This window comes from Glutamicibacter sp., assembly GCF_050701915.1.
GTDB lineage: Bacteria > Actinomycetota > Actinomycetes > Actinomycetales > Micrococcaceae > Glutamicibacter.
Map to the genome: position 1 here is coordinate 57,165 of NZ_JBOGEG010000010.1, position 49,355 is coordinate 106,519.

General features: G+C 60.2%; 43 protein-coding genes and 1 riboswitch (1 of these 44 only partly in view). Of the genes, 15 read left to right on the forward strand and 28 right to left on the reverse strand.

Annotated elements, in window-relative coordinates; genetic code table 11:
* From ACRDT3_RS08505 to ACRDT3_RS08515, 3 genes are all read left to right on the forward strand, one after another.
* Nucleotides 1–68 carry the 3' portion of an MBL fold metallo-hydrolase gene (locus ACRDT3_RS08505; RefSeq protein ID WP_431492565.1) on the forward strand. 979 nt of this gene lie to the left of the window's left edge, so the window shows 68 of its 1,047 coding nt (coding positions 980–1,047); the start codon falls outside the window, past its left edge; its stop codon occupies nucleotides 66–68.
* Nucleotides 65–1,414, forward strand: coding sequence for an MFS transporter (locus ACRDT3_RS08510; RefSeq protein ID WP_431492566.1), 1,350 nt, complete (start codon nucleotides 65–67; stop codon nucleotides 1,412–1,414). Before ACRDT3_RS08505 ends, ACRDT3_RS08510 begins: the two co-directional genes overlap by 4 nt.
* Nucleotides 1,415–1,911: 497 nt before the next feature.
* Nucleotides 1,912–2,688, forward strand: a complete 777-nt coding sequence (locus ACRDT3_RS08515) for an IclR family transcriptional regulator (RefSeq protein ID WP_431492567.1) — start codon at nucleotides 1,912–1,914, stop codon at nucleotides 2,686–2,688.
* Nucleotides 2,689–2,750: 62 nt separating this feature from the next.
* Here the strand turns inward: ACRDT3_RS08515 and ACRDT3_RS08520 are convergent, their stop codons facing one another.
* From ACRDT3_RS08520 to ACRDT3_RS08530, 3 genes are all read right to left on the reverse strand, one after another.
* A complete protein-coding gene (locus ACRDT3_RS08520) occupies nucleotides 2,751–4,745 on the reverse strand; it encodes an acetoacetate--CoA ligase (RefSeq protein ID WP_431492568.1) in 1,995 nt (664 codons plus the stop codon).
* 61 nt (nucleotides 4,746–4,806) lie between these two features.
* Nucleotides 4,807–5,697, reverse strand: coding sequence for an amidohydrolase family protein (locus ACRDT3_RS08525; RefSeq protein WP_431492569.1), 891 nt, complete (start codon nucleotides 5,695–5,697; stop codon nucleotides 4,807–4,809).
* Nucleotides 5,698–5,769: 72 nt separating this feature from the next.
* Nucleotides 5,770–7,107 carry an MFS transporter gene (locus ACRDT3_RS08530; RefSeq protein ID WP_431492570.1) on the reverse strand — a complete coding sequence of 446 codons (1,338 nt, stop codon included), beginning with the start codon at nucleotides 7,105–7,107 and terminating at the stop codon, nucleotides 5,770–5,772.
* 375 nt (nucleotides 7,108–7,482) lie between these two features.
* Between ACRDT3_RS08530 and ACRDT3_RS08535 the strand changes: the two genes are divergently transcribed.
* Nucleotides 7,483–7,827 (forward strand): hypothetical protein, encoded by a 345-nt coding sequence (locus ACRDT3_RS08535; RefSeq protein WP_431492571.1) that lies wholly within the window; start codon nucleotides 7,483–7,485, stop codon nucleotides 7,825–7,827.
* A 140-nt stretch (nucleotides 7,828–7,967) separates the two neighbouring features.
* On the opposite strand, the gene ACRDT3_RS08540 is transcribed toward ACRDT3_RS08535, so the two are convergent.
* The 4 genes from ACRDT3_RS08540 to ACRDT3_RS08555 form a co-directional block, all read right to left on the reverse strand.
* Nucleotides 7,968–8,894, reverse strand: a complete 927-nt coding sequence (locus tag ACRDT3_RS08540; protein WP_431492572.1) for a LysR family transcriptional regulator — start codon at nucleotides 8,892–8,894, stop codon at nucleotides 7,968–7,970.
* A gap of 31 nt (nucleotides 8,895–8,925) precedes the next feature.
* Entirely contained in the window at nucleotides 8,926–9,213 is a 288-nt protein-coding gene (locus tag ACRDT3_RS08545) for a hypothetical protein (RefSeq protein WP_431492573.1), read from the reverse strand.
* A 106-nt stretch (nucleotides 9,214–9,319) separates the two neighbouring features.
* Complete coding sequence (locus tag ACRDT3_RS08550; RefSeq protein ID WP_431492574.1) at nucleotides 9,320–10,549, reverse strand: acyl-CoA dehydrogenase family protein; 1,230 nt, start codon at nucleotides 10,547–10,549, stop codon at nucleotides 9,320–9,322.
* A gap of 26 nt (nucleotides 10,550–10,575) precedes the next feature.
* On the reverse strand, nucleotides 10,576–11,802 hold the full coding sequence (locus tag ACRDT3_RS08555) for an acyl-CoA dehydrogenase family protein (RefSeq protein ID WP_431492575.1): 1,227 nt from the start codon (nucleotides 11,800–11,802) through the stop codon (nucleotides 10,576–10,578).
* 49 nt (nucleotides 11,803–11,851) lie between these two features.
* A riboswitch (SAM riboswitch) is annotated at nucleotides 11,852–11,942 on the reverse strand.
* Nucleotides 11,943–12,215: 273 nt separating this feature from the next.
* Between ACRDT3_RS08555 and ACRDT3_RS08560 the strand changes: the two genes are divergently transcribed.
* Nucleotides 12,216–12,572, forward strand: a complete 357-nt coding sequence (locus ACRDT3_RS08560) for an SdpI family protein (RefSeq protein WP_431492576.1) — start codon at nucleotides 12,216–12,218, stop codon at nucleotides 12,570–12,572.
* A 93-nt stretch (nucleotides 12,573–12,665) separates the two neighbouring features.
* On the opposite strand, the gene ACRDT3_RS08565 is transcribed toward ACRDT3_RS08560, so the two are convergent.
* A complete protein-coding gene (locus ACRDT3_RS08565) occupies nucleotides 12,666–14,027 on the reverse strand; it encodes a GntP family permease (protein WP_431492577.1) in 1,362 nt (453 codons plus the stop codon).
* A 317-nt stretch (nucleotides 14,028–14,344) separates the two neighbouring features.
* Nucleotides 14,345–15,406, reverse strand: a complete 1,062-nt coding sequence (locus tag ACRDT3_RS08570; RefSeq protein WP_431492578.1) for a CdaR family transcriptional regulator — start codon at nucleotides 15,404–15,406, stop codon at nucleotides 14,345–14,347.
* 398 nt (nucleotides 15,407–15,804) lie between these two features.
* On the opposite strand from ACRDT3_RS08570, the gene ACRDT3_RS08575 reads away from it, so the two are divergent.
* The 4 genes from ACRDT3_RS08575 to ACRDT3_RS08590 all read left to right on the forward strand — a co-directional run bounded on the left by ACRDT3_RS08575 (nucleotide 15,805) and on the right by ACRDT3_RS08590 (nucleotide 21,005).
* Nucleotides 15,805–17,532 (forward strand): ABC transporter permease, encoded by a 1,728-nt coding sequence (locus tag ACRDT3_RS08575; RefSeq protein WP_431492579.1) that lies wholly within the window; start codon nucleotides 15,805–15,807, stop codon nucleotides 17,530–17,532.
* A gap of 11 nt (nucleotides 17,533–17,543) precedes the next feature.
* On the forward strand, nucleotides 17,544–18,683 hold the full coding sequence (locus tag ACRDT3_RS08580) for an ABC transporter ATP-binding protein (protein ID WP_400289951.1): 1,140 nt from the start codon (nucleotides 17,544–17,546) through the stop codon (nucleotides 18,681–18,683).
* A gap of 69 nt (nucleotides 18,684–18,752) precedes the next feature.
* Nucleotides 18,753–19,886: an ABC transporter substrate-binding protein gene (locus ACRDT3_RS08585; RefSeq protein ID WP_431492580.1), complete on the forward strand. Its 1,134-nt coding sequence runs from the start codon at nucleotides 18,753–18,755 to the stop codon at nucleotides 19,884–19,886.
* 96 nt (nucleotides 19,887–19,982) lie between these two features.
* Nucleotides 19,983–21,005: an MBL fold metallo-hydrolase gene (locus ACRDT3_RS08590; protein WP_431492581.1), complete on the forward strand. Its 1,023-nt coding sequence runs from the start codon at nucleotides 19,983–19,985 to the stop codon at nucleotides 21,003–21,005.
* A 362-nt stretch (nucleotides 21,006–21,367) separates the two neighbouring features.
* Here ACRDT3_RS08590 and ACRDT3_RS08595 read toward each other — a convergent pair whose 3' ends face one another.
* The gene (locus ACRDT3_RS08595) at nucleotides 21,368–21,913 is read right to left on the reverse strand and encodes a hypothetical protein (RefSeq protein ID WP_431492582.1); all 546 of its coding nucleotides are present in this window, start codon (nucleotides 21,911–21,913) and stop codon (nucleotides 21,368–21,370) included.
* A 213-nt stretch (nucleotides 21,914–22,126) separates the two neighbouring features.
* Here ACRDT3_RS08595 and ACRDT3_RS08600 point away from each other — a divergent pair, with 213 nt between their 5' ends.
* On the forward strand, nucleotides 22,127–22,513 hold the full coding sequence (locus tag ACRDT3_RS08600) for a nuclear transport factor 2 family protein (protein WP_431492583.1): 387 nt from the start codon (nucleotides 22,127–22,129) through the stop codon (nucleotides 22,511–22,513).
* Between the two features lie 86 nt (nucleotides 22,514–22,599).
* Here the strand turns inward: ACRDT3_RS08600 and ACRDT3_RS08605 are convergent, their stop codons facing one another.
* From ACRDT3_RS08605 to ACRDT3_RS08615, 3 genes are read right to left on the reverse strand one after another with little or no spacing between them, the layout of a single operon-like run.
* Nucleotides 22,600–23,745, reverse strand: coding sequence for a flavin reductase (locus ACRDT3_RS08605; protein ID WP_431492584.1), 1,146 nt, complete (start codon nucleotides 23,743–23,745; stop codon nucleotides 22,600–22,602).
* The gene (locus ACRDT3_RS08610; protein ID WP_431492585.1) at nucleotides 23,742–25,172 is read right to left on the reverse strand and encodes an MmgE/PrpD family protein; all 1,431 of its coding nucleotides are present in this window, start codon (nucleotides 25,170–25,172) and stop codon (nucleotides 23,742–23,744) included. Before ACRDT3_RS08610 ends, ACRDT3_RS08605 begins: the two co-directional genes overlap by 4 nt.
* A gap of 14 nt (nucleotides 25,173–25,186) precedes the next feature.
* Nucleotides 25,187–26,683 (reverse strand): 4-hydroxyphenylacetate 3-hydroxylase family protein, encoded by a 1,497-nt coding sequence (locus tag ACRDT3_RS08615; RefSeq protein ID WP_431492586.1) that lies wholly within the window; start codon nucleotides 26,681–26,683, stop codon nucleotides 25,187–25,189.
* Nucleotides 26,684–26,930: 247 nt separating this feature from the next.
* On the opposite strand from ACRDT3_RS08615, the gene ACRDT3_RS08620 reads away from it, so the two are divergent.
* Nucleotides 26,931–28,295, forward strand: a complete 1,365-nt coding sequence (locus tag ACRDT3_RS08620; RefSeq protein ID WP_431492587.1) for an MFS transporter — start codon at nucleotides 26,931–26,933, stop codon at nucleotides 28,293–28,295.
* A gap of 167 nt (nucleotides 28,296–28,462) precedes the next feature.
* On the forward strand, nucleotides 28,463–29,791 hold the full coding sequence (locus tag ACRDT3_RS08625) for an NtaA/DmoA family FMN-dependent monooxygenase (RefSeq protein WP_431492588.1): 1,329 nt from the start codon (nucleotides 28,463–28,465) through the stop codon (nucleotides 29,789–29,791).
* A gap of 3 nt (nucleotides 29,792–29,794) precedes the next feature.
* Here the strand turns inward: ACRDT3_RS08625 and ACRDT3_RS08630 are convergent, their stop codons facing one another.
* Nucleotides 29,795–30,733, reverse strand: coding sequence for a LysR family transcriptional regulator (locus ACRDT3_RS08630; RefSeq protein ID WP_431492589.1), 939 nt, complete (start codon nucleotides 30,731–30,733; stop codon nucleotides 29,795–29,797).
* Nucleotides 30,734–30,832: 99 nt separating this feature from the next.
* Between ACRDT3_RS08630 and ACRDT3_RS08635 the strand changes: the two genes are divergently transcribed.
* Nucleotides 30,833–32,392 carry an FAD-binding oxidoreductase gene (locus ACRDT3_RS08635; RefSeq protein ID WP_431492590.1) on the forward strand — a complete coding sequence of 520 codons (1,560 nt, stop codon included), beginning with the start codon at nucleotides 30,833–30,835 and terminating at the stop codon, nucleotides 32,390–32,392.
* A 289-nt stretch (nucleotides 32,393–32,681) separates the two neighbouring features.
* Nucleotides 32,682–32,945 (forward strand): hypothetical protein, encoded by a 264-nt coding sequence (locus tag ACRDT3_RS08640; protein WP_431492591.1) that lies wholly within the window; start codon nucleotides 32,682–32,684, stop codon nucleotides 32,943–32,945.
* A 52-nt stretch (nucleotides 32,946–32,997) separates the two neighbouring features.
* Here the strand turns inward: ACRDT3_RS08640 and ACRDT3_RS08645 are convergent, their stop codons facing one another.
* From ACRDT3_RS08645 to ACRDT3_RS08710, 14 genes are all read right to left on the reverse strand, one after another.
* Nucleotides 32,998–33,714, reverse strand: coding sequence for an SDR family oxidoreductase (locus tag ACRDT3_RS08645; RefSeq protein ID WP_431492592.1), 717 nt, complete (start codon nucleotides 33,712–33,714; stop codon nucleotides 32,998–33,000).
* A complete protein-coding gene (locus ACRDT3_RS08650; RefSeq protein WP_431492593.1) occupies nucleotides 33,715–34,353 on the reverse strand; it encodes a TetR/AcrR family transcriptional regulator in 639 nt (212 codons plus the stop codon). It abuts the gene before it with no gap.
* Between the two features lie 104 nt (nucleotides 34,354–34,457).
* Nucleotides 34,458–36,440 carry a flavin-containing monooxygenase gene (locus tag ACRDT3_RS08655; protein WP_431492594.1) on the reverse strand — a complete coding sequence of 661 codons (1,983 nt, stop codon included), beginning with the start codon at nucleotides 36,438–36,440 and terminating at the stop codon, nucleotides 34,458–34,460.
* Nucleotides 36,437–37,276, reverse strand: coding sequence for an ABC transporter ATP-binding protein (locus ACRDT3_RS08660; RefSeq protein WP_431492595.1), 840 nt, complete (start codon nucleotides 37,274–37,276; stop codon nucleotides 36,437–36,439). Before ACRDT3_RS08660 ends, ACRDT3_RS08655 begins: the two co-directional genes overlap by 4 nt.
* Nucleotides 37,269–38,039 (reverse strand): ABC transporter permease, encoded by a 771-nt coding sequence (locus ACRDT3_RS08665; protein WP_431492596.1) that lies wholly within the window; start codon nucleotides 38,037–38,039, stop codon nucleotides 37,269–37,271. Before ACRDT3_RS08665 ends, ACRDT3_RS08660 begins: the two co-directional genes overlap by 8 nt.
* Nucleotides 38,036–38,884 (reverse strand): ABC transporter permease, encoded by an 849-nt coding sequence (locus tag ACRDT3_RS08670; protein ID WP_431492597.1) that lies wholly within the window; start codon nucleotides 38,882–38,884, stop codon nucleotides 38,036–38,038. The genes ACRDT3_RS08665 and ACRDT3_RS08670 overlap by 4 nt, the downstream gene beginning before the upstream one ends.
* A gap of 51 nt (nucleotides 38,885–38,935) precedes the next feature.
* Nucleotides 38,936–39,931, reverse strand: coding sequence for an ABC transporter substrate-binding protein (locus ACRDT3_RS08675; protein WP_431492598.1), 996 nt, complete (start codon nucleotides 39,929–39,931; stop codon nucleotides 38,936–38,938).
* 97 nt (nucleotides 39,932–40,028) lie between these two features.
* Complete coding sequence (locus ACRDT3_RS08680) at nucleotides 40,029–41,720, reverse strand: bifunctional 3-(3-hydroxy-phenyl)propionate/3-hydroxycinnamic acid hydroxylase (protein ID WP_431492599.1); 1,692 nt, start codon at nucleotides 41,718–41,720, stop codon at nucleotides 40,029–40,031.
* Nucleotides 41,720–42,463 (reverse strand): HpcH/HpaI aldolase family protein, encoded by a 744-nt coding sequence (locus ACRDT3_RS08685; RefSeq protein WP_431492600.1) that lies wholly within the window; start codon nucleotides 42,461–42,463, stop codon nucleotides 41,720–41,722. The genes ACRDT3_RS08680 and ACRDT3_RS08685 overlap by 1 nt, the downstream gene beginning before the upstream one ends.
* Complete coding sequence (locus ACRDT3_RS08690) at nucleotides 42,460–42,912, reverse strand: nuclear transport factor 2 family protein (RefSeq protein WP_431492601.1); 453 nt, start codon at nucleotides 42,910–42,912, stop codon at nucleotides 42,460–42,462. The genes ACRDT3_RS08685 and ACRDT3_RS08690 overlap by 4 nt, the downstream gene beginning before the upstream one ends.
* Nucleotides 42,905–43,705 carry a 2-keto-4-pentenoate hydratase gene (locus tag ACRDT3_RS08695; RefSeq protein WP_431492602.1) on the reverse strand — a complete coding sequence of 267 codons (801 nt, stop codon included), beginning with the start codon at nucleotides 43,703–43,705 and terminating at the stop codon, nucleotides 42,905–42,907. The genes ACRDT3_RS08690 and ACRDT3_RS08695 overlap by 8 nt, the downstream gene beginning before the upstream one ends.
* A 2-nt stretch (nucleotides 43,706–43,707) precedes the next feature.
* On the reverse strand, nucleotides 43,708–44,574 hold the full coding sequence (locus tag ACRDT3_RS08700; RefSeq protein WP_431492603.1) for an alpha/beta fold hydrolase: 867 nt from the start codon (nucleotides 44,572–44,574) through the stop codon (nucleotides 43,708–43,710).
* Nucleotides 44,571–45,515 carry a 3-carboxyethylcatechol 2,3-dioxygenase gene (locus tag ACRDT3_RS08705; protein WP_431492604.1) on the reverse strand — a complete coding sequence of 315 codons (945 nt, stop codon included), beginning with the start codon at nucleotides 45,513–45,515 and terminating at the stop codon, nucleotides 44,571–44,573. The genes ACRDT3_RS08700 and ACRDT3_RS08705 overlap by 4 nt, the downstream gene beginning before the upstream one ends.
* 931 nt (nucleotides 45,516–46,446) lie before the next feature.
* Complete coding sequence (locus ACRDT3_RS08710; RefSeq protein WP_431492605.1) at nucleotides 46,447–47,157, reverse strand: GntR family transcriptional regulator; 711 nt, start codon at nucleotides 47,155–47,157, stop codon at nucleotides 46,447–46,449.
* 136 nt (nucleotides 47,158–47,293) lie between these two features.
* Between ACRDT3_RS08710 and ACRDT3_RS08715 the strand changes: the two genes are divergently transcribed.
* Entirely contained in the window at nucleotides 47,294–49,276 is a 1,983-nt protein-coding gene (locus ACRDT3_RS08715; RefSeq protein WP_431492606.1) for an FAD-dependent oxidoreductase, read from the forward strand.
* Nucleotides 49,277–49,355 lie beyond the last annotated feature (79 nt).

Consider the following 49,355-nt stretch of genomic DNA (forward strand, 5'->3'; position numbering starts at 1 on the left):
TAGTGCCCAACGATCTGGACACGATATCCTTTTCCCGCGTCAACAGTGATATGGCGGCAACCCGATGAGCAACACAACTAATTCCTCGACCCCTGCGGAGGCCCAAGTGAAGGTCCCTTCGCTGAACTCCCCGCAGATGCGCCGGATCCTGGCTTCCAGCTTCATCGGCAGCGCGATCGAATTCTACGACTTCATCCTCTACGCAACTGCGGCCTCGCTGGTATTCAACAAGGTCTTCTTCGTGGGCTTGACTCCCGGCGTTGCCATTTTCGCTTCGTTTGCCACCCTGGCCGTGGGCTATCTGGCCCGTCCGCTGGGCGGCATCGTCTTCGGCCACTTCGGCGACAAGATTGGCCGCAAGGGTGTGCTGATCACCTCGATGGCAATGATGGGCGGCGCCTCGACACTGATCGGCCTGTTGCCGCCAACCGCGCAGATCGGCATGCTAGCCCCAATCGCGCTGATTACCTTGCGCGTCATACAGGGCTTGGCCGTTGGCGGCGAATGGGGAGGAGCCATGCTGATGGCTCTGGAGCACGCGCCGAAGGAACGCCGCGGCTTCGCCGCGAGCTTCGCGAACATGGGCGGCCCGGCCGGTGCGGTCTTGGCAACTTTGGCCGTCTCGGCAGTCTCGCTCATGCCTGACGAGCAGTTCCTGTCCTGGGGTTGGCGTATTCCGTTCCTGATCAGCATCGCACTGGTGGGCATTGGTTTGATCATCCGTCTGAAGGTCACTGAGTCCCCACTGTTCCTCGCCTTGGAAAACAAGGCAGAGGAACGCAAGACCCCCTTCATGGAGGTCATCACCAAGTACCCGAAGTCTGTCATCCGCGGCACCCTGGTAGGCATGAGCTCCTACACCGTGCAGGGCTTGATGACCGTTTGGGCCATCTCCTACGTGGTCGAGGAAGTCGGCATGGACCGCACTTCGGTGCTGAACATCAAGGCTATCGGCGCCGCGCTGACCGTGGTTGGCATCTGGGTTTCCTCGCGCTACTCCGACAAGCTGGGCCGTCGCCCGGTCATGATGATCGGTATCGTTGCCGGCGCCGTGGCTGCGCTGCCGATCATGTGGATGCTGGAACTGGGCCAGCTGTGGCTGTTCGCCATCGCACTATTCGTGGCCAATGGCATCGTCCAGGCGTTCATCTTCGGGCCGTTCGGCGCGTTCACCGCGGAGCTGTTCCCGACCCGCATCCGGTACACCGGCGCCTCGCTGGTCTACCAGCTCTCCTCCACCGTGGGTGCAGGCTTCACTCCGATGATCGTTGCCGGGCTGGTGCTGCTGGGCGGCGGATCGCTGTGGATCGCCGGCGGTGTCTGGGCCGCCGCGTTCATCGTGGCCGCGCTGGCAATGCGCGGCATCAAGGAAGGCCGCGACGCCGACCTCGAGGCCGAGGAAATGAGCCACTAGGCCCCGGCGCCTGGACTGCAAGGCCGGTTGGAACTTACGGGTTCCGGCCGGCCTTGCGCTCTTTTTCGGCTCCGGCTTCCTCGCAGAAGTCCAAGAAGGCGCGCAGGCGCGGGCCGCCATCCCGCGCACCGCCAAGAAGCTCATGATGCGAAAATTCACCAGCTGGTTGTGTCGCACGGTGGAACATCCGGGGAGACAAAGTCCTCGTCGGCCAGCTCGCTGAACCGAACGGTTCCGTTGCTTGCACCCGGCGCCCGACCGTCAGCAGCACGTAGGTGCGTCTGCCCATAACCGTGGTGCGCTGTACGGAGGCAACAGATACCGGGAGTGGGTGATCACCGCATTGATGAAGCCCGCCAGCACGCGCTCCTGCAACCCGCGCCGTCGCCCTCCGTGGTACGTTCCCCAACAGCCCGAGGTGAGGATTGGTGATCTGCACGCGGTCATGGTTAGGTGACGGTTGGGAAGCCGTTCGCTGGCTGTGCCATGATTTCACCATGGAGATCAATTCATCGCCCGTCGAGTCGGTAGACCGTGCACTGCTGCTGATATTAGCGCTGCGCGACGGCGGCCCGCTCTCGGTCAAGGCCGCTGCCGAGTTGCTGGATGTGGCCCCCTCTACGGCGCACCGGCTGCTGACGGCTCTGACCTTCCGAGGCTTTGCCGCACAGGGCCACGACCGGACCTACCGGCAGGGTCCTGAGCTCTCCGGGCACGTCCCGCAGGTGTTTTCCACCCAGCTGTTGCGCCAGCATGCGCAAGCGGCGTTGGTTAGGCTTCAGGGCGCCGTGGGTGAGACGGTGCAGGTCATGATCCTGAACGGAGGCAATATCCAGTTTGTCGAAGGCGTCGAATCGGAGCGGACTCTGCGCGTGGTCAAGCGCGTGGGTGACATGATGCCGGCATTCGTGTCCTCGGGCGGCAAGGCGATGTTGGCGCGGCTGACCAACGCCGAGCTGGAGGAAATGTACCGCTCGGGGCTGCCACCGTGGGCGACCAGCAAGACCACCACCATGGCATCGCTCAAGCGGCTCATGACCAAGATTCGCCGGGACGGCTTCGGCACCAGCTTCGAGGAAACCGAACAGGGCGTGGTGGGTCTGGGTGTGAGCATCAATGACGCCGACGGTCGCCCGGTGGCAGCGGTGACCACGGCTACGCCGAGTATCCGCTTTGACCGCTCCGCGATGCCGCTGCATGTCGATGCGCTGCAACTGGCCGCCGCCGAGATCATGGCGAAACTGCACGGAATCGGAGCTCCCCGCGGCGAATAGGGCTTGGCGCACGGCGCCGCCGGCGCGGTTCCCGGAAGGACGCCCCCAGCGGCGCCTGCAGCTCAGGCTCCGGCCAAGATGCGGGAGACGGACTCCACGGTATCGTCCAAGTCCTGCGGGTTGACCAGCACGCCGGTGTCCAGCACGCCGGAGGAACCGCCCTGGACCAGACGCTTGAGCGGGATTTCCATGCGCTTGCCGGTGCGGGTACGCGGGATGCTGCGAACGAATAGCACCTGATCGGGAACGTGGCGGGGTGAGAGCTGCGTGCGCAGCGCGGTGCGGATTGTGCGTTCCAGGGCCACGGTGTCGACATCACCGGCAGCTTGCACCAGCAATACCAGCTGGCCCATCGCTCCGCCCTGTTCGAAGTGCATCACCATGGCGTCGTTAACGCCCGGGTGTCCATCGAGCAGTGCATAGAATTCGGCGGTGCCCAGGCGCACGCCGCCACGGTTCAGCGTTGCGTCCGAGCGCCCGGTGATGACCCATGTGTCGCGTTCGGTGCGCACCAGCCAGTCGCCGTGGCACCAGGCGCCCTCGAAGACGTCGAAGTAGCTGGACTTGTAGCGTTCGTTGTCCGGATCATTCCAGAAGAATACGGGCATCGAGGGCATCGGCGACGTGGCAACCAGTTCGCCGGGCTCCCCACGCAGGGAATTGCGCTCGTGGTCCCAGGAATCCACGGCAACGCCCAGCGGACGGCAGGCCATTTCTCCCGCATGGACGGCGGACAGCGGACTGGCGCCCAGGAATGCGGCGCAGATGTCTGTGCCGCCGGAAGTCGGGGCCATCACGAGATCGGGATTGATCGAGTCGTACGCCCAGCCTGCGACATCGGCAGCCAGCGGGGAACCGGAGCACTGTATTTCGCGCAGGCGGGTCAGGTCCCATTTCTTGCCCGGCTCTACACCTGCATGTGCGCAGGCCGCTAGGTAGGCCGATCCGGTGCCCATGTAGGTCGATTCAGTTTCGGCCATGACTGCCCACTGGGACCACTCACCGTCAAGGGCCGGCCAATTGGGGTCCCCATCGTGGAGCACCACGCTAGCGCCGACCAGCAGGGAGGAAACGCCCATGTTCCAGACCATCCACCCGGTAGTGGAGAACCAGTAGGCGGTGTCAGCCTCGCAGAGGTCGTCTTGCAGGCCTATGGCCTTATAGTGCTCCAACAGCAGTCCGCCATGGGAGTGCACGATGGCCTTCGGAGTGCCGGTGGTTCCGGAGGAGAAGAGAACCGTCATCGGGTGCTCGAAGGGCACCGGCTCGATGACTGCCGCGGCACGCTCGGCGGTGAAATCGGTCCAGGACTGCGCACCCGGTGCCGCGGTTTCGGTGTCCAGGTCCGTATCGAGGTAGGGCAGCAGCACGGTGGGGATGCCCGGCAGTTCCGCGCGGATCCTAGAAAGGTCATCGAGCTTGGAGAGCCGCCTGTCGCCCCAGCGGTAGCCGTCAATGGAGATCAACAGGTTCGGCTCGAGTTGGCCGATGCGCCCCAGGACGCCCTTGACACCCATTTCGGGAGGCACGCAGCACCAGATGGCGCCCAGTCCAATGACGGCAAAGTAGGCGGCCATGGTTTGCGGGATGTTGGGCAGGTATCCGGCGACCCGGTCCCCGGACTTAATGCCGTGGCGGATCAGGCCCTGCTGGATGCGCTCTATTTCCTCCGTCAGGCGTGCGCCGGTCCAGTCGATGCTGCCATTGGTCTGGCTGCGGGACTTGACCATGGCGTCGTCCGGGTGGCGTGCGAGGGAACGCAGAACGTGCTCGGTGAAGTTGATCCGGGCACCGACGAACCACTGCGCCCCCGGCATGGTGCGCTCTGCAAGCACCGAGGTGTAGGGAGCGTGGCTGATGACCTCGAAGTGGTCCCAGACCTCGCCCCAGAAGTCCTCAAGGTTCTGAACCGACCAGGCCCAGGCGTCTTCGTAGTCAGCGAAATGCCGACCGGTCTTGGCCTCGATCTTTTCCAAAAAGCGGCCCATTTGGCTGTCTGACCAGGTATCACGGGCGGGCGCGGGCCGCAGCAGTGCGCCGGGTTCGGTGTTCTTCATGGTTCTTTCCTTCGATGGTGTTCGTGTCGTTCGGGGTTCCCGCCGACGGGCCTGCGGTCCTTTAGCAGGCGGTGGTGCCGGAATCGAGTCCGAGCAACTTCACGGCGTTGTCCTTGATGATCTTTTGGCGCGCTCCCTCGCGCAACTCCAGCTTTGCGAAGTCGTCCATCCAGCGGTCGGGGGGCAACAAAGGGAAGTCGGAGCCGAAGAGGACCTTGTCCTGAAGCATGGTGTTGGCATACTGAACCAGGTTGGCCGGGAAGTACTTGGGTGACCAGCCGGAGAGGTCGATGTACACGTGGTTGTGGCGCACCGCCACCGCCAGGGCCTCGTCCTGCCAGGGGAAGGAAGGGTGTGCCATGATGATGCGCAGCTCGGGGAAGTCCACCGCCACGTCGTCCAGTGCCATCGGGTTGGAGTACTTCAGTCGGATCCCGCCGGACCCGGGCATGCCGGCGCCGATGCCACTTTGGCCGGTGTGGAAGAGGGCGGGGACGCCCAGGGACTGGATTTCCTCGTACAACGGGTAGGCGGCGTGGTCGTTGGGGAAGAAAGACTGCAGGTTCGGGTGGAACTTGAATCCCTTGATCCCGTATTCCTCCACCAAGATGCGGGCCTCGGTGATCGCCGCCTTCCCGCGGGCCGGGTCGATGCTGGCGAAGGGGATCAGCACGTCGGAGTGCTTGACCGTCTCCTCGGCAATGTAGCGGTTGGAAATCGGCGGGTGCCCGGTGGTGGCTTCGTGGTCCACGGTGAAGACGACTGCCGCCATGTTCCTTTCGCGGTAGTGGGCCGCGACGGCCTCGATCCCCAGGGGATCGTGGGCCGCGCCGAAGTGCGCCTGGGCAGCGGCGCGGAAATCGTCGGGCATGTCGGTGTGCCCGTGGTCGTCGGATTCGATGTGGACGTGCATGTCGATCGCGACGAGGTCCGCGACGTTAACCTTGCTCATGTTGGCGTTCTTCCTAGCTAGTGGCGGACGTGGCCGCCACCGATAGCTGTGTTGGTGGAGTTGGCAGTCGGGTCAGGAAATGCTGGCGGCAGCGAGTTCCACCGTGCGTGTCTCGCGCTTGAGCGAGTAGCCCAGGGCCATGATGCACAGTGCGGAAGCGGCCAGCGGGGCGGCGAAGAGCACGAAGATGTCCTCCGGCTTCCAGCCTCCGGACAGCAGGTAGCCGACCAGGATCGGGGCAACGATGGAAACCATGCGGCCCAGGCCGATCATCCAACCGACACCGGTTGCCCGGGCACGGGCGCTGTAGATCTCGGGGGAAATCGTGTAGAAGCCGGCGATACCGGCGGTGGTGAGCATGCCCAGGAGGAGGGCGAGCACCATGGCCAGGGTGATCTGGCTGAAGAGCATGGAGAAGACGATGTAGGCGGCGGCCGATCCGAGGAGCGCTATGACCAGCAGCGGGCGTGCGCGGAAACGGACGGCCAGGGCGCTGAAGACGAAGCATCCAAGGATGCCGCCGGCGTTGGCGATGGTTCCTGTTGTCACGCCGATCGAGTTGTCGCCGGTGACGCCGGCAATGATCTTCGGGGTCCAGGTATTGGCAAAGTAGTACGCGGCCACGAGGCAGCCGTAGCCGACCCAGAGCATCAAGGTGCGGAAGCGGATCGGGGTGGTCAGGATTTCACGGATGGCAGACTGCTCCTTGCCGGTGGCGGTGGAAGCTGGCAGCTGGCACAGTGCAGGGCGCCCGATCTTGGCAAGTATGGTGTTGACGTTCTCGAGGGCCCCCGCCGGGCGGCGGGTCAACAGGTAGTCGAGGGATTCCGGCAACCACAGCCAGGAAACGACCAGCATGAGGATGGTCAGTACCGCGCCGACGGCGAAAAGGGAATGCCAGCCGAAGTTCGGGATCAACGGTCCTGCAACGATGCCGCCGATGGTGGCACCGATCGGGTAGCCGGCAGTGTAAATGCCCATGATCGAACCGCGGCGCTTGTCCGAGGAGTATTCGGAAACCAGAACGTTGAGGTTGGCCATCATACCGCCGACGCCCAAGCCGGTCAGGATCCGGAAGACCAGCAGCTGAGTGGCGTCGATGGCGAAGACCGAGGCGACCATCCCGATACTGATGACGGAAAGCGAGACCAAGGTGAGACGGCGCCGCCCGATCTTGTCAGCAAGAGGAGTAAGGAAGATGGAACCAGCGGCCATGCCGAACAAACTTGCGCTCAGCAGGAATCCTAGGGCGGCAGGAGAGATGTCCCACTCGCGGGAGAGTACCGGTGCAGCGTAGGCCATGGCGGCCACGTCGAAACCGTCGATGAGGATCAAGGTCAAGGCTATGACGACAGTCATCACTTGGAATCGGCTCATGGCCGAACTGCGTATTTCCGCGAGGGTTTCCATGAGGGGCTTTCTGGTTTGGCAAGAAGGAGCTGGGTGGAACACCACCCGAGATTGTGAGCTTACTCATAGAAACGTGCTGCTTCCATATTTTTTCTGTAAATTCCTTCATGCGGAATAAGTTATTTGAGCGCTAATGGTTAGAGTCAATGATTTTGCAAATTCTGCTCACTTTGCGAACCATGCACTGAGTGTCAAACTGTAGAACAAATTCTGCATGAAGGAATCTTGACGCATGATGGATTATTTCGGGGCGTACGTAGGGTGGCTGAGTAGATGGGCTCCGACACAACACAGGGTCCGCTAGCGGTTCGTCCCGCCAGCAATGAATGCGAAAGTCCCGGTCATGCTACAAATGGCATTGAAACGAATGGTATTTTGCACATCCACCGCATGCCGGTACTGGAAATCCAGGGCGCTCACAAAGCCTTCGGCGCCCATGAAGTCCAGCGCGAAGCTCTCTCCGGAATCGGCCTGCCCATGGACATCGCCGCCTTGATCTCCAAAGTCGCCCTCCGCAGGCCTGTCGAGTTCCGCACGGTCTTCAAGTTCGTCGTCCGCGGAACCCTGAAGTGCATGAGCTCCTACACCGCACAATGGCTGATGACCGTCGAGGCCATGTCCTACGTGGTCGAGGAAGTCAGCATGGACCGCACGACGGTGCTGAACACCAAGTCCATCGGCGCAGCCCTGACCGTGCTGGGAATCCTGGATTCCCTGTGATAATCCGACAAGCTGGGCCGCCGCGTTCATCGTGGCCGCGCTGGCAATGCGCGGCATCAAGGAAGGCCGTGACGCCGACCTCGAGGCCGAGGAAATGAGCCGCTAGGCCCCGGCGCCTGGACTGCAAGGCCGGTTGGAACTTACGGGTTCCGGCCGGCCTTGCGCTCTTTTTCGGCTCCGGCTTCCTCGCAGAAGTCCAAGAAGGCGCGCAGCCGCAGGCTCGGGCGTTCCGAGGCGGTGTAGGCCACGCAGATGTCGCTGACGCCTACCTCGCCCTCGATCTCCAGCACCGACAGCGGCAAGCCGTCATAACTCAGGTTGACCGGCGGGCGCTGCACCAGAACGGTGTAGCCCAACCCCCGGGCCACCATCCCGCGCACCGCTTCGAAGCTCTGCGAACTCCACCGCACCCTCGGGTCCAGGCCCGACATGCGCAAATTCACCAGCTGGTTATCGCGCACCGTGGGAATGTCCAGGGACACGAAGTCGTCATCGGCCAGTTCGCTCAAGGTGACGGATGTGCGATCGGCCAGCCGGTGGTTGCCTCCCACCAGCACATAGGGCCGGCCGGACATCACCGTGCGCGAAGAGACCTGCGGCAGCAAATGGCGGGTATGGGTGAGCACCGCATCCAGGTGGCCCTTGAGCATGCGCTCCTGCAGGTCGGCCCCGTCCCCCTCCACGAGGGTGACCTGCAAATCCGGGTGCACATTGGTGAAGCGTTCGCAGATCACCGGGATCCAGAAGGCGGCCAGCGAGGAATAGCAGCCGATCACCAAAGGTCCGGAGAGCTTGGTCTGGCGTTCGACAATCTGGTCCTGAACTTCTTCGGCATGGCGCACCAGGGCCCGGGAATCGAGCAGGAAATCGGTGCCGACCGCGGTGAGCACCACGCCTCGTGCGCGGCGGCGCACCAGCAGCTGCGAGCCGACGGCGCGTTCCAGCTCATCCATGGACTGCGACATTGCGGCCTGGGAAATATGGCACTGCTTCGCCGCGGCGGAGATGGAGCCGAATTCCGCGACGGAGACGAAGTACTGCAACTGGCGCAGGGTGTAGTTGATCACCCGCCCAGTCTAGCCAGCGGGCAGCGGGCTATTACCGTTCGTAAAGTCGTCCGGTGTCCCTGACCCGCGCCAGATCCTGCTGGCTCACCCTAGTTCTTTCGCCCAACTGCCCCAGGCTGGCGCCGCGTTCCAAGGCCAGCATGATAAGCCGCTCAAGCTGGGCAACACAGCTTTGTAGTTCCGCGGTCACCTCGCCAGTTCCACGGGCTTGCACCTGCAGCAGTGCCAGCTGATGGACAACGGTGTCAATCGGCGTCCAGTCAAGGTCGAGGACAGGAAGCTTATGCCCGTCCTCGAAAGAAAATTGCCAGCCACTCATGCTGGACATCTTCGCATTCACGACGTTCTGCGGGCAACGCCAGCACCGTTAAATACTGCGAGCCCAGCATCGGCAAAGGATGCTGGACCCGCAAAGCCCATGGAGCCTACTTTGATGCACCAATCGCCCACACGCGCGGAAGCTCGGTGCCATTGACCGCCAGGTCGCCAATCAACCGCGCCTTGAACACCCAGGGGTTGTGGTTGCCGGCCGTACGGGCATTGCGCCAGTGCCGGTCCAGATTCTTGGAGACGCTCGTGGCGCTGGCGGCCAGCGCATCGAAAGCGTGGGTGATGGCGTTGAGCACCAGCGGGGTCAGCACCACCTGCGCCTGGGCGCTGGCCAGCTCGGCGGCGTCGTTCGCGGCCTCATCCTCTATCTCGGTGGCATCACCGTCGTGCAGCGCCAGCGCAGTTTCGTAGGCTCCCTGCAACGCCGTCGAAACGCGTTCCACCGTTGCCGCGGCAGCGAAGGCAGCCGCGGAAACCTCGCCGATCACCTGCAGCAGTTGCGGGTCCTCTGCCGCTACATTGGCCGCGGCATGGCTGAAGGTCCGCTTGCGCGCCTTCAGCTCGGCGGCGAAGTCGCGCTCGGCTGCCTTGGCGGAGCCGGCCAGGACAGCCAGCAGCACCTGCTGGTAGAAGGCGGTCTGGTACTTGAAGCGGGTATCGAAATCGATCAGGTCTTCCTCTGCCACAATCGCATCGGTGAAGGTGGAGGTGCCGGTACCCGTGGTGCGCTGACCGAAGCCATCCCAGTCATCGGCCAAGTCGACTCCGGGCTGGTGGCGGTTGACCGCGGCGATCACCCGCTTTCCGGTGTCGGTGCGCTCGGCGTAGGTGTCCAGCCAGTCGGCGAAGATCGAGCCGGTGGAGTAGTACTTGGTGCCGTTGATCCTGAATCCGCCCTCGCCATCAGGACTGACCTTGGTGATTACCTCCCCCACCTTCACGGCGCCTACCTCGGTCCAGGAGTTGCCCACCAGCTCGCCGGCAGCGAAGCGGGCCAGCCACTTGTCGCGTCCCGGGCCTGGGGCAGCCACCAGCCGGTCTTCGACGAAGGCGAAGTGCGCGCGCAGCGCCTGGGCAATATTGGAATCAGCTGCCGCGAGATCCACGAACAGTTCGAAGAGTTCGGGCAGAGTTGCGCCGGAACCCCCGTGCGATTCTGGAACCCTAACCGCGCCAAATCCGGCGGCAGCCAGGTCCGCGACCGCCTGGTAGGGCAATTCGCCGGTGCGGTCGCGTTCGGCGGCGCTGGCTGCGATCTGTTCGAGGATCGGGGCGAAACGGGCTTTGAGCTGGCTCAGTCGATTACCAGCAGCAAGTACGGTCATCTGTTGTTCCTATCGGTGGTTCTGGTTTAGGTGTAGAGCGAGAGCGGCTGAGATTCCCCGCGCAAGAAGTAGGCGCCGACCTCGATTTTCTTGTAGTCCACTGGGTCGTGCAGCGAGTGGGTGCGCACATTTCGCCAGTACAGGTCCAAGCCCACGGAATTCGCGGTTGACGATGAGCCGGTGACTTCGAAAATCCGGTTGGCTACTTCAACGCCAACCTCCGTGGAGACCACCTTCGCTTCGGCGATGTCCACGGCCAGCGCCGCACGCTCAGCCTGGGTGACGTGCGCGCCCTTGGACAGCAGTGCATCGAATTTGCGTCCCAGCTTCTCGGCCAACGCCGCCACCGCGGCGGTGCGCGCCTTGAGCTCTCCGACGGTGCGCTGGAAAATCGGATCCTGCGAGTAGGTCTCTGCCTGCGAGAACAGCCAGGCATTCTTGCGGCCCAGCAAGATCTGCTTGCCGCGGGCCAATGCACCTTCGGCGATCCCTAGGTAGAAGTTGGCAAACGCCAGCTGGATGCCTGGGGTGAGCAAGGTGGAGACCGGCTCATCGGTGACGAATCCGAGCAAGTCTCCGGCTTCAAGCCGCACGTTGTGGTAGTTCAGGGAATTCGAGGCGCTGAGCCGCTGGCCCAGGTAGTCCCAGTCATCAACGATTTCCAGGCCCTCGATATCCCGTGGCAAGACGAACGCAAGAATCTGGCCATCATAGTCGCCGCCCTCCACCAGGGCATTGATGACAATGACCTCGCCGACGCCGGAACCCGTGGAGAAACGCTTGACCCCATTCAGCCGGTAGCCATCGCCGTCCGCAGTGAGCCGCAAATCAGGGTCAACGGGGTTCACCGAGTCGCCCCAAAGCCAGCCGCCCTGCACGGTTCGCTTCCACCAGGCAGCTTGGGATTCAACCGGTGCGTAGAACGCGATGCCGGACTGGTTGATGTAGTGGTATGCCAGCAGCTGCGAGATGGAGCCATCGGCCGCGGCAAGGATGCGCACTACTTCGAAGGCTGTTTCCCAATGGGCTCCTGCTCCCCCGAATTCTGCGGGGACCAGCAGGTTCAGCAGTCCTGCTTCGCGCAGCTGCCGTACTTCGGCGAAAGGCTGCTCGTTCTTGCGGTCGCGATCCAGCGCGTCTGCGGCCAGGTTGCTTGCCAATTGTTCGGCCACTGCGCGCCAGTTGGCCAGTTCGGCGTTGTCGGCGTTCCCGGTGTAGGGAACTCTCGGCAGTTCGGTGCTCAGTACAGTCATCTTCTTCTCCCTGTCAGTTGCGGGTTCCGAAGGACGCAGAAAGTCTGCGGATCCATCGATCCTGGCGGTAGCACTACCTGTGGAATACAGGCTTGCTGCGGCGTCTCGGAGCCAGGTCTCTCAGCCGCTCTGGATGGGTTGTGCTCTGAGTCAAGCATCCTCGGACAGGGTGTGGAAAGGGTTTTGTCATACGGAGGAACCGAAGGACAAACTACGTCATCTTCGACCCATCGGACATGTCCAAACCCCGGCGGATGTGCTTCATATGACCTTCTTATTACGTCACTGCCTATCCGAAACCCAAGTCCACGGCGCTTTTTGCGAGCGCGGATGGTCAGCTCCCTTGGGACGATTGGTTAAAAGCGCGATTGATAGAATGGCTTTTCAAGAAGGCCTCGCAGAACGGACGGCAAGTGGATCCAGTAAGTGTCATTGCGTTCATTTTCGGGTTGCTGATCATAACTTTGGTGGCAGGATTTCTCGCGCCGATGGCGCGGGACCGCAAGCTTGCTCGCAATGCGGCGATCGGCATCAGGACGCGCCACACCTTGGCCAGCGACGATGCATGGCTTGCCGGGCATCAGCAGGCTGCTCCGCTGGTTGCCGCTGCCTCGTGGGCTGGCTGGGCGGCGCTGGCCATCGCCGCAGTTCTCGGCGCATTGGGCCAATTGGCTCTCTCCTTCGCCGCGACCGGTGCCGGCTACCTCGCGGTCATCACCCTGCTGATAGTTTCGGCTTCTCACGCGAATAAGGCTGCGCGCAGCATCTAGGCTGCCCGCCGTAGCCACTCCAATACTGCTTAAAGAAACGGATCGCCCCATCAACCGATGGTGCGATCCGTTTCTTGCGCGGTGGGCATGCTGCTACAGCAGCACGGATCCGAGGATCAGTACGGTCACAAATGCCGCGGTGCCCTGGATGGCGGTCGCCACGCTCAAGGTCTTGTACGCGGTGATGACCGGAATCCGGCTGAGTTGCGAAACAACCCAGAAGTACGAGTCGTTTGCATGCGAAACAACCATTGCACCGGCACCGACAGCCAGCACGGTAAGCACCATGCCCAGCTGCGAATCCAAGCCAAGCGAACCGAGCATCGGGGCGACCAGAGCAGAAGTGGTCACCATTGAAACGGTGGACGAGCCCTGCGCGGACTTCAGCGCAGCAGCGATCAAGAATGGCACGGCCAGGCCCAAGCCCAGTCCGCTGAGTGAATCGGAAAGGATCGTGGTCAGGTCCGAAGCGGCCAGTACCGCGCCGAAGCCAGCGCCGGCGCCTGTGATCAGCAAGATCGGAGCGGCGGTGCGCACCGCTTCATTCATCTGCTCATTGAAGACCGACAGCTTGTTGCCACCGCGCAACAGGAAGGTCGCGGCAAACAGGCCGAAGATCAGCGCGATAACCGGAGTACCAAGGAAGGAAAGGATCTCAAGTGCCGTTCCCTCGCCAATAGGGTGCGATGGCAGCTTTGCAATGGAGGCGGCACAGATCAGTACCAGGGGAACAACGATCGGCATGAATGCCATCGCCGGGCTAGGCAATTTGCCGAAGCTTGCACGCAGCTGCTCGTAGTCGAGTTCGGCGATGTCATGCTCGTCGTCGCTTGGCAGCGGGGTCCACTTGGACTTGTTGAACCGGCTGGCGTAGGCCAAGCCTGCAAGGGCCGAGATCGCGGCAACTGGCAGTCCGACTGCAATGATCAAACCCAGATTCTCGGCAATGCCGATGCTTTCTGCAGCAGCCAACGGGCCCGGAGTTGGCGGCACCATCGTGTGGGTGGCATACAGGCCGGTCATCAGCGCGATGGAAGTCGCCAGCGCCGAGACGCCGGTACGCAAGGTGATGGCTTTGCGAAGGGAGTTGAGGACCACGTATCCCGAGTCGCAGAAAACCGGAATGGAAACGATGTAGCCGATGATCGACAGGGTCAGGTTGGGGAATCGTGTCCCCAGAACCTTGATCAGTGCATCTGCCATGGAGATCGCCGCGCCGGATTTCTCCAGAATGACGCCGATCATCGTACCGAAGAGGATCACCAAGCCGATATTGCCCATGGTGCTGCCGAAGGCCGTGGTGACCGTCGATGCTACTTCAGCCAGCGGGATGCGGTAGGCAAAGGCGGCAAGGATCGCGGCGCCTATGAGGGCAAGGAAGGGGCTGATCTTGAAACGTGCCGTGACCATCACGATGGCCACCACAAGGATCAGCAGAACAAGTAGTTCATACACGGTAAGTTGGCTCCTTTGCCAATATCGGTAGTTTTCTGCGTCCAACGTGCAATAGTGCAACCGGTGGATCAGCTTGATCGGCAAAGCCGCTCAAGGCTCCGCCTATTTGGCCAGATAGCTAGGGACAATCCCGAATTCTTGGCACAAATATCGATCATTGTGCCAATACTAGGAAACGGGAACCCGAATACCTATGGGCACGCGACCATAATTGCCTGCACTCAGCAGTTGCGATATGTGCATTCAACCAAGTGCGCAGGGGCCGGGTTTGGCTGTACGGACGAAAAGTACCGGCAAGTGCAGGGCATCGTGCGGGATTAGAAAATGTCCAACTGGCTCAGTGCCACTCGCGCATAGATTCCATGCTGCAGCTTCAGGAACTGGCTGGATTGCCGAACGTCGATACCGCTGACCTGGCTGATCCGTTCCAGCCGTTGCACCAGGGTATTTCGGTGGATATGCAGATCGGTGGCCGCTTGGCTCATCGACGCAGCAGTCGCCACGAGCAGCAGGGTTCTGGCTTGCTCCGCATTGAGTCGTTGCGCTGCAGTTGCCACATGCTCCAAACTGCGCGCCGGGGTGCGGGCAATGGCCACCGCAATTTCCCTGCTCCACATTTTGCGCTGGGAACCGCGGGGAACGAGGTTCGGGTAGCGCAGCACTGCGCGCAGCGCCTCGGTTTCAGCCATGAGTTCCGAAGCCGATTCTACGGTTGCGGACACCAAGGAACGCTCCTGGTTTGCATGTTCCGGGGCGAACGCGGGTTTGCTGGCTGCGCAGAGCCTCCAGTACGCACCAGAAAGATTGATCCACGAGGTGCGGACATGCTCCTTCGCCGGCTGCTCCAACAGCGGCTCCTCGACGCTTCGAGGAATCCAGGCCTCAATTTGCTTCGGTCCCCGCAAGCCATGAGCGCTCAGCGAGCGGTCAATGACTTCAGGGGCAGCGCGTCCTGCAATCAAAGCCGAAATAATATCGCGGGCTTCAGTTTCACGCCGGGCACTGCGCGAGTGTTCGCGTTCTTGATTGATGAGCAGCTGGACCGTCAAGGCGATCAGCCCGGCCAAGGGCTCCACCTCATGAGGCGCACCGGTCACCCCGACCACGCCGCACAGCTGATCGTTGAGCGCGAACGGCACATTGACTCCAGGCTGGGTTCCCGCTGACCCGTCTGCTTGGCTGACCCGGATGACCTCGTCGCGCCGAATAGCTTGGGCACTGCCCTCGTGGAGGGTACCGATGCGCGCGGCATCGGTCGAAGCAATGATCACCCCATGGGCATTCATGATGTTCACATTGCGATTGATGGTCGGTGCAATGGTGTCGACGACCTTCTGCGCCAAAGCGCTAGCCAATCGAGGTTGCTCCATTTCACTCATGCCCTCATCTTATCTGTCACACAATACGTGGTGGCAGAAACACGTAAGCGGTTATTGAGGATCTGTGCCATGGCACTAATGGTGGTTATTCGAACCACTCTGCCTTAACCATCCGTGATCAGCTAGGTGTGAGCCGGGTCACGGTTCGCAGATTGACCGTCGAACGCCTCACTGCAGAAAATTTTCCTATCGGGAAAATACATTAATAGCTTGACAGTGCATTGGATCACACGCAATATGTTTATAAGCTTTCGGCCAGGTTGCATCCCGCACAAATGCGTTTATTGTCCGAAAAGAACAGATGGGGAGTAGCAGTTGTGAGAAGAATCAGGTCATCCGGGGCGCTTTTGGCGCTTTTCCTTTTATTCATCTGTGCCTTTTTCGGCTACCCGCTGGCAATGCTCATTTATGGCACCTTCCGCAGCGGCCAGCCTGGCACCGAAGGATCCTTCGGCCTCGCTGGAATCGTAGATGCCTATGGTGATCCGGCAACATGGGATACGTTGTGGGCGTCGGTTATTTACGCTGTGGCAGTACAGAGCATTGGCATTATCGGCGGATTCATCTTTGCTTGGATATCCACGCGAACCAAGACTCCCGCTGGCCGATCCATCACTCCGGTCATGGTCACCATCTTCGCCATCCCAACCCTCTTCTTTGCGATCAGCTGGGGCATGATGACTTCCCCCACTGGCCTGCTGACCCTGATTTTCGGTGTTTCAGCCGATGGAATGCCCCGCCTGGATGCATACTCCTGGATGGGCCTGATCGTTGTCAGCGGCTTGAAGAGCATCTCGGTCATGTACCTGTTGCTGCTGGGTCCAGTTCGTGCGCTGAACCGTTCACTCGAAGAAGCAGCGCTGTTATCGGGTGCCAACCGGCTGCGTTTGTTCCTTGATATCAACATCCCAATCCTGCTGCCGACGCTTTCCGGCTTGGCCATCCTTGGCTTTGTTAACTCGCTCGGCCAGCTGGATGTTGCACTGATTCTTGGCGTACCGGCTGGTATCTACGTGTTCCCAACCCAGATCTACGATTTCTTGGCCACTACGCCAATCCGCTACGACTCGGCGAGCGCCTTGGCCTTGCTGCTCATCGCTATCATCTACATCTTGGTTGCCATTCGTTCCAAAGCAATCGGCAATCGCAACTTCATCACCGTCACGGGCAAGGCCTACCGCCTCGAAAAGGAAGAAATAGGTCGCTGGAAGTGGGCAGGCTTCTCCCTCTTCGCTGCCTACGTCACGATTGCGCTGGTACTCCCCCTAGTACAGCTGATCATCGGGTCCTTCCAACCCGTACTCGGCGTCGCTGGATTCACCTTCAAGCACTATATAGGGCTATTCGATTCGTCAAAGGTTGTCAGAGCGCTGGAAAACACCTTGGTCATGGGCGTTATAGGCGGCTTGTTCGCCACCATCTTGGCCGTCCTAATCAGCTACGTGGCCTTACGCAACAAGAGCCGCTGGGCACAAGTCCCGGAAATGATTGTCTGGGCTGTCGTTGCGGTTCCAGGCATCGTACTGGCACTGGCAATCACCTGGGCTTACCTCAGTGTTCCGGGCCTGAAGAACTTGTACGGTTCGATCTGGATCGTGCTGATTGCTCTGGTTATCGTAGTTACTCCAATTGCGCAGCGGGCAACCTCGGGTCCAGTTGGCCAGCTAGGTGTTGAGCTGGAAGAGTCCGCTCGCATCTGCGGAGCTTCCGCACCACGAATGATGGTCACCATCGTAGTTCCGCTGATCGGCCCGACCTTCCTAGCTTCATGGTTCATTACCGGCGTGATGGCCGCTGGCAGCTTGGATATTCCGATTCTCCTCTCCAGCGCCAAGACGGAAACCGTCTCCCTGCTCGTATACAACTACTACACGCAGCTCGGAAACGGTTCGGCCGCCGCAGCTCTCCTGCTGGTGCTCTTGGTTCTGCTGGCGGCCGGAGGCGGCCTGCTCCTGGCAGCCGGAGCGCTGTTCAAACGTCTCAATTACCGCAAGACCACCAAGCGCGGGCGGCTAGTTGACGTTGCCGCTCCATCCCAAAGCTTCGATCCTGCAAATTCCCACGCCATCGAAGTAGACAACGATCCAACTAACCTGCGTCGAGTTCCGACCTCCGCTTCCAAGTGATAGGAAATTCCATGGCACACGTAAGTATTGAGTCATTAGAAAAGAAGTACTCGCCGAAAGCTCCAGCTGCAGTGGAATCACTGGATCTGGAAATCCAGGAGGGCGAGTTCCTCACCCTGCTGGGCCCATCGGGTTGCGGTAAGACCACCACCCTGCGCTGTGTCGCCGGCCTGGAACGCCCAACCGGCGGCCAGGTCTCCATTGGCGGCAAAGTTGTGGACGCACCGGCGCAGCGCATCCATGTTGCCCCGGACAAGCGAGATATCGGCATGGTGTTCCAGAGCTACGCCCTGTGGCCGCATATGTCGGTGGCTTCCAACGTCGCCTACCCATTGAAGATGCGGAAGATCAGCGTGGACGAACGTGCTCGCCGGGTCCGCGAAGTCTTGGAAATGGTCGGGCTGGAAGAGTATGCAAGCCGGATGGCTACCGATCTCTCCGGCGGCCAGCAGCAGCGCGTGGCTTTGGCTCGCGCCTTGGTTGCAACTCCGCAGCTTCTCCTCTTCGACGAGCCCCTGTCCAACCTCGACGCTCGTCTGCGTCAGGACATGCGTTCGGAACTGCGTGAAATGCATAAGCGCGTTGGCACCACCTCCATCTACGTGACACATGACCAGGAAGAAGCGGTCTCCCTGTCCACTCGTATCGTCTTGCTCAACAAGGGCGCTATCGAACAGGTCGGCAGCCCGCGAGAGATCTACTGGCACCCGGTCTCGCACTTCGTCGCTGACTTCGTTGGATACGACAACTTCGTGAGCGCCACCGTTGTCTCCACCGATCAGTACGGAGTCAAGGTCCTGCTTGACGGAACCGATGTCCGCTTGGCTTGCCCGCCACGCAACGACGTGCATGAGGGCCAGCAGGTCGATATTGCGGTCCGCTCTTCCTCGGTGATCCTTGGGCCTCCTGCCTGCGAAAAACCAAACCGGTTCCAGGGTGTCATCACCGACGTGATGTACCTGGGCGATGACTTCATCTACGAACTGCAGTTGGGCCCGCACAAGGTCAAGGTCTCCATTCGCACCGCAGAAGTGGCCAACATCTGGCCAGTTGGCGCCCCTCGGGTCGGCGACTCCATCTCCGGAGCCATCGCTCCGGATTCGCTGGCATGCCTGCCAGCGCTCAATTCCAAGGTACCGGCCCTGGCCTAAGGCGAAGGCCTCGGGAACATCAGCCAAAAACGAAGTCACTCCTCGTCCATCATTATGAAAGGCACGACCATGGGGATCAAGAAGAACAAATTTGCAACCATCGCAGCACTCGGACTTTCCTCCGCTCTGCTGCTCAGCGCTTGCGCAGGCGGCAGCGGCGACGCTGCCAGCGAGGGTCTGGGAGAACGCGAAGGCGTCGATACCGTTGCCGCGCTGGGTGGCGAAGAAGCCAAAAAGCAGATTGAAGAGCAGTACGCCGCTGCCCTTGAAGCCGGCCAGGACTCACTGAACATCTACACCCCGCTGACGGCCACCTGGCCATCGGTTTTCGAAGCCTTCAACGAGCGATTCCCAGGCATTGAAGTTGAGCCGTTGCAGATTGTCGGCGCCGAGTTGGACACCAAGATTTCCCAGGAGCAGTCCTCCGGCCAACGCATCGCAGACATTGTCATCACCGGCGACGTGGGAGCGGTCTCGCTCGCCGATCGGGATTACTTCAGCGAGTTCCGGCCTTTCAATGCGGAAAAGGTCACCAAGGATCCACAGCTATCGCTCGAGACCGGAACCCTCACCCCGGTATCCGCATCTCCACGCGGCCTGATCTATGACACCCGTCAGGATCTGGGCAAGACGCCGGATAGCTGGCAGTCTCTGTTGGATCCTGCCTACAAGGGAAAAATCACCATGACCGATCCTGCCACCGACGGTGGCGGCATGCAATGGGCAGACCTTGTGCTCAATGACAAGGATCTGGGTAAGGACTACCTAGAAAAGTTGGCGGCACAAGATCCCATCATCTCTTCAAGCACCGCTGAGTGCCACAACGCCGTAGTACAGGGCCGCGCTTATGTCTGCCTGATGGGCGCAATGGGCAACTACCTGACCTTGACCGGTGATGGTGCGCCAGTTGAGATCTCCTATCCGATCGAGGGGGGCAACTGGGCAACCTACTGGTACGCCGGAGTCATCGATGGCGCTGAAAACGCGCAGGCCGCTGAACTGTTCATCACCTGGTTGAACTCCCCAGAGGCTAATGAAGTCAAGGCCAAGGCTGGCCACGGACCAATCGTGAACGCTGAAGATCTGGACCTTCCATTCGAAAACCCGGCAGACGTTCCACTGCTGCCGCGTCCGGATCTGGTTGATGTAACTGATCGCCAGCGCAAGGGCCAGGAAAGCGTCAGCAGCATCTTCAGCCGCTAGACATTCTCCGAACGGTGGGTATCGCAACGCGGTACCCACCGTCTTTATATCCCTGGAAGTTTTCACAATGAAAGTGGTTTTACGTTGAGTACTGGAATGACCGTTTATTCCTTGGGAACAGCCGGAGGTCCGCTCCTCCGCCGAGGTCTCGATAACGGCCATCGTCGAGGCATCGCCACAGCCGTCGTCGTAGATGGCAGCACCTATCTGATCGACTGCGGACATGGTGTGGGCATGGGGCTGGCAGACGCAGGGCTCTCGCCAACGAGTCTGCGCGCCATTTTCATCACCCATCAGCACTCCGACCATGTCATCGACCTGAATTCGGTCATGGTGCTCGGCGGCCTCGCATTCCGTGGCAACCCAGAACTACGCGTACGCGTTGTAGGTCCCGCAGATCGCGGCATGCTCCCGGAGGTCCAGCATGCCGAAAAGGATGTCCCGACGATCTACCCTCAATCACCTACTCCAGGCACCAAGGAAATGGTTGAGCTGATGCTTCGATCCCATGCCACCGATCTCAACGATCGCCGGCGGGATTCTGGAGCTCCAGACATCTCGAAAATCTTTATTGGAGAAGACATCCGGCTTCCCGAAGAAGTGGATTTCCATCCCAACACGGCAAACCATCCTGCGATGGAGCCGTTCGAAGTCTACTCGGACAAGTTTGTCACCGTTACGGCCACGTTAGTGCAGCACCAGCCGATCGCTCCGGCCTACGCCTTCCGCATTGACAGCGCATACGGCTCCGTGGTCGTTTCCGGGGATACGGCACCGAGCCAGAATCTCGTGGGCCTGGCACGAGGATGCGACCTTCTTTTCCATGAAGCCATTGATCTCGATTCCGTCATTCGCAGCTATCCCAATGCCACCAAGCAAGAGCTTGAAGCAAGCATGGGACACCACCGGCGAGCCCATACGACGCCTCTGGATGCCGGCGCAATTGCCCAGGAGGCTGGGGCATCCCACCTGGCACTTCACCATTTAGTTCCAGCATCTTCAAACCCCGAAGCCTGGCAAACAGCAATGACGCAATTCCGCGGCAAGTTGTTCGTTCCATGCGATGGTGACAGTTTCAGAATTGACGATGGGAATGTAACTCACCAATCCAACTCCTAGCCTTTTCACAGAGGCACACTGTTCCAGCTCCCTTGACTGCCTTTAACAGGATGCTAGGCTCACTGCAGCACGTTTTACCCACGGAAGGTTTGCCATGAGTTCAGCTATCAGTTACCTGACCGGCGGATTCCTGGTGTCTCTCTTAGTTGCTTTCAACCTCACGTGGAGTAAGCATCTGCCGGGTCTGTTCGGGTCCGTCGCAGTACTTGTTAGCTTCCTCGGCCTCATAAGCTGCGTTTTATATGCCATCCGGAAGACCCCGCGCTCACACAACTAAGGTCTAGCTAGACAGCATTCGAACGGCAGGCCGCCAACCATTTTCCCGGTTGACGGCCTGCCATTCAGCTATTCGCGTGCAGACACTACTTCTTATCCTTGGCAGCGCGTTCTTTCTCAATGGCCTGAACCTGGGTGACCATATCCGGTGAGAAGGCGTAGAGCTTGCCGTCTGCCTGGTGAACCCAGAACCGTCCGCACAGATCAGTCGTGCTGGCCTGCGCGTTCTCCGGCCACCACTCCGCTTCCAAGGTACGGGTCTTGGATAGATCTTCGGGCTTCATGTTCTTGGTGCGCGGATCAGAAGCATAGGCCTGGGCCAATTCGGCATCGGTGGGCTGTCCGGTAGTCTTCAGTGCCTTGCACTGCTCGCTATCGAGCTTGCCCTCGTAGTTCATCACGAAGATGCGTTCAGAGCCGGTATTGCGTTGAACCAGCTGCACGTCGGTGCCGCCGGCTGGCACCCAGTCGGGCAGCACGCCATCTTCAACTGCTTTCTGAGAAGTTTTGGCAGTTCGCGTGGTTGATTCGTCGAATTTATCGGAGAGTAGATCAGAAGCGCCGCAGCCGGTGAGCAGAAGTGCAAAGGGAAGGGCGAGCGCGCCAGCGGCGAGGTACTTTTTCTTAAGCATGACTCCATCGTAGAAATTCCAGCGCCCTTGGACATCAGCGATGCGAGGTAACTATCCCGCTTCCTGCTCATACCCTCGGCTGAGACTTTTCCTAGTACCCTCAACCCAAAAAAGCCGATCTCACCTATTGAAAGACTTCGCCAAGAACCACGAATCGCCATGGCGTACTGGTAAATTACCAACGAAGATAACGCTAATTAGGAGCCGTCAACGTTGACCACTTTTGACCCTGCGAGACTTGAATCGGAACTGCGCACCGCAGAAAACCAGCGCCTTTCGGCCATGCTTGCTGGTGACCTTGCGACCCTGGAGAGCCTGCTGGAGCCGGAATTGCAGTACACGCATTCCACTGGTCGGGTCGATGACCGCGATTCGTTGCTGGAGCCGCTTGGCTCAGGGGCCACCAAATATTTGGCGCTGAAGCACGACTTCAATTCAGTCACCCAGCAGGGCAGCGTCGCAGTTGTCGAAGGCACCATGAAGATGCATCTGATTTCCGGCGGAGTGGAGAAGTATCTGGAAACGGTCAACCGCACGGTGTGGGCCAATACCGACGGACAGTGGAAACTTCGCCTCTTTATCGGGGCTAAAGCAGAATAGGACTGCACCTCAACGCTTTAAAGCAGCAGGCGGCAGGTTGGATATCCAACCTGCCGCCTGCTGCGTACTGGCTAACAGCTCAGGGCTTAGACCTGGCCGCCGTGGCGAGCCACGACTTCACGAGCCAAGGTCTTGCCGAACTCGGTGTGGGCAGCAAGTGCTGCCTGGGCAGCTGGAGCATCGCCGGCAGCCAGTGCCTCGGTCAGTTCGGCGACGTGGCGGTGTTCGAGCTGGCGCGACCACTGTTCAGCGGTCAGTGCCTGGCGCCATACGGTGCCAATGCCCAGACGGCGGAAGGAATCAACCAGCTGGCTGGAGCCGGCAACGCCCACCAACGTGTCATGGTAGGCCACGTTCAGAGCCAAGAACTCTTCCAAGTCGGACTCGGAAGTCTCGCGCAGGGTGGCCAGCTTCGCGGTGATCTCACGCAGGGTGGAAATGGTTTCTGCTGAAACTTTGCCCAGGTGCGATGCGATGACACCGGACTCGATGGTGGCGCGCGAGTCATAGGCCGAATCGGTCAGCTCTGCGGTGATCGGCTTGGGCTGGTACTTGCCGTTCTCGGTGCGGAAGACCAGGTGCTCGCTTTCCAGCTTCACCAGTGCATTGGAGACATGATCGGTGTCGGCGCGAGAGGCAGCGGCGATTGCATCCACATCGAGGTCTTCGCCCAGCGGGCTGGTGCGCAGCAGCACCCAGTTGCGGGTGGCCTGGTAGGCGGCCAATTCCTTGGTCGGTTCCAAGCGGCCCATGGTGCCGCGGTAGTAGGCCAGCGGTTCGCGGTCATGGGCTTCAGCGTGGCTGACCAGCCCCAAGAAGACGGTGTGGGTGCCGCCGGTTGGAGTCTCAGCTACGTGGCATACGATCGTGGCCAGTGCGCCCTCGATCAGCGGGATGCCTTCTTCGGAGAGGGTATGCGGCACGGTAGCGAACTTGTCTTCGCCCTTGCGTCCGAAGTGGAAGGCCAGCGCGCCCTGGTCTTCAGCCAGGATGTTGATGCCGAAGACTCCTGCTTCCACCACGCGGTCATGAGTGGAGCTCGAGCGGTTCAGGCAGGCGAGCATCATTGGCGGTTCCATGGACAGCGAGGATACTGCCGAAGCAGTGGTGCCGTAGAGCTGGCCGTTGACGGCGGTGGTGATCACCGTGACACCGGAGGCGAAGTGGCCTACGACGTTGCGGAAGGTGTTCATGTCGACGGGGATGACCGATTCTAGGTTGGTGATGCTCATGAGAGTTGCTCCTGGTAATTCGGGGTGAAGTTTTCAGCTGGGTCCAGCGTTGCGATCAGATTCCTCAGATCCGGTGCGCTGGCAAGGTGTTCGAACTGATCAAGCAACGCGTCCTTGCGTGCCGCCAGTTCAGGATGCGAGAACTCGAGATTCTTCGAGAACTTCTCAACGACCTGGTCATGCTCCAGGGGTGTGCGCAAGATGTTTCCATCCGGGTGCTCCACGCGTATGTGGCGCACTTCGCCGTTGCGCAGTCGTGCGGTGATTTCTGCGGTCAGCCGCTGGCTGTTGGGCAGGGTGCCGGCCAGTTCAATGCGTCCGAGCATCTGCGCCAGTTCCTGGTCCGCCAGCGCGCTGGCGGTCAGGTGCTCGGGGCGGACCGTCCCGTGGATCAAGGCGATGGCCGCGGTGGCGTGCACCGAGAACAGCGCTGCCACAGTGCGGGTATCCCCGGCTTCGAAGCGTGCTCCGACGAATCCGTTCAGAGTCCGTTCGCTCAGGTGGACGGTGAGGCATTCGATGTCCTTGTAGTTCACCGTGCCATCGGCCACCAGTTGCGCACAGGCCTGCAGCGATGGCTGCGCGGCGCGGCAGCTGGCAAATGGCTTGATGGTGCAATCGCCGTGGAACACCACGCCGAGGCCCACCACTGCCAGTTCCGGCTGCGCGTCGATGCCGAACTGCTGGAAGTAGCCGTGCTTGCCGGTCAGCGGATCATCCGCTGCCTGCAAGCCGGCCTTGGCCAGCTGCGCTGCGGAAATTCCGGAGCGGGCGGCGAAGGCCATGGGCAGCTTGAAGCCGTTGGCGCCATCGAAGATCGCAGCTACATTGCCCGAAGCTTGGTTGACCGCGATGCCGATGGCATGGCGTGCCTGCACCTTGCTCAAGCCCAGCATCCGGCTGGCGATTGCCGCGGCGGCCAAGGCGTTGAGCGTGCCGGTATTATCCTGGCCGGAGTACACATCGAATCCGCCGGCGATAGCCAGACGCGCGGCCAGGTCATCTCCCAGTGCCAACGCAGCCAGGGTCTCTTCGCCGTTGGCGCCGGTTGCCTCGGCCAATGCCAGGACCACCGCCACGGTGGTACCTGAAATGTGGGCGGCGACTTGCTTGCCTTCCGGCCCTTCGGCTTCCACCGGCTCGAAGTCGAAGGAGCGGATCAGGGCCGCATTGACGAAGGCGGCCGAGGTGGCCGGGAGCTTGATTCCGGTCCCCAGTACGGTTGCTTCTTGACCGCTGCCCCAGGCGCGAGCGACCTCGATGAGCCCTGAGGCATCATCGGCACGGTGGCCTGCCACCCCAACGCCCACCGAATCGAGCAGGCGCTGGTTCACACGCTGGATCGTGGCCGTCGGCAGCTGGGAATACTGGGTTTCCAGCAGGTTCTCCAGCAGCGCATCGAGCACATCGGGTGTTGGGTTAGCCATGATTTTCTGCTTTCCTAGGCGCGCGTTGCCGCGGCGTCCAGATCCAGTCCGGCGTGTTCGGCAATGACCGGGTTGATGCCCAGCTCGGCGAACATCGCCTCGAAGGCACCGGTTTCGCCCTTCATCTGCGCCTTGCGGTGGTCCAGTCCGCGGGCACGGCCTACCGAGCCCAGGTAGAAGCGCTCGTAGAGTTCGATGCGGCTGCCCAGGGCGGATCCGGCGAAGTCCCATGCGGTGCGGAAGATCTTGGCACGCTCTTCTGGTGCGATGCCGTTGGCCCCTGGCAGGTACTTCTTGAGCAGTGGGCCCAGGCGCGGATCCTCGAAGGAGGCCGCGGTTGGGGTGGCCAGCAGGTTGTGGCTGCCCATGGACTTGATGATGTCGTTCACGCGGGCCATCCACAGCGGCATCATGGTGCGCAGCGCGGAGATGTCGTCGTGGCAGAAGAATGCTCCGCCGCCCCATTCCGAGGCGTTGACCTCGGCCGAGTGGATTACGGCGCGGGCGATGCGCAGGTAGGAGTAGATTTCGCCGAGCATCGACGCGGTTTCCGGCTTGTTGTCGGTGGCGGTGACCTTGGCCATCTGCACGCACAGGTCGTAGGCGAATTCCAGCTTCACCGAGGCGCGGATGGCAGTCTGCTGCTGGGTGTTGCCGGTAGCGGTGCCCGAGTTCAGGGAGTTGTAGACATCGAGCTGGCCGTCGATGAACACGCGGTCCCATGGAACCAGCACGTCATCGAAGATGATGACCGCATCCTGCTCGTCGAAGCGCGAGGAGAACGGCTTGTCCACTACGGGCTGGTCGACGCCGTAGTGGTCGCGGCATACCGAGACCACTCCCGGGGTGGCGACCGGGATCGCGAAGGACAGCGCGTATTCCTCGTAGCCCTTCTGGATCGGCACCGCTGGGTAGACGTAGAGTTCGTCTGCGATCGGGCCCAGGGTGGCGAGCATCTTCGCGCCGCGTACGATCAGGCCCTCTTCGGTGCGCTCCACCACGCGCAGGGTCAGCTCTTCGTTGATGCCCTGCAGTTCGCCCACCGACTTGTCGATGGCTGCGTGCACGATGGTGTGAGTCAGTGCCAGGTCGTTTTCCTGGACGTGGCGCCAGTAGTTCTCCAAGCGCTCGTAGTAGACCGGGTCGCCGGATTTGGCGAAGATGTCCGGACGCGAAGCGTGGCCGGCCAGGACGACGTTCACGTAGTCAGGGGTGCGGCCGAGCATGCCGTTGGAGTAGCGGGCCAGGCGGTCGAAGGCTCGGTGGCGGCGGGCGATATCCTCAGCGTTCTTGGGGCGTAGCAGGGAGACGTTGTGCTGCTGCCCGGTTTCTTCGTCAACCATCAGGCAGTCATCTGCGTACTTGTGCTGGTAGTCGAAGTAGGCGGCCATGCCGTTGATCGAGCCTGCAAATGCAGGATGCTCGGTCACGTCGATGCGCTGGTCGCCTAGCCAGACCTCACGGGAATCCTTGAGCCCTGCCAGGTACTGCTCTCCAGTGCGTGCACTCATCTTTGCTGCTCCTTATCGGACGTCCCGACTAGCGGGTCAAAAATATATTCTGTGCATCAGTTTATATAACTTGTGTGACCTAGATCAACCTCTGGGTTAAAGATTTTTTTAGAAAAACCGGAATTACGCGGTTTTTGACCTCAAAAGAAAATATTCCTAGTCATAAAATGCGTAAAAAGTAGACAGGATCAGTGAAATGGGCCACTATGGCTTAAGTCACAAACCGCGATCAGGAAAGGTTCCCAACGTGTCCGACTCGCAACAGAACCAGCCAGTGCCGACATCGAAGCCGAACGACTCCCTCAACACCAAGGACCTGCGCCGCATTCTCGGATCCAGCTTCCTGGGCAGCGTTATCGAGTACTACGACTTCATCCTTTACGCCACCGCCGCGTCGCTGATTTTCGACAAGGTCTTCTTCGGCAACCTCAGCCCAGGCCTGGCCCTGTTCGCTTCTTTCGGAACCCTGGCAGTCGGCTATATAGCCCGTCCGCTGGGCGGCATCATCTTCGGCCACTACGGCGATCGCTTGGGACGCAAGAAGATGCTGGTCCTTTCCATGATGATGATGGGCTTTGCCACGATCGCCATTGGCCTGCTGCCAACCACCGCAACCATTGGCGTGGCAGCACCGATCATCCTGATCCTGCTGCGCGTCATCCAGGGTGTTGCCGTTGGCGGCGAATGGGGCGGTGCCACCTTGATGGCACTTGAACACGCACCGGCTTCCAAGCGCGGCTTCGCCGCTTCCTTCGCCAACGCAGGAGCTCCTGCCGGCGGCCTGCTGGCAACCTTCCTGGTTTCCTTCGTCTCCTTCTCTACGGGCGATGCCTTCTTGGAATGGGGCTGGCGCATTCCGTTCGTCTTCTCGGCAGTATTGATCATCATCGGCATGGTTATTCGCCTGAAAGTGGCCGAAACCCCGATCTTCCAAGAGCTCGACGCGAAGGCCGCGAACCGCAAAGAAGAACGCAAGACCCCTATCGCACTGGTGCTCAAGAACCATTCCCGCACCGTGATCATCACCCTTGTTGCTTCGCTTGGCTTCTACACCTGCCAGGGCGTATTGACCTCCTGGGGCGTCTCCGAAGCAGCCGCCCAGGGCGTGGACCGCTCCTTCGTTCTGAATACCAAGGGATACGCGGCCATGGTCACCATCCTGGTTTGCTTCTTGGCCGCCAAGCTTTCTGACAAGTACGGCCGCAAGGCGATCCTGACCGTTGGCGGTACCGCCGGCATCCTGTGGGCCTTCCCTGCCGTCTTCTTGATGAGCAATGGCACCGGATGGGGCTTCGCAGTTGCCGTCATCGTCGGCAACGGCGTCATCCAGGGCATCCTGGCCGGACCAATCGGCGCCTATATCTCCGAGCTGTTCCCCGCCGACGTCCGCTACACCGGCGCTTCGCTGGCCTACCAGGGCTCCTCCACCGTTGGCGCCGGCTTCACTCCAATGATCTGCACCGCGCTGGCTGTCAGCTTCGGCATCACCGCGGTAGGCATCTTCTGGGCAGCCATCTTGGTTATTGGCCTGATCGCCATCCGCATGAGCCCCGAGGGTGCGGCGCTGCCAGCCAAAGGTGCTGCAAAAACCAAAGAATTCTTGAACGCCTAAACTTCAGCACGGTCCGCGTATCACTTGGTGCGCGGACCTGCTTTTACCAACTAACATCAATTTTTCTGAATTCTAAAGCGCAAAAGTTCTCTATTTACGACTTAAGGAACTCTTGAAAGCATGGATTCAGTGCTTCCCGTCACATTCGCAGGAAAGGATAAGTTTCAATGACTCCCAAGAACCCCCAGCACATGGTGCTCACGACCTTCATGCTCCCCGCCGGCTACCACAAGGACTCGTGGCGCATGGACGGCTCGCGCTCCGAAGAGCTGGCAAACCTGGACTTCGTCTACGACCTGACCAAGATGGCTGAAGACGCCAAGCTGGACGCCATCTTCTTCGGCGACATCGTCCACGCCAACACCGTGATGCGCGGCGATATCAAAATGAACGGCTTCTACGAGCCGATCTCGGTGCTTTCCGCTCTGGCAGCGCGCACCAAGAACATCGGCCTGATCGGCACCGTTTCCACTTCCTTCTCCGAGCCATACAATCTGGCTCGACAGATGGCAGGACTGGACCACATGTCCGGTGGCCGCGCCGGCTGGAACATCGTGACCAGTTCCGATGGCTTCGCCAACTTCGGCATGGATTCCGCGCCGGATCCAGCCACCCGCTACCGCCGCGCCACCGAGTTCGTCGAGGTCGCCAACCAGCTGTGGGATTCGTGGGAAGACGACGCCGTCACCAACGACAAGGAATCGGCTTGGTACGTTAACACCGACAAGATCCACCCGATCAACCATGAGGGCGAATTCTTCAAGGTGCAGGGCCCGATCAACATGCCGCGCAGCCCGCAGGGCCGCCCGGTGCTGGTCCAAGCCGGCTCCTCGGGACCGGGCATGGAACTGGGCTCCTCGGTGGCCGACGGCATCTACACCGCGCAGCCGTTGAAAGAACCATCTGTGGAGTTCTACGCCAAGTTCAAGGCCATGGCAGCTGCCAAGGGCCGCAACCCCAACGACATCAAGATCATCCCGGGCATCCTGCCGATCCTCGGCGACACCCAGGCTGAAGCAGATGAGCTGGCCGAAGAGCTGGCCAACCACATCCACCTGGAAAACGGTCGCGTGCAGGTCGGCGCGGATCTGAAGATGGACCTGTCCTCGCTGGACTTCAACGAGAAGATCCCTGCCGAATGGTTCTCCGATGATCCGGCTCTGGGTTCGCGCTACCAGATCTACCGCCGCAAGTCGGTGGACCAGGGCATGACCCTGCGCGAGCTGATCGTTGACCTGGCCCGCTCTACCGGACACCAGTGGATGGCCGGCACCGCTTCGGCAGTGGCTGACCGGATGATCGACTGGTTCGATTCCAAGGCCTGCGACGGCTTCAACCTGAATGCCCCATTCAACCCGGGTGGGTTCAAGCTGATCTGCGACAAGCTGGTCCCGGAATTGCAGAACCGCGGCTACTTCCGCACCGAGTACGAGGGCACCACCCTGCGCGATAACTTCGGGCTGTCCTACCCGTCCTCGATCCGCGCGCGCGTCTAGCCGCTAGCTGCGCCGGCCGGCATCCTCGAAGAGCTCGGCAGCTACTTCCACCCACGCTTGGGCACGGGAGTTCAGCCGAGAGCTGCGGGGCCAAGCCACTGAAACTGGAACTACAGCGATATTCTCGTCATCGAGTTTCAGTGGCTTGAGCACCACGTTCAACTCTTCATAGGGTGCTTCCAGGGCCGGCTGCTGGAACAGGACCGCCACCCCACGGCCGGTACTGACCAGCGAGCGAACCGTTGCATAGGAACGCGAACGGTGCCGGAAAACCGGCTCCAGCCCGCTACCTTGGTACAGCCCCAAGATGCGCTGGGTGATCGGTTCGGATTCGAAAAGCACCAACGGATCCGTAGAGATTTCACGCAGTGACACCGACGGGCGTGCGGCCAGCGGATGATCCGAAGGAAGCAGGATCTGGGCTTCGGCCATCGCCACGGTGGCCGAACGCAGCGCCGGAGAAATCTCCGAACCGTAGAGGAAGGCGACGTCGATGGAACCATCGAGCAGCGCATCCTGCATTTCCTGGTGGAACCCTTCCAAAAAGTCGACCTCTACCTTGGGGCACTGCTGGGCAAAGGCACTGAGCATGGGAGGGATGATGATCGGCCCCAGAGGCATGAAGCAGCCAACGGTCAGCGGGCCGGCCAGCTCTTCACGGGTTCCCTGGCCCATGGTTTCCAGATCGTGGGCGCGTTCGAGCAGTTCGCGGGCCTGGAGCAGCACGGTCTTGCCGCTGGCGGTCAAAGTCAGCCCCTTGGCTCGGCGCTTGATCGCCAGCTCGGCACCGACGATGCGCTCGAGTTCAGCAATGGACATGGAGATCGCAGAAGGGGCCAGATGCAGCCTGCGGGCAGCTTCGGCCATGGTTCCGGCTTCGGCGGCAACAACGAAGTGCCAAAGCTGGCGCAAGGTCAGCTGCGGGTGGGACACAAGATTCATGTCATCAAGCATATTGATGACGGTGAGAAACAAAGCAAGTTTTTTAGATTAAGACAGTGAGGCCGCGGCACTAGCCCGCAGCCAGTGGAAGGGTGAATCATGGATCGTCGTGAAGAATTTCTTCAGGCAGCCAAGGAAATCGTTGGCGCAGAAAACGTTGTTTCATTGGGAGATTCCGAGGGCTATCTTGATCCCTACCCGCTGAACCCGGGACGCACCCCGTGGCCGGGCATCCGCCCGGCAAATACAGAAGAAGTCCAAGCCGTCGTCAAGCTGGCTACCGAGCACGAAGTTCCGCTGTGGACCTTCTCCTGCGGCAAGAACCTGGGCTACGGCGGCCCGGAACCACGCGACACCGGTATGGTGGCACTGGACCTGAGCCGTATGAACCGCATCATCGCCGTGGATGACCGCCTGTGCTACGCGGTAGTGGAACCCGGGGTCACCTTCTTCGACCTCTTTGAATACATCAAGGAACGCGGGCTGAAAGTCTGGCTGTCGGTTCCGGCGCTTGGCTGGGGCTCGGTTATGGGCAATATGCTGGACCGCGGCTACGGCATGACTCCGCACGGCGATCACGTGAAGTCCCTGTGCGGCATGGAAGTGGTCATGCCCGACGGAGACCTGGTCCGCACCGGCATGGGCGCAATGGACGGCACCGAACTGGGACCGATCTTCCAAGGCGGCTTCGGGCCGACCCTCGATGGCCTGTTCACCCAGTCCAACTACGGCGTGGTCACCCAGATCGGCCTATGGCTGATGCCCGCACCGCATACCTACGTCAACGGCGATATCTTCGTGGACGACGAAACCCAGCTGCCGCAGCTGATCGACATCCTCACCACCTTGCGCCGCGAGGAAATCATCCAGAACAACGCCCTGTGCGGCAACGTGGTGCGCGCAGCCACCATGCGCGGATCGCGCGCCGACTTCTGGGATGGCGAAGGCTCCATCCCCGACTGGCGACTGGAAGAAATGCGCCAGGAATTCGGCATTGGCCAGTGGAACTGCAAGTTCGCGTTCTACGGCGACCGTGAACTATGCGAGCGCCGCCTGCAAATCGTCAAGGACCGGATCAGCGTGATCCCCGGTGCCCGCGTTGATGCACGCTTCTACTCGGGTGAAGAAGGCCTGGCCCTGCAGCATGATGACATCGCCACCCAAGACCGTACCCAGATGGCCGGCGTCCCGACCCTGAAGCCACTGTCGACCGTGGGCTGGGCTGCCGAAAACGGGGGCCATATCGACGCCGCTCCGATCATTCCGGCACGCGGCGAATTGGTGGCCGAGTTCTACCAGGAAGCCAAGAAGCTCTACGAAAAGCACGGCTTCGACCTGTACATCGGCTACCACCTGTATCCGCGGCACATGGTCCACGTGACCATGATCTTCTTCGAACGGGGCAATGAAGAGATGCTCAAGCGCGCCCGTGCCCTGTACTCGGAACTGCTTGATGCGGCCCGTGCCCGCGGCTACGCTCCGTACCGCAGCCACGTTGACTACATGGACCGGATTGCCGATGGCTTCGACTTCAACGACAACGCGGCACGCCGCTTGCAGGAGAAGATCAAGGACGCGCTGGATCCAGCTGGCATCCTGGCACCTGGCAAGCAGGGCGTTTGGCCTGCGCGCTTCCGCGAAGAGCGCTCCAGCATCTAGCTCTGAGTCACTGCTTTAAGCCACGCAAAATCCCCTCGCCACGAAAGTCGGCGAGGGGATTTTCTTGTGTTTCCGCACGCTTAGGCTCCAAAGAGCCCTAGGCGCGCACTGTGATCAATTCGGTAAGAAGTAAGTGATAGCTCCAGTTTTTATTTGTCTACATGCGTCAATTTAATGAACTACTGATATAAAGTGGGGAGAATCGAGCGCAACGCGCCATCGCACTCACACTGATAGTGAGCAATATCGAAACCAGCTCATGCCGCATGAAAAGCAGAGGAACAAGCACATGAAAGACTTCTTCCGATCCTTATCCAAGCGCTCACTCGCGATCCTGACCGCGGCAGTGATTCTGATTCTGGTCGCAGTGCCAACAGCCCTGATGTCAGGCCTTCTGAGCAGTGTCTTTGATTCACCGGCTGAAGGCATTCGAGTATTTTTCATCATGGTCGGCGCTGGCGCAGTCCTTCTTGTATGCGAGTTATTCATCGAAGAAGCCCGCGAACGGCGTGAATTGAAAAAACGGACCCTGCCATCGAGTAACAAGAACTAATCGCCAACTGACACTAGGTTCGTTCCTGCCAGCATGAAGGCCCACGCCGCGGCTAGACGCCGCGGGCAACACCACCGTCAACGCGAACGTTCTGGCCGGTCATGTAGCTTGATTCCTCGCTGGCCAGGAAGCGCACGGCCTTGGCAATTTCAGCGGAGCTCGCAGCCCGGCGCAATGGTATCTTCTGAACCCATGCATCGGGCACCGTGCTCGGGTCCTCCTTGGTGAACCCGGGAAGCACATTATTCATGCGTATGCCCTTGGGGCCGTACTCATCTGTGTACAACTTGGTGAAGGAAGCCAAGGCGGCACGGAAAGTGGCTGAGACCGGGTACTTGGGATTCGGTTCAAATGGCGAGCTGGTGGAGATGTTCACGATGGTCCCTCCCCCATTGGCCTCGAAATGCGGGGTGATGATGCGGCACATGCGGACCACGTTCATCAGATACATCTGCATTCCGGTTTCCCAGTCCTCATCAGTGATCTCCAGGACCGGATCGGATGCCGCATGCCCCGAACCGTTGACGACCAGATCAATCCGCCCGTAGGCCTCCAGTGCCAAATCGACCACGGCCTGCAGGTCTTCGGTCGAGCAATTCGAACCGGCCAGGCCAACACCACCCAGCTCCTCGGCGAGCGCTTTGGTCTTACCGGAGGGAGAAAGTGCGACGATTTTGTACCCATCGCGTGTGGCCAATTCACGAGCAACGGCAGCGCCGATACCGGAGCCCGCGCCAACAACTACAGCTACTTTTGATGTTCCAGTCATTCATTCTCCCTTGCTGGATACCCGCTGAACCTCACGAGCGATCAAGGCATTGATCGCAGCGGAAGAAAGATCGGCAAATTCCATGAAATCAATCTCGTCGCCAGCAGAGGCGGCCACGTAAAATCCATCGGTGAGCGCCCGTCCGAGCACCACCATTTTTCTCCCAAAGCCGGGGTCAACAGCCAACACTTCGTCTGGGATTTCCGGTTCAACCCGGGAAACCATCAGCTCGAACATTTCTTTTCTGACTTCGAGGTAGCGCTCACGCGCGGCATTGCCTTCCAGCCTCTTCTCGAGCGCAAAAAGCAGCGCCAAAATCCAGAACGCCTCGGTCTCATTTTCCGGGTTGGTGGATCCCCCAGCAGATCCGGCGATGCTGCGCCGCAAAAGGTCGCGGTTTGTTGGTCCAGTATGGTCGACTTTCCACTGTTCAAAGCAGTAATCGATCAAATCGGAAAAGAGCTGCTCTTTGTTATTGAAGTGCCAATAGACTGATCCGACGGGCAGCCCGGATAGTTTTGCAACCTTGGACATCGTGGTGCCCTCGTAGCCGGCAGTAACTGCCAGAGTCAGCGCTGCATTGAGAATTGCTTTCTCATTTTCGGGGGTTCCCTGGTGCGCTCCATTTCGTCGGGCCACGAATTACTCCTTCTTCTTTGCTGATTGAGTCGACACTGCAGAGACTACTGCACGTGGAAGCGCCCAATGCTCTTCCACGTGCACCAAGTCGCGCCCGGCTCTACTCAGCTCAGAAATTCATGCTCATCTGGACGAACGGTTTCGGTTGCTTCCCAGTATTCGATGTTGGTGAATGGCCAGACCTGGGAAACCCTGCCATTGCGGTTCTGATACCAGGTTCTGACATAGGGCTGCCCCCATGCCATTTGGCGGTTTTCTGCGTCCACCCATGCGGTAAAGCGGTCAAGCGCCGCTTCGGTTACGTCCACTGCCCTGACATCGCGTTTGAGCACTTCGTGAATTGCCTTGAGCGCGTACTCGCTGGCTCGTTCCAGCATGAAGTGCAGGCTACCGGCAACAACACCGCCAACATTTGGTCCGTACACCATGAAGAAGTTCGGGAAGCCTGGAACCGTGACACCGTTGTGCGCCCGCGCGTCCGACTGCCAGTAATCATGTATGCGCAGGCCCTCGCGCCCAACAATTTCAATGCCATCCAAGTAATCTGATGGCTTGAACCCGGTCGCATAAATAACGATGTCCACCTCGTGGTGAACTCCATCTGCAGTCACAATGCCGTTTTCGCGGAATTCGGCAATTGGCGAGACTTCCAAAGTGGAGTGCTCAGCCTTGAGCGCTTGCGCCCAAACACCGTTGTCACGCAGCATGCGCTTGGCGCCCGGCGGGTAACTAGGGATCGCGTGCTTCAACAGCTCCGGGTGGCCTTCGAACTGTTTGCTCAGCAATTCGATGAGCTCTTCTCGAACCTGTTGGTTCTTGTGCGAAACGCTCAGCGGTTCTTGCGGCCAGTCCGCTTCAGCACGCACGGTATGGAAACGTCCTGGAATTCCCAGCACTGTCGTCCACAGGCGGAACCACTGTGCGTAATGTGGGACCTTGCGCACCAGCCACGAGAAAGTGTCGCTGACTTCCTGGTGGTATGTCGGTGCCGGCAGCATCCACGGTGCGTTGCGCTGGAAGACCACCAGCTGTTCAACATCCTGGTAGATCGCCGGAACAATCTGGTAGGCACTTGCCCCGGTACCGATAACCGCGACCTTCTTGCCTCGCCAGTCGACGCTCGGGTCCCATTCTTGGGAATGCATCTGGATTCCAGCGAACTTTTCTTGACCCGGGAATTCTGGAATGTTCGGGATATCAAGCTGTCCCGAGGCACTGATCAAGGCGTTGAATTTGCGAATCTCGCCCTCATTGCCGTCTTTGGAAACCACCGTCTGCCAAACGCCGGATTGCTCATCCCAGGTGGCACTGATCAGCTTTGTGCCGTACTGGATTTTTTCGGACAGACCAGCCTTGGCGGCTACCGTCTCCAGGTACTCCCGCACTTCTTCACCCTGTGCGAACTGGTGAGGCCAGTCGGACTTCTGGGCGAAGGAATACGAGTATCCGAAGGTCGGGGTATCCAGTCGCACCCCCGGGTACTTGTTCTTCTGCCAGGTTCCGCCCAGACGGGTGCTGGCTTCAATGATCTCGAAAGGCACCCCGGCCTGTTCGAAGCGGTGCGCGGCCGCGATCCCGGCCACCCCGGAGCCCACGATCAGCGCGGTGAACACTTTGCCAGGGGCGGCAACTTCCTCATAACGCCATGTCGGTGCGCCGCTGTTTTCAGGCAAGAGTCCCAGCTCGTGCTTGAGCATGTCGTTCCACTGCGAACGGCCATTGCTCAGATAAGCCAGGATCTCTTCGGCGGACTGAGAATCCAAGGTTGGCGTTGAAGTGATCTGCTGATCGCGCAGCTGGATCAGGCCCGCCAACGCAGTGGCCTTCGCCTTCTTCACTGCCGCTTCATCCATGCCGCCGTGCGGATGGTTCTTGGTGTCCACCGGGGTCAGCGGGGGACGCAGTTCTTCGGCGAGGATCGCGGTGTTGCCCGTCGCGGCAGCGATGGCCGCCAGCAGCGCCGGCAAGTCGGCCTGTTCCAGCAGCTGGGCAAGCTCCTCATCGCTCTCGGTAATCAACTCATAGTTTTCCTGCCAGAACAGGTCGTCCACTGCCGGGCTCAAGGTGTTCACGTTGTTCTCGCTCATGCGACCACTTCCTTGGCCTTGATGACATCAGAGTGCCCCTCGGTATTCGTCTTTGCACGCTGGACCTGCTCATAAACCTCGGAGCGAAGCTCGCCGAAGCGTGCCTCACTGCGCGTGGACAGCTGATTGCGTTGCGCCGGTAGGTCGATCTCGATGTCGTTCTGGATTACGGTAGGCGAGCTGGAGAGCACGAGCACGCGTTCAGCCAAATACACGGACTCGTCAATATCGTGGGTCACGAACAGAATAGTCATGTTGTGCTGCTTCCAAATGCGGCGCACCAGGTCTTCCAGCTCGGCACGGGTCTGCGCATCCACCGCTGCGAATGGCTCATCCATCAGCAGGACGCTCGGCTGCGCGGCCACGGCACGGGCGATGGCAACTCGCTGCTGCATGCCGCCCGAAAGCTGCCATGGATACTTCTTGCCAGCTTTTTCCAAACCGACAGATTCCAAAGCATCCTGCACACGAGCTGCACGTTCACTCTTCGGCACACCGCTGGTTTTCAGCGGCAGGTCAACGTTGGCTTCCACCGTCATCCAGGGGAAGAGGCTGCGTCCGTATTCCTGGAAGACCACTGCCATGCCCTTGGCCGGGCCGTTGACCGGCTGGCCATCCAGAACCACGGTTCCCGAGGTGGCGTTCATCAGTCCGGCGATGCATTTGAGCAAGGTGGTCTTGCCACTGCCCGAAGGTCCGACGAGGCAAACGAATTCGCCTTCATGCAAATCGAAGGTCAGCGACCTGACTGCTTCGAATTCGTTGCCCGAGGACAGCTTGTAGATCTTTTGGACCTGATTGACCTCAAGCCGGACATTGCTTTGCTGATTAGTCATTTTCGTTTTCCTTTAATCCTTCGTACCAAGCAAGAGTGCGCCGTTGGATCCATCCGAAAATGATGGAGAGCACGACACCGATAAGACCGAGCAGGAATACTCCGCTCCACATTTCCGGGATGGCAATGCGGTTCTGGAAGTTGATGGTCCAGTGCCCGATGCCGTCGGTCGAGGCAAACATTTCGGAAACCACCATCAGGATCAGAGCCACTGCCAAGGACTGGCGGATGCCGGCCATGATCTGCGGCGAAGCACCTGGCAGAACCAGGTACCGCAGGCGATCCCAGTTCTTCATCTGCATCATCTGCGAGGTGTTCTTCAAGACCTCGTCCAGGGACGTTACGCCGGCAACGGTGTTCAGCAGGATCGGCCAGATGCAGCTGAGCACAATCAGGGTGATCTTCATGGTGTCGTTGATGCCGATGAGCAATAGCAGCACTGGGATCAAGATGGTCGAGGGGACGGCGCGGATGAACTCGAACATGGGCTCAAGCAGCCAGCGAAGCCAACGCACCGAACCCACCACCACGCCGAGCAGTACGCCGATGATAATAGAAATTCCCAGTCCAGCCAGCAACCGGTAGAGGCTCGGGATGACATCCGAGAAGAAGCGTTCGGCGAACCAGATGCTCACAAAGCGGTCAAAGAGTTCCAACGGCTTCGGGATGAAGAAGTTGGAGTTGAAGGACGTGTAGATGAACCACGTCGCAAGCAGGATAATCGGCAGGCCCAGCAGGTAGCCGGCCTTCTTGAGCAGCGTCATAGCGAAATTCCTCCTCGTACGCTTTCATGCCAGAACAGGGTCTTGCGCTCAATGAAGCGCATGATCATGTTGATTGCGATGCCCAGCAGTCCGCTGGTGATGATCAACGCGTAGATCGCTGGAGCTGATCCATTGATCTGGGCGAAAGCCACTTCTTGCCCCAGCCCCGGGGTGCCGACAATCAGCTCGACGCTGATTGCCAGAATCAAGGCGATAGTTGCCGACAAGCGCAGACCGGTCATCAAGAACGGCAGCAGCGTTGGGAAGATCAAATAGCGCACGCGCTGCATGAAATTCATGCGCAGGGTTCGCGCGGTATCCACCGCGACCTTGTCCAGGTCGGAGATTCCATAGAACACCTGGATCAGCACCACCCAGAAGCATGCGTAGATGATAATCACCAGTTCAGTGCCGATACGCGGTCCGAAGAGCAAGGCTGCGATGGGAATCAGCGCGACCGCCGGAATTGGGCGGAAGAACTCCACCGTTGAATGGGTGGCCTTGACCAGCACGTTGCTGGAACCGATGATGATGCCCGCGATCACTCCCATGACGGTCGAGATCACCACACCCAGCAGCCAAGCCTTCATCGTATTTCCCACAGCAGTCCAGAACTCTGCGTAGGCGAAGTTCATTGCGAAGCGCTCGAATACCACCGTTGGTGGTGGCAGATGAATTGGATTCACCAGTTCAAGCACCGATGCGGCCTGCCAGATAGCCAGGAACAACAGAATCCCCAGGGTCCCCAGGGCAACCGGTCCTGCCGTCTGCCAAGAAACCCGCCGGCGCCTTGGCGTGATCTTTGCCCTGCGAGCTGAAGTCGCAGGAATCGCTGGATTGCTCATGAGTTCCAGCCCCCTTTCATTGGTCGCTTACCCGTTCGATTGGCGGTGAAGCTACTTGCTCCATACCGTCTGATTGATGTCCGGGCGTTCTTCAACCAGGCCGTACTTCTCCATGAGGTCTGCGAACTGGTTCAGTGCGTCAACGTCAAGATCCGCGTTCCATTCGATGAAGTCGGTCTTCTCCGCGGCTTCCTTCGGCGTACCCAGGACTTCTGGCAGCAGAGACCGGACTTCGTCCTGGTTTTCCTCGGCGTAGGTCAGTGTCTTATCCAGCGCAGAGACGAAGCCCTCGACCAATTCCGGGTCCTTTTCGGTCAACGCGCCGCTGGAAACGATCACCAATTCCGATCCGCCGAGCTTTGCTTCCTTGATGAAGTCGCTGATCACGCTGCCACCGCCGGCCACAATCTGCTGCAGGAACGGAGGGCCTGCCATGCCGGCGTCGATTTCGCCGCTTTCCAGCTGTGCGGCCACTTCGTTCAGACCCAGCTGGACGAAGTTCACCTTGCTCGGGTCGCCTCCATCCAGCGAAATGGCTTCACGGATGCCGATGTCCCCAATGCTGCCCAGCGCGTTGATGGACACGGTTTTGCCTTCAAGATCCTTGGCGCGCTTGATCTTGGACTTGGGACCGACCAAGACTGCAACGGAATCCTCGACAATGTCCGGACGGTTCTGCGCGTAGCCCGATACGATCTTCACATCGAGGCCCTTGGTGGTTGCCACCAGCGGGGTGGTGGGGCTTGCCAGCATGAATTCCAGGCTGCCGGAGGTCAACGATGGAAGCTGTGCGGCGCTGCCCTGTCCGAGCAGCATTTCCAGGTCGATACCTTCTTCTTCGAAGTAACCCTTATCGATGCCCAGCTGGATTGCGCCAACTGCCGAGGACGGGAACAGGCCGATGGTCGCCTTGGTCAGGCCGCTGTTGTCCTTCGACTCCGATCCCGTATCGGCACCGCCGGAGATGGAACCCTGTGCACAACCGGTCAGGGAGAGTGCTGCGATCAGCGCGAAAGCGGACAGTTTGCGAGTGGATCTGGTGTTCATGAGAATTCTTTCTTCCAGGGATGGTCTGCGGTGTAGTTGGCCTACGAAAAGGAGTTCGGCACCGCACTTCGGCGGTGTCGTGCGGTGTATCCGCGTCCTAGCGGGCAGGCTGGATTTGCTCAGCCTGTGCTTCAGCGACGGTGTTGCTTTCGTTTCCCCCAGCCGGAAAAATGCTGGCTTTATCGAGAATCTGATTCAGTGTCTGGTCCAAGTTCTGTGCCAGGCATTCGGCGGCAACCACATGATCCGGGCGGACCACCACGGCAGAGGCGGGATGCTGATGGAACCATTGCTTCAAAACACCTGCCGGATCGCCCAGTACCTGGACTCCCGGCGCGGCGTTCTGCTGCGCCCACGGAAGTTGCACGCTGGGAACTACCTGCACCAAGCTCGCTCCCAAGGCCTCGAAGCGGCGGCGGGTCGCCTCGCTCAGGAAATTCGATGGATCGTTGTTCCATGAGTAGATGCGCCAGCCTAGGTCGGTAGCGTCATCCAGCAGGACTTCGCCGCGTTCACCGTCGATCACCTTGGGCTGCGGGAAGAGCATTCCGGTGCTCGACTTAGCGCCTTCTTCTACTGGCACTGATTTGGAAGCCTGCCAGGTATCGTGCACCACGACTCCGCGGGTGTACTTGGGCATCGGCTTGAAGCCCTGGCCCGATACGTAGGATTTGAGCTTCGGCAGGTGGTCGATCACCGCTGCGGTGGCATCGCGCACCGCCGAGGTGATCTTGCTGCGGTTGGTGACCACCTTGGACATGCCCACCGAAAGGTCGACCATCGCCTTGACATGGTCGCGGCGCTCATCGGCGTAGGTGCCCAGCAACTTCTGTGTGGCCAGGCCGCGAGTTACCGCATGCAGCTTCCAGCCCAGGTTCATCGCATCGCGAATGCAGGAGTTCCAGCCCTGGCCCGCGACCACCGGCATGACATGCGCGGCATCGCCGGCAAGCAGCACACGGTCCTTGCGGAAGCTTTCGGCAACACGTGCATGGTGTGCGTAAACGCGGCGCCGGATGATGTCCAGGCTCGAAGGGTCTTCGACATGGTCCTTGAGCAGCTTGTCCAGGAATTCGTCGCTGTCCACGAGTTCATCGCTCTCGTCCTCCATCAGCGAGAACTCCCAGCGGCGGATGCCATGAGGCAGGCTCAAGGTGGCGTAGGCCCGCGATGGGTCCCCGCCGAATACCGCATGCGGGGTGCCCAGCGGATCGTTGGCAACATCGATCACCACGCCGCGCTGCGCACGGGTAGTTCCGGGGAAGCCGATGCCCAGCTTCTTGCGGGTGAATGACGCGCCGCCTTCGCAGCCGACCACGTAGTCTGCGCGGATGGTGCGTTCCTGGCCGGCGGCGCCGATGGTGACGGTGACGCCCTGTGCATCTTGGACCAGGTCGGTGGCTACGGCACCGAAGCGGACTTCGACGCATTCGTAGCGGCTGATGCCGTCAAGCAGCACCTGGTCAACCAGCGGCTGCACGAAGCCGTTGCGGCGCGGCCAGCCGAATTCACGGGTGGTGGGATTGATTCCGGCGATGACCTTGCCCGAACCATTGACAATTCGCACCTGCTGGTCCGGCACGGTGTGCACCAGAACCTGGTCAACCAGGCCCAGGGACTGCATGGCGCGCAGCGACTCGTCATCGATGCCCACGGCCCGCGGGTAGTCGATCAGCTGGTCGCGAGCCTCGATCAAGATGGTCTGCACCCCGAGCTTGCCCAGCAGGTTGGCCAGGGTCAGACCGGTAGGACCGGCGCCGATGATCAGGATTTCCGTTTGCTCGCTCATTACTTTTCCTCCAATGCCGCGAGTGAAACCCGTGCTTGTTTTCCAACGTATAAAAGGTCAATGCCCAGCCCTGCATAGGCCAGACCATGGCCGCGCATGGCGGCGGCGGCAAAGGCCGGATCGCTGCAGTACAGTCCCAAGCCGATTCCGTGCTCTTGGGTGATCTGCGCCAGTTGTCCGACGGCCTCGGCAACTGGGCCCTCATCCCAGTCCGCCCTTCCGGGCAGCCCGTAGGTCACTGCCATGTCCGAAGGCCCGATGTACAGCGAATCGAGTCCGGGCACGGCTGCGATCTGCGCAGCCGCCTGCACTCCGGCAGCCGATTCAATCTGCACGATGGCAGATACCGCTTCGTTGCCTGCTTGGCAGTAGTCCGTTCCTTGGTACAGGTTCGGGCGGGTCGGGCCCAGGCTGCGGCCACCCAACGGCGGGTATTTCACCGCGTGCACCAAGGCCCGGGCCTGTTCCGCGGTTTCCACGCTAGGAGCCACGATGCCACGAGCACCGCTATCGAGCAGGCGGCCGATCACCCCGGAGTCGATGCTGGCCACCCGCGCGTAGACCCACTGGTTTCCAAGCGGGATCGCACGCAGCATGTTGCAGGCCTGGTCCAACCCGATCTCGCCGTGCTGGAGGTCGATCATCACACCGTCATAGCCGGCGTTCAGCGCGCTTTCGACCACCGCCATCGAGGGCAGTGCTACGTGCAGCAGTACCGGTGCATTGCCTTCTGCGCGGCTCATTTTTCCGAGCCTGCGGCCACGCGGGCCGCGTGCTTTGCGGCGTTTTCAGCGCCGAAGACCGGGACGATTTCGCGGCGCTGGATCAGCCAGTTGCCCTCGACGTTGGCGTACTCCTCGTGGAATTCGCCGACGCTGGCCGGGTGCAGCGGATCTGGCTGGCTGTCGCGGAAGGTCATGTAGTAGGTGGTGCTCTTGATGACGCCGTCCTCGGCGTAGACGCGGGTGCCGCCGGAGAAGTGGCGGACGATTCCAGCGTTGATCTTGCTGCGGCGTTCGCCCCAGGCGCGGATCGCGTCGCGGCCTTCCATTACTCCCATGGGGCCAACCGAACGGCCGTCTTCGGCGTACAGCTCGTGGAGCTTATCGGCGTGGCCGTGATCCAGGCGCCAGTGGAATTCAGCGACCAGTGCCAGGATCTCATTGCGGATATCTGCGGTCAGTTCAGTCATTGCTGGCCTCCTTGCTGATCAGGGTCGCGGAGACTTCTCCGAAACCGTGCGAGTACTTCGCGGTGTAGGTGACATCTTCATCCCAGTCGACGATCATGCCGATCGAGCCCGAAAGCAGGATCTCGCCTGCGCGCAGTGGCTTGCCGGTGCGGATCGAGGTCTCGGCCAGCCATTGGATGGCGTTGATAGGTCCTTGCAAGACGTTGCGTCCCACGCCGCGGGTGATTTCCTCGTCGCCGCGGTAGAGCACCATCTCGACCTGGTCCAGATCGACTTCGTCCAGCGTCTTGCGCGCTTCTCCTACAACCAGGCCTTCGCAGGCGGCGTTGTCGGCCACGGTGTCCAAGATGCTCATCCTGTAGTTGTGGTAGCGGCAGTCGACCAGTTCCATGGCCGGAACCACGTAGTCGATGGCCGCCTTGACGCTGTGAATATCGGCGTCAAGGATGTCGCTCTTGAGCACGAAGGCCAGCTCCGCTTCGATCTTCGGGCGGATGAATGCCGAACGTGGGCGGTCCACCGGGCTTTGGAAGACCATGTCATCAAGCACGATCCCGTAGTCCGGCTGATCAACGCCTGCCTTCTTCTGCACCATCGGGTTAGTCAGGCCGACCTTGCGGCCCACCCGGCGCAGGTTGAATTCTTCTTCGCGGCGCTTGGTGTTCAGCTCCGAGATTGCATAGGCAGAATCCAGATCGCCTTCCTCAAGCTGGTGCCGAATGAAGTCGATGGAGGCCAGATTGGCGCGTGCCTGGTACAGGTCATCTGCGAGCTTCTGGATAATTGCTGACATGTTCAGGCCTTCCTTGAAAGAAAATCGATGGCTCGTTCGTTGAACTTCTGCGGGTCTTCCCACTGCGGCCAGTGCGCCGCATTTTCGATGACGAGCAGTTCACCGTCGGGCAGGTGCGAGGCAAGTTCGCGGCCAGTATCCACACCGCCAGTTGGCTCATGATCGGTCCAGACCAGCAATGTCGGCACCTCCACGGCTGCAAAGTCTTCTTCGGTCACCCGGTTGCGGAAGCGGATTTCAGGATTTTGCAGCACCAAGATGTGCCCAATGGACCGACTGAATCCCTCACGGGAGTAGACTGCCTGCCGCATCCGGACCAGCTCATCGGAGATCAGATCCTCGTTATGGATCACGACCTGCAAGCGGGCCTTGACGTTTTCAAATGTTGGATTGTCCACTGCGTCTCGGGTGACCGAGCGTCCCTTGCTCATTGCTGGCTTACCAACGATGCGGCCGCCTGGTGCGCTGAGAATCAAGGTGTGAACGCGATCCGCATGCTTCTGCGCAAACTTCAGAGCAATCCAGCCGCCCAAGGATTCGCCGCACAGGTGCGCTCGCTCCAAACCGAGCGCATCCAGCAAACCGATCAGGTGCTCTTCATAGTCAGCGATTTCCAGATCGGCGTTAGCCAAGGTGGAGAAACCGTGGCCCGGGTAGTCGTAAGCGACAACGCGGTGGTTCTCTGCCAAAACGCGGATGTTGTGGGTGAAAGCTTCGAGGTGGCCGCTAGTTCCGGCCAGCAGCACGATGGTTTCTTCGCCCGATCCGACGCTCAGAATACGGGTATTCCATTCACCGATCTGCTTGTACTCCAAGGTGTGCGGAAGGTCGCCGATGGCCTGCCACATGGTGGCCATGTCTGCGCTCATTTGGCACCATCCGTGATTGCTGCGACGACGCCGAAGCCGGCGCCCCAGGTTTCAACCGGCCAGTACTTGTCTACGGCCATGCTGTAGCTGCCATGGGTGGACAAAGCGGCGAAGGCAGCGATCCAGGTACGCACCTCATGTGCTCCACTGCCGCCCTCTTCGCCGAACCATTCGTTGGTCCATGCATCTACTGCCGAAAGATCACCGCTGCGCAGCACGTCGAGCACTTGGTTGTCCCAAGCTTCGTTCAGCGGCTGGGTGCTGGCCTTGCCTTCAGCGAACTTGCGGATGTTGGCGAGCATCGTGGTTTCCTTGATCTCGCGCTGTTCGGGAGTCATGGTCGACTCGACCAAGCGCTGGCGCACTTCTTCAGGAGCGTCGTCCCATACCGGGATCGGCGGGTTGTGGGACAGCCCGCCGGATGCGAAGACCAGGACTTTCTTGTCCAGCTTCTTCGCCGCGCGTCCCAGCGCTTCGCCCAGCAGGCGCACCCGGTTCATCGGGGTCAGCGGCAAGCCCACGGAGTTTACGAAAATCGGCACAAATGGGTTGCTGAAGCCGTGGCCGAATACGAATTCAAGTGGCTGGAGCACGCCATGATCTACTTGGAGATTTTCGGAACGAGCGATGTCGATTCCATCTTCAAGGATCAGCTTGTGCAGTTCACGGGCGACGTCGCCGTCGACTGGCAATGGCCCTGCCGCAGTTCCCCAGTCGCCAACGCCGCTGGCCTGAGCGCCGACGCAGAACGGCGGCATCATTTCATACATCACGCCGTTGAAGTGGTCCGGCCCCAAAGCGATGGTGATGTCCGGAGCGAAGTCTTCAACGAATTTGCGGACCCCTTCAATAGCCTCATTGATCTCGGCAAAGATCGTGCCGCCGGGATCAACATTTCCGAACGATGGTGCGTGGGACATGGCAGCAACTGCAAGTGTCATTTGTAGTTTCCCTCGTAGTTTCGGAGCGACCTTGCTCCACGAATCAAGATGAATGTGATCTAGATCATTTCTTCTAGAACAACAATTCTAGAGTTACCGATCAAGGAAAGGTAGCCCTATTTTTGCAGATCCTGAAAGGGAAACAAGGAAAGTGCGGCACGAGACGACGCAAGACCTCCATTGAGAGCACGCTCGCCAATAATCTAGAAGTATTTATCAGAATGCATAATGTCTAATAAAATAGAGTTCGCGCGGAGGCGCCTCTCCACGAAGGTCGCACCTGCGCAGTTCGCTACTGAATTGCCTTTCGAGGATTCAGATGTGAAGCGCGAGCAACAAAATTCGCATTTTCATGTGCATGCAAAAAACGCCCGACCCATCAACCGGAAGCGAAGATGGATCGAGCGGACAGGGAGGCGAAGCCGACAAGCTATACTTCAGTCGGCTCATTAAAGCGGTCAGGTGGCTTATTCAGCACGGCGACCACCGCGCCATAGACTTTTCAGCCGACTTCGACCAGCTCGCGCGACAAATCCGCCAGCTGCTTCACTGAAGCTTCATTGGCACGGGGAACGATGAACAGTTCGCCAGCTACCGTCCATTCAATGCCGGTTTTCACACGCTTGGAAATTCCTTCGACGAGCTCGATCTCAGAACCTCGTGGATCCTTGCAATCAACCTAGGCGCAATCGGAATTGGGAGAAGTTCCCCGTTGCGCGCTGATGCCAGGGTAGCTTCAGGGCCTACCGGAATTGAGGATACGCACGAAGTCAGAGCAGCGTGGCGAGGGTCGCGCCTGCCAGCCCCACCCGGATCCTGGGCGCTCTGATTGTGGACGTGCTGGTATCCATCATCAATACTCCACGTCGCATCGATGACTTCGATTGAGCCACTAAGCTACGCGTACGACAGAGGGAATGCCAGTGGGGTGCTACTTCAGCATTTTTACGTGCGGCAGGCAGGCCAAGCCAACCTCACCGCCGTTTTTCACTGCACTGAGCGTGGTTTCATAGTGCGCACGCAGCAGTTGGCCAGCGAGTTCCGCATCGCGGTCCAGCGCGGCATTGAGGATGTCGCGGTGCTCCTTATCCAGGTCGCGCTTGGCGTCGCGGGTCGCCGGACCGGCCCAGCGCCCGTAGAGCTGGATGAGGTCTGAAAGCGTTCGCGTCATCTCGGTCAGCAGGGAAACTCCGCAGGCTTCGACGAGTTTGTCGTGGAAGCGCTGATGCGCATGGTTCCACGCTGGCGTGTGGTTATCAGGATCCTCATCCGAACGGCGCGGCGTGCGCTCCAGGGTGTGGTGCGCGGCCATCAGCTCGCTCTCCCACTCCAATGGCGCGCGCTCGAAGCCCAGCGAGATTGCCAGCTGCTCGTTGACGCAGCGCATCTCCACGATGTCGCTCAAGTCGGCCAGTGAAAGCTCGGGAACGAAGAAGCCCTTATTGGGGCGAAGGGTGACAAGCCGATCCCCCACCAGCCGGGTCAGCGCTTCACGGATGACCGTGCTGGAGGTTTCGTAGTGCTCGGAAAGGTGCGTGAGCTGCAGTCGATCGCCTGGCTCCCAACGCCCGTCCAAGATATCTGCGCGCAGGGTGTCGCGGATGTGCTTGGACATCGTCTCTGAATCGGTGCGTTTCGCCATGACATAAATCATACCAAAGTCCGCAAAGAATACATTTTTAGTTGACTTATGCATAACGCGGAGGTGACACTGGTTACATCACGCGCCTGCCAGACGTTGTCGCGCACGGCCCGAAAAGACTTGCTAGGAGTAACCAATGAGCGAATCACTGATCGAGACCGCCACCACCAAACAGGTAGATGACCTGTACTGGCGCGCTAACTACTCTGCTATCACCGAAAGCGATGAGCAGCTGCGCAAGATCGTAGCCAGCACCGAGTTGCCGCCATTGATGGTGGCTCTGGCCGCTGCTACCGGCGACTACTCGATCCTTCGTGATGAGCTGCGCCCGCCACAGCCACCGGTCGATACCGTCGGCCAGCCGCACGGCGGCATGGATGCCACTGCACAGGAAGCAGCCCGCGAGCTGGCTTTCGAAGCGCTGCGCAAGATCCGCGACGAGAAGATCACCTCGGTGGACACCTTGAGCGATGAGCAGGCCACCGTCATCCTGGACTGGATCACCAATCAGGCCACCACCGATTACCACCAGATGCTCAAGCACGACATGGCCCTGGTTCCCGAGGTTTCCGGCGCACCAACCTTCACCAAGCAGGAAGTAGCCCCAACCCGCGACTTCACCGTTGCCGTGATCGGCTCGGGCGTAGCCGGCATGGCTGCCGCCTACCGCCTGAAGCAGGCCGGCTTGGACTACACAGTCTTCGAGAAGGGCCACGAAGTCGGCGGCACCTGGTGGAAGAACACCTACCCGGGCGTGCGCTTGGATACCCCCAACTACGCGTACTCCTTCTCCTTCGCGCAGCGCGATGACTGGCCACAGCAGTTCTCCGAAGGCGCCGAAATCCACAAGTACACCCGCGACGTGGCAGAACGCGGCGGCATCACCGAGAACATCCAGATGGGCACCGAAGTGCTGTCTGCGACCTGGGATGAAGAAGATGGCCGCTGGGTGCTGTCCATGATCGTGGACGGCGGCGAAGTGGAAGAACGCCGCTTCAACGCGGTACTTTCGGCAGTAGGCCAGCTGGACCGCCCGAAGTTCCCAGATACCCCGGGCCACGACAAGTTCGCCGGCATCCACGTGCACTCGGCCGAATGGAAGCCGGGCATCGATTTGAAGGGCAAGAAGGTTGCCGTCATCGGTACCGGTGCCAGCGCCTACCAGATCGTTCCAGCCATCGTGGATGAGGTCGAAGAGCTGAAGGTCTTCCAGCGCTCCTCCCCATGGATGCTACCAACCCCGTTCTACTACGAGGACATGCCTGAATCGGTGACCTACCTGGTCGAGCACCTGCCTCAGTACGGCCAGTGGCTGCGCTTCTGGCAGCACTGGCTGGGTGTCGAGGGCCGCCAGCACACCACCGCTGCCGACCCGAACTGGACCAAGGAAGGTTCGGTCTCGGCGATCAACGAGCGGGTGCGCCAGCAGCTGACCGAAATGCTCAAGGAACAGTACGCCGACCGCCCGGATCTGCTGGAGAAGGTCACCCCGGATTACATCGTGGGCGGCAAGCGCATGCTGCGCGATAACGGTGTCTGGGCCGAGAGCCTGAAGAAGCCGCAGACCACCCTGATCACCTCGGGCATGAGCGAGATGACCGAAGCGGGCATCGTCGACGGTGAAGACAACCTGCACGAGCTGGACGTGATCATCTACGCCACCGGTTTCCAGGCCTCGGAGTTCCTCGAGCCGTTGCGCATCACCGGACGCGATGGCAAGGATATCCACGAATACTGGGGTGGCAACGCCACCGCATATGCTGGCGCCACCGTGCCAGGCTTCCCGAACCTGTTCATCGTCTCGGGCCCGAACACCGGACACGTGGTCAACGGCTCGCTGTTCTCGATGATCGAGTACGGCCTGACCTACATCCTGGATGCGCTGAACATCGTGCTGGAAAAAGACCTCAAGGCACTGGATCTGAAGCAGGAAGTGCTGGACACCTTTGTGGCAGATCTCGACGCCGCCAACGAGCAAAAAGCCTGGGGCCACCCGGATGTGCACACCTGGTACAAGAACAAGTTCGGCCGCGTCTCGCAGATCTGGCCTTACCCGATCGTCGAGTACTGGAACATCACCCGCGCGGTCGACCAGTCGCAGTACACGGAGATCCGCTAAGCATGAGCGTTTACAGCTACGCGCAGCGCGGCGCTGACCGCTTCGGTGAGCTCGGTTATGTCACGGAGCTCACCGAAGC

Coding starts and splice junctions, on each gene's coding strand:
- ACRDT3_RS08510 (WP_431492566.1), top strand. CDS start 65: ATGAGCAACACAACTAATTCCTCGACCCCTGCGGAGGCCCAAGTGAAG.
- ACRDT3_RS08515 (WP_431492567.1), top strand. CDS start 1,912: ATGGAGATCAATTCATCGCCCGTCGAGTCGGTAGACCGTGCACTGCTG.
- ACRDT3_RS08520 (WP_431492568.1), bottom strand. CDS start 4,745: ATGAAGAACACCGAACCCGGCGCACTGCTGCGGCCCGCGCCCGCCCGT.
- ACRDT3_RS08525 (WP_431492569.1), bottom strand. CDS start 5,697: ATGAGCAAGGTTAACGTCGCGGACCTCGTCGCGATCGACATGCACGTC.
- ACRDT3_RS08530 (WP_431492570.1), bottom strand. CDS start 7,107: ATGGAAACCCTCGCGGAAATACGCAGTTCGGCCATGAGCCGATTCCAA.
- ACRDT3_RS08545 (WP_431492573.1), bottom strand. CDS start 9,213: ATGAGTGGCTGGCAATTTTCTTTCGAGGACGGGCATAAGCTTCCTGTC.
- ACRDT3_RS08550 (WP_431492574.1), bottom strand. CDS start 10,549: ATGACCGTACTTGCTGCTGGTAATCGACTGAGCCAGCTCAAAGCCCGT.
- ACRDT3_RS08555 (WP_431492575.1), bottom strand. CDS start 11,802: ATGACTGTACTGAGCACCGAACTGCCGAGAGTTCCCTACACCGGGAAC.
- ACRDT3_RS08570 (WP_431492578.1), bottom strand. CDS start 15,406: ATGAGTGAAATGGAGCAACCTCGATTGGCTAGCGCTTTGGCGCAGAAG.
- ACRDT3_RS08575 (WP_431492579.1), top strand. CDS start 15,805: ATGCTCATTTATGGCACCTTCCGCAGCGGCCAGCCTGGCACCGAAGGA.
- ACRDT3_RS08580 (WP_400289951.1), top strand. CDS start 17,544: ATGGCACACGTAAGTATTGAGTCATTAGAAAAGAAGTACTCGCCGAAA.
- ACRDT3_RS08585 (WP_431492580.1), top strand. CDS start 18,753: ATGGGGATCAAGAAGAACAAATTTGCAACCATCGCAGCACTCGGACTT.
- ACRDT3_RS08590 (WP_431492581.1), top strand. CDS start 19,983: ATGACCGTTTATTCCTTGGGAACAGCCGGAGGTCCGCTCCTCCGCCGA.
- ACRDT3_RS08595 (WP_431492582.1), bottom strand. CDS start 21,913: ATGCTTAAGAAAAAGTACCTCGCCGCTGGCGCGCTCGCCCTTCCCTTT.
- ACRDT3_RS08605 (WP_431492584.1), bottom strand. CDS start 23,745: ATGAGCATCACCAACCTAGAATCGGTCATCCCCGTCGACATGAACACC.
- ACRDT3_RS08610 (WP_431492585.1), bottom strand. CDS start 25,172: ATGGCTAACCCAACACCCGATGTGCTCGATGCGCTGCTGGAGAACCTG.
- ACRDT3_RS08615 (WP_431492586.1), bottom strand. CDS start 26,683: ATGAGTGCACGCACTGGAGAGCAGTACCTGGCAGGGCTCAAGGATTCC.
- ACRDT3_RS08625 (WP_431492588.1), top strand. CDS start 28,463: ATGACTCCCAAGAACCCCCAGCACATGGTGCTCACGACCTTCATGCTC.
- ACRDT3_RS08630 (WP_431492589.1), bottom strand. CDS start 30,733: ATGAATCTTGTGTCCCACCCGCAGCTGACCTTGCGCCAGCTTTGGCAC.
- ACRDT3_RS08635 (WP_431492590.1), top strand. CDS start 30,833: ATGGATCGTCGTGAAGAATTTCTTCAGGCAGCCAAGGAAATCGTTGGC.
- ACRDT3_RS08640 (WP_431492591.1), top strand. CDS start 32,682: ATGAAAGACTTCTTCCGATCCTTATCCAAGCGCTCACTCGCGATCCTG.
- ACRDT3_RS08645 (WP_431492592.1), bottom strand. CDS start 33,714: ATGACTGGAACATCAAAAGTAGCTGTAGTTGTTGGCGCGGGCTCCGGT.
- ACRDT3_RS08655 (WP_431492594.1), bottom strand. CDS start 36,440: ATGAGCGAGAACAACGTGAACACCTTGAGCCCGGCAGTGGACGACCTG.
- ACRDT3_RS08660 (WP_431492595.1), bottom strand. CDS start 37,276: ATGACTAATCAGCAAAGCAATGTCCGGCTTGAGGTCAATCAGGTCCAA.
- ACRDT3_RS08665 (WP_431492596.1), bottom strand. CDS start 38,039: ATGACGCTGCTCAAGAAGGCCGGCTACCTGCTGGGCCTGCCGATTATC.
- ACRDT3_RS08670 (WP_431492597.1), bottom strand. CDS start 38,884: ATGAGCAATCCAGCGATTCCTGCGACTTCAGCTCGCAGGGCAAAGATC.
- ACRDT3_RS08675 (WP_431492598.1), bottom strand. CDS start 39,931: ATGAACACCAGATCCACTCGCAAACTGTCCGCTTTCGCGCTGATCGCA.
- ACRDT3_RS08680 (WP_431492599.1), bottom strand. CDS start 41,720: ATGAGCGAGCAAACGGAAATCCTGATCATCGGCGCCGGTCCTACCGGT.
- ACRDT3_RS08685 (WP_431492600.1), bottom strand. CDS start 42,463: ATGAGCCGCGCAGAAGGCAATGCACCGGTACTGCTGCACGTAGCACTG.
- ACRDT3_RS08690 (WP_431492601.1), bottom strand. CDS start 42,912: ATGACTGAACTGACCGCAGATATCCGCAATGAGATCCTGGCACTGGTC.
- ACRDT3_RS08695 (WP_431492602.1), bottom strand. CDS start 43,705: ATGTCAGCAATTATCCAGAAGCTCGCAGATGACCTGTACCAGGCACGC.
- ACRDT3_RS08700 (WP_431492603.1), bottom strand. CDS start 44,574: ATGAGCGCAGACATGGCCACCATGTGGCAGGCCATCGGCGACCTTCCG.
- ACRDT3_RS08705 (WP_431492604.1), bottom strand. CDS start 45,515: ATGACACTTGCAGTTGCTGCCATGTCCCACGCACCATCGTTCGGAAAT.
- ACRDT3_RS08710 (WP_431492605.1), bottom strand. CDS start 47,157: ATGGCGAAACGCACCGATTCAGAGACGATGTCCAAGCACATCCGCGAC.
- ACRDT3_RS08715 (WP_431492606.1), top strand. CDS start 47,294: ATGAGCGAATCACTGATCGAGACCGCCACCACCAAACAGGTAGATGAC.